The 57,098-nt window shown below is 61.9% G+C and carries 57 protein-coding genes (1 of these 57 running past the window's edge); 34 read left to right on the forward strand and 23 right to left on the reverse strand.

Going from position 1 to position 57,098, the window contains the following annotated elements:
- A partial coding sequence (locus tag QLH51_RS12540) for a MucR family transcriptional regulator (RefSeq protein WP_283514556.1) occupies positions 1-508 on the forward strand: 508 nt, incomplete at its 5' end.
- A gap of 25 nt (positions 509-533) precedes the next feature.
- On the opposite strand, the gene QLH51_RS12545 is transcribed toward QLH51_RS12540, so the two are convergent.
- The 4 genes from QLH51_RS12545 to QLH51_RS12560 form a co-directional block, all read right to left on the reverse strand.
- Positions 534-1,187: a hypothetical protein gene (locus QLH51_RS12545; RefSeq protein ID WP_283514557.1), complete on the reverse strand. Its 654-nt coding sequence runs from the start codon at positions 1,185-1,187 to the stop codon at positions 534-536.
- Positions 1,188-1,304: 117 nt separating this feature from the next.
- Complete coding sequence (locus tag QLH51_RS12550; RefSeq protein WP_283514558.1) at positions 1,305-5,522, reverse strand: strawberry notch-like NTP hydrolase domain-containing protein; 4,218 nt, start codon at positions 5,520-5,522, stop codon at positions 1,305-1,307.
- Positions 5,523-5,558: 36 nt separating this feature from the next.
- A complete protein-coding gene (locus tag QLH51_RS12555) occupies positions 5,559-6,416 on the reverse strand; it encodes a DUF7146 domain-containing protein (protein WP_283514559.1) in 858 nt (285 codons plus the stop codon).
- A gap of 11 nt (positions 6,417-6,427) precedes the next feature.
- Entirely contained in the window at positions 6,428-6,652 is a 225-nt protein-coding gene (locus QLH51_RS12560; protein WP_283514560.1) for a hypothetical protein, read from the reverse strand.
- Positions 6,653-6,879: 227 nt separating this feature from the next.
- Between QLH51_RS12560 and QLH51_RS12565 the strand changes: the two genes are divergently transcribed.
- Positions 6,880-7,149 carry a hypothetical protein gene (locus QLH51_RS12565; RefSeq protein ID WP_283514561.1) on the forward strand — a complete coding sequence of 90 codons (270 nt, stop codon included), beginning with the start codon at positions 6,880-6,882 and terminating at the stop codon, positions 7,147-7,149.
- Positions 7,150-7,153: 4 nt separating this feature from the next.
- On the opposite strand, the gene QLH51_RS12570 is transcribed toward QLH51_RS12565, so the two are convergent.
- A complete protein-coding gene (locus QLH51_RS12570; RefSeq protein WP_283514562.1) occupies positions 7,154-8,446 on the reverse strand; it encodes a hypothetical protein in 1,293 nt (430 codons plus the stop codon).
- Positions 8,447-8,934: 488 nt separating this feature from the next.
- Here QLH51_RS12570 and QLH51_RS12575 point away from each other — a divergent pair, with 488 nt between their 5' ends.
- Positions 8,935-9,468 carry a lytic transglycosylase domain-containing protein gene (locus tag QLH51_RS12575; protein WP_283514563.1) on the forward strand — a complete coding sequence of 178 codons (534 nt, stop codon included), beginning with the start codon at positions 8,935-8,937 and terminating at the stop codon, positions 9,466-9,468.
- Here QLH51_RS12575 and QLH51_RS12580 read toward each other — a convergent pair.
- From QLH51_RS12580 to QLH51_RS12595, 4 genes are all read right to left on the reverse strand, one after another.
- Positions 9,465-10,340 (reverse strand): replication initiator protein A, encoded by an 876-nt coding sequence (locus QLH51_RS12580; RefSeq protein WP_283514564.1) that lies wholly within the window; start codon positions 10,338-10,340, stop codon positions 9,465-9,467. The two genes, QLH51_RS12575 and QLH51_RS12580, sit on opposite strands and share 4 nt — an antisense overlap.
- 184 nt (positions 10,341-10,524) lie before the next feature.
- Complete coding sequence (gene repC / locus QLH51_RS12585; RefSeq protein ID WP_283514565.1) at positions 10,525-11,877, reverse strand: plasmid replication protein RepC; 1,353 nt, start codon at positions 11,875-11,877, stop codon at positions 10,525-10,527.
- 526 nt (positions 11,878-12,403) lie between these two features.
- The gene (locus QLH51_RS12590; protein WP_283514566.1) at positions 12,404-12,835 is read right to left on the reverse strand and encodes a hypothetical protein; all 432 of its coding nucleotides are present in this window, start codon (positions 12,833-12,835) and stop codon (positions 12,404-12,406) included.
- 174 nt (positions 12,836-13,009) lie between these two features.
- Positions 13,010-13,366, reverse strand: a complete 357-nt coding sequence (locus QLH51_RS12595; protein WP_283514567.1) for a hypothetical protein — start codon at positions 13,364-13,366, stop codon at positions 13,010-13,012.
- Between the two features lie 465 nt (positions 13,367-13,831).
- On the opposite strand from QLH51_RS12595, the gene QLH51_RS12600 reads away from it, so the two are divergent.
- The 22 genes from QLH51_RS12600 to QLH51_RS12705 are packed head-to-tail and all read left to right on the forward strand — an operon-like array spanning position 13,832 to position 33,748.
- The gene (locus QLH51_RS12600; protein WP_283514568.1) at positions 13,832-14,152 is read left to right on the forward strand and encodes a TrbC/VirB2 family protein; all 321 of its coding nucleotides are present in this window, start codon (positions 13,832-13,834) and stop codon (positions 14,150-14,152) included.
- A 59-nt stretch (positions 14,153-14,211) separates the two neighbouring features.
- Complete coding sequence (gene traL / locus QLH51_RS12605) at positions 14,212-14,502, forward strand: type IV conjugative transfer system protein TraL (protein WP_283514569.1); 291 nt, start codon at positions 14,212-14,214, stop codon at positions 14,500-14,502.
- A 1-nt stretch (position 14,503) separates the two neighbouring features.
- Positions 14,504-15,076: a type IV conjugative transfer system protein TraE gene (locus QLH51_RS12610; RefSeq protein WP_283514570.1), complete on the forward strand. Its 573-nt coding sequence runs from the start codon at positions 14,504-14,506 to the stop codon at positions 15,074-15,076.
- Entirely contained in the window at positions 15,073-15,888 is an 816-nt protein-coding gene (locus QLH51_RS12615; protein ID WP_283514571.1) for a type-F conjugative transfer system secretin TraK, read from the forward strand. Before QLH51_RS12610 ends, QLH51_RS12615 begins: the two co-directional genes overlap by 4 nt.
- A 3-nt stretch (positions 15,889-15,891) precedes the next feature.
- Positions 15,892-17,223 (forward strand): TraB/VirB10 family protein, encoded by a 1,332-nt coding sequence (locus tag QLH51_RS12620; RefSeq protein WP_283514572.1) that lies wholly within the window; start codon positions 15,892-15,894, stop codon positions 17,221-17,223.
- Positions 17,210-18,082, forward strand: a complete 873-nt coding sequence (locus QLH51_RS12625; protein ID WP_283514573.1) for a DsbC family protein — start codon at positions 17,210-17,212, stop codon at positions 18,080-18,082. Before QLH51_RS12620 ends, QLH51_RS12625 begins: the two co-directional genes overlap by 14 nt.
- Entirely contained in the window at positions 18,079-19,065 is a 987-nt protein-coding gene (locus QLH51_RS12630; RefSeq protein ID WP_283514574.1) for a TraV family lipoprotein, read from the forward strand. Before QLH51_RS12625 ends, QLH51_RS12630 begins: the two co-directional genes overlap by 4 nt.
- On the forward strand, positions 19,062-21,644 hold the full coding sequence (gene traC, locus QLH51_RS12635) for a type IV secretion system protein TraC (protein WP_283514575.1): 2,583 nt from the start codon (positions 19,062-19,064) through the stop codon (positions 21,642-21,644). Before QLH51_RS12630 ends, traC begins: the two co-directional genes overlap by 4 nt.
- 5 nt (positions 21,645-21,649) lie before the next feature.
- On the forward strand, positions 21,650-21,991 hold the full coding sequence (locus QLH51_RS12640) for a hypothetical protein (protein ID WP_283514576.1): 342 nt from the start codon (positions 21,650-21,652) through the stop codon (positions 21,989-21,991).
- Positions 21,988-22,641 (forward strand): TrbI F-type domain-containing protein, encoded by a 654-nt coding sequence (locus tag QLH51_RS12645; RefSeq protein ID WP_283514577.1) that lies wholly within the window; start codon positions 21,988-21,990, stop codon positions 22,639-22,641. The genes QLH51_RS12640 and QLH51_RS12645 overlap by 4 nt, the downstream gene beginning before the upstream one ends.
- Complete coding sequence (locus QLH51_RS12650; protein WP_283514578.1) at positions 22,631-22,933, forward strand: hypothetical protein; 303 nt, start codon at positions 22,631-22,633, stop codon at positions 22,931-22,933. Before QLH51_RS12645 ends, QLH51_RS12650 begins: the two co-directional genes overlap by 11 nt.
- Positions 22,930-23,490, forward strand: coding sequence for a S26 family signal peptidase (locus QLH51_RS12655; protein WP_336620700.1), 561 nt, complete (start codon positions 22,930-22,932; stop codon positions 23,488-23,490). Before QLH51_RS12650 ends, QLH51_RS12655 begins: the two co-directional genes overlap by 4 nt.
- On the forward strand, positions 23,487-24,125 hold the full coding sequence (traW, locus tag QLH51_RS12660) for a type-F conjugative transfer system protein TraW (protein ID WP_283514579.1): 639 nt from the start codon (positions 23,487-23,489) through the stop codon (positions 24,123-24,125). The genes QLH51_RS12655 and traW overlap by 4 nt, the downstream gene beginning before the upstream one ends.
- The gene (locus tag QLH51_RS12665) at positions 24,125-24,403 is read left to right on the forward strand and encodes a hypothetical protein (RefSeq protein WP_283514580.1); all 279 of its coding nucleotides are present in this window, start codon (positions 24,125-24,127) and stop codon (positions 24,401-24,403) included. Before traW ends, QLH51_RS12665 begins: the two co-directional genes overlap by 1 nt.
- The gene (locus QLH51_RS12670; RefSeq protein WP_283514581.1) at positions 24,400-24,636 is read left to right on the forward strand and encodes a hypothetical protein; all 237 of its coding nucleotides are present in this window, start codon (positions 24,400-24,402) and stop codon (positions 24,634-24,636) included. Before QLH51_RS12665 ends, QLH51_RS12670 begins: the two co-directional genes overlap by 4 nt.
- 23 nt (positions 24,637-24,659) lie before the next feature.
- Entirely contained in the window at positions 24,660-25,673 is a 1,014-nt protein-coding gene (gene traU, locus QLH51_RS12675; RefSeq protein ID WP_283514582.1) for a conjugal transfer pilus assembly protein TraU, read from the forward strand.
- A gap of 12 nt (positions 25,674-25,685) precedes the next feature.
- Positions 25,686-26,429 (forward strand): type-F conjugative transfer system pilin assembly protein TrbC, encoded by a 744-nt coding sequence (gene trbC / locus QLH51_RS12680; RefSeq protein WP_283514583.1) that lies wholly within the window; start codon positions 25,686-25,688, stop codon positions 26,427-26,429.
- Positions 26,430-28,223 carry a conjugal transfer protein TraN gene (locus QLH51_RS12685; protein WP_283514584.1) on the forward strand — a complete coding sequence of 598 codons (1,794 nt, stop codon included), beginning with the start codon at positions 26,430-26,432 and terminating at the stop codon, positions 28,221-28,223.
- Positions 28,224-28,263: 40 nt separating this feature from the next.
- Entirely contained in the window at positions 28,264-28,608 is a 345-nt protein-coding gene (locus QLH51_RS12690; RefSeq protein WP_283514585.1) for a hypothetical protein, read from the forward strand.
- Positions 28,589-29,506, forward strand: coding sequence for a conjugal transfer protein TraF (locus QLH51_RS12695; protein WP_283514586.1), 918 nt, complete (start codon positions 28,589-28,591; stop codon positions 29,504-29,506). The genes QLH51_RS12690 and QLH51_RS12695 overlap by 20 nt, the downstream gene beginning before the upstream one ends.
- Complete coding sequence (locus QLH51_RS12700; RefSeq protein WP_443018834.1) at positions 29,506-30,963, forward strand: conjugal transfer protein TraH; 1,458 nt, start codon at positions 29,506-29,508, stop codon at positions 30,961-30,963. Before QLH51_RS12695 ends, QLH51_RS12700 begins: the two co-directional genes overlap by 1 nt.
- 13 nt (positions 30,964-30,976) lie before the next feature.
- A complete protein-coding gene (locus QLH51_RS12705) occupies positions 30,977-33,748 on the forward strand; it encodes a conjugal transfer protein TraG N-terminal domain-containing protein (protein ID WP_283514587.1) in 2,772 nt (923 codons plus the stop codon).
- A gap of 4 nt (positions 33,749-33,752) precedes the next feature.
- On the opposite strand, the gene QLH51_RS12710 is transcribed toward QLH51_RS12705, so the two are convergent.
- Complete coding sequence (locus QLH51_RS12710; protein WP_283514588.1) at positions 33,753-33,965, reverse strand: hypothetical protein; 213 nt, start codon at positions 33,963-33,965, stop codon at positions 33,753-33,755.
- Between the two features lie 57 nt (positions 33,966-34,022).
- Here QLH51_RS12710 and QLH51_RS12715 point away from each other — a divergent pair, with 57 nt between their 5' ends.
- Genes QLH51_RS12715 through QLH51_RS12725 form a run of 3 tightly spaced genes read left to right on the forward strand, consistent with a single transcriptional unit; the run spans position 34,023 to position 35,119 of the window.
- The gene (locus QLH51_RS12715; RefSeq protein WP_283514589.1) at positions 34,023-34,364 is read left to right on the forward strand and encodes a hypothetical protein; all 342 of its coding nucleotides are present in this window, start codon (positions 34,023-34,025) and stop codon (positions 34,362-34,364) included.
- Complete coding sequence (locus QLH51_RS12720; protein WP_283514590.1) at positions 34,361-34,870, forward strand: hypothetical protein; 510 nt, start codon at positions 34,361-34,363, stop codon at positions 34,868-34,870. Before QLH51_RS12715 ends, QLH51_RS12720 begins: the two co-directional genes overlap by 4 nt.
- A gap of 45 nt (positions 34,871-34,915) precedes the next feature.
- Positions 34,916-35,119, forward strand: coding sequence for a helix-turn-helix transcriptional regulator (locus QLH51_RS12725; RefSeq protein ID WP_283514591.1), 204 nt, complete (start codon positions 34,916-34,918; stop codon positions 35,117-35,119).
- A 58-nt stretch (positions 35,120-35,177) separates the two neighbouring features.
- Here the strand turns inward: QLH51_RS12725 and QLH51_RS12730 are convergent, their stop codons facing one another.
- The 5 genes from QLH51_RS12730 to QLH51_RS12750 form a co-directional block, all read right to left on the reverse strand.
- On the reverse strand, positions 35,178-36,140 hold the full coding sequence (locus tag QLH51_RS12730; RefSeq protein WP_283514592.1) for a GGDEF domain-containing protein: 963 nt from the start codon (positions 36,138-36,140) through the stop codon (positions 35,178-35,180).
- Between the two features lie 160 nt (positions 36,141-36,300).
- Positions 36,301-36,507 carry a hypothetical protein gene (locus QLH51_RS12735; protein ID WP_283514593.1) on the reverse strand — a complete coding sequence of 69 codons (207 nt, stop codon included), beginning with the start codon at positions 36,505-36,507 and terminating at the stop codon, positions 36,301-36,303.
- A gap of 585 nt (positions 36,508-37,092) precedes the next feature.
- The gene (locus QLH51_RS12740) at positions 37,093-40,356 is read right to left on the reverse strand and encodes an error-prone DNA polymerase (RefSeq protein WP_283514594.1); all 3,264 of its coding nucleotides are present in this window, start codon (positions 40,354-40,356) and stop codon (positions 37,093-37,095) included.
- Positions 40,353-42,137: a Y-family DNA polymerase gene (locus tag QLH51_RS12745; protein WP_283514595.1), complete on the reverse strand. Its 1,785-nt coding sequence runs from the start codon at positions 42,135-42,137 to the stop codon at positions 40,353-40,355. Before QLH51_RS12745 ends, QLH51_RS12740 begins: the two co-directional genes overlap by 4 nt.
- Positions 42,052-42,813 (reverse strand): ImuA family protein, encoded by a 762-nt coding sequence (locus QLH51_RS12750; RefSeq protein WP_283514596.1) that lies wholly within the window; start codon positions 42,811-42,813, stop codon positions 42,052-42,054. Before QLH51_RS12750 ends, QLH51_RS12745 begins: the two co-directional genes overlap by 86 nt.
- Before the next feature lie 168 nt (positions 42,814-42,981).
- On the opposite strand from QLH51_RS12750, the gene QLH51_RS12755 reads away from it, so the two are divergent.
- Entirely contained in the window at positions 42,982-43,428 is a 447-nt protein-coding gene (locus QLH51_RS12755; RefSeq protein WP_283514597.1) for a hypothetical protein, read from the forward strand.
- On the opposite strand, the gene QLH51_RS12760 is transcribed toward QLH51_RS12755, so the two are convergent.
- On the reverse strand, positions 43,425-43,601 hold the full coding sequence (locus tag QLH51_RS12760; RefSeq protein WP_283514598.1) for a hypothetical protein: 177 nt from the start codon (positions 43,599-43,601) through the stop codon (positions 43,425-43,427). The two genes, QLH51_RS12755 and QLH51_RS12760, sit on opposite strands and share 4 nt — an antisense overlap.
- 40 nt (positions 43,602-43,641) lie before the next feature.
- On the opposite strand from QLH51_RS12760, the gene QLH51_RS12765 reads away from it, so the two are divergent.
- The 3 genes from QLH51_RS12765 to QLH51_RS12775 are packed head-to-tail and all read left to right on the forward strand — an operon-like array spanning position 43,642 to position 45,303.
- Positions 43,642-43,911 carry an HU family DNA-binding protein gene (locus QLH51_RS12765; RefSeq protein ID WP_066773491.1) on the forward strand — a complete coding sequence of 90 codons (270 nt, stop codon included), beginning with the start codon at positions 43,642-43,644 and terminating at the stop codon, positions 43,909-43,911.
- 46 nt (positions 43,912-43,957) lie between these two features.
- Positions 43,958-44,581, forward strand: a complete 624-nt coding sequence (locus tag QLH51_RS12770; protein ID WP_283514599.1) for an SOS response-associated peptidase — start codon at positions 43,958-43,960, stop codon at positions 44,579-44,581.
- Between the two features lie 32 nt (positions 44,582-44,613).
- Positions 44,614-45,303, forward strand: coding sequence for a hypothetical protein (locus QLH51_RS12775; RefSeq protein ID WP_283514600.1), 690 nt, complete (start codon positions 44,614-44,616; stop codon positions 45,301-45,303).
- 98 nt (positions 45,304-45,401) lie between these two features.
- Here QLH51_RS12775 and QLH51_RS12780 read toward each other — a convergent pair whose 3' ends face one another.
- The 6 genes from QLH51_RS12780 to QLH51_RS12805 form a co-directional block, all read right to left on the reverse strand.
- The gene (locus QLH51_RS12780) at positions 45,402-45,698 is read right to left on the reverse strand and encodes a hypothetical protein (protein WP_283514601.1); all 297 of its coding nucleotides are present in this window, start codon (positions 45,696-45,698) and stop codon (positions 45,402-45,404) included.
- Positions 45,699-46,094: 396 nt separating this feature from the next.
- On the reverse strand, positions 46,095-46,595 hold the full coding sequence (locus QLH51_RS12785; RefSeq protein WP_283514602.1) for a hypothetical protein: 501 nt from the start codon (positions 46,593-46,595) through the stop codon (positions 46,095-46,097).
- Positions 46,592-47,938 carry an AAA family ATPase gene (locus QLH51_RS12790; protein ID WP_283514603.1) on the reverse strand — a complete coding sequence of 449 codons (1,347 nt, stop codon included), beginning with the start codon at positions 47,936-47,938 and terminating at the stop codon, positions 46,592-46,594. The genes QLH51_RS12785 and QLH51_RS12790 overlap by 4 nt, the downstream gene beginning before the upstream one ends.
- A gap of 63 nt (positions 47,939-48,001) precedes the next feature.
- Positions 48,002-50,359: a DEAD/DEAH box helicase family protein gene (locus QLH51_RS12795; RefSeq protein ID WP_283514604.1), complete on the reverse strand. Its 2,358-nt coding sequence runs from the start codon at positions 50,357-50,359 to the stop codon at positions 48,002-48,004.
- The gene (locus tag QLH51_RS12800) at positions 50,356-52,512 is read right to left on the reverse strand and encodes a site-specific DNA-methyltransferase (protein ID WP_283514605.1); all 2,157 of its coding nucleotides are present in this window, start codon (positions 52,510-52,512) and stop codon (positions 50,356-50,358) included. Before QLH51_RS12800 ends, QLH51_RS12795 begins: the two co-directional genes overlap by 4 nt.
- Before the next feature lie 296 nt (positions 52,513-52,808).
- The gene (locus tag QLH51_RS12805; RefSeq protein WP_283514606.1) at positions 52,809-54,887 is read right to left on the reverse strand and encodes a TonB-dependent receptor plug domain-containing protein; all 2,079 of its coding nucleotides are present in this window, start codon (positions 54,885-54,887) and stop codon (positions 52,809-52,811) included.
- A 294-nt stretch (positions 54,888-55,181) separates the two neighbouring features.
- On the opposite strand from QLH51_RS12805, the gene QLH51_RS12810 reads away from it, so the two are divergent.
- Together QLH51_RS12810 and QLH51_RS12815 are read left to right on the forward strand one after the other, a co-directional pair.
- Positions 55,182-55,475, forward strand: a complete 294-nt coding sequence (locus tag QLH51_RS12810; protein ID WP_283514607.1) for a homogentisate 1,2-dioxygenase — start codon at positions 55,182-55,184, stop codon at positions 55,473-55,475.
- The gene (locus QLH51_RS12815; protein ID WP_283514608.1) at positions 55,472-56,434 is read left to right on the forward strand and encodes a cytochrome c peroxidase; all 963 of its coding nucleotides are present in this window, start codon (positions 55,472-55,474) and stop codon (positions 56,432-56,434) included. Before QLH51_RS12810 ends, QLH51_RS12815 begins: the two co-directional genes overlap by 4 nt.
- Before the next feature lie 27 nt (positions 56,435-56,461).
- On the opposite strand, the gene QLH51_RS12820 is transcribed toward QLH51_RS12815, so the two are convergent.
- On the reverse strand, positions 56,462-57,098 hold the 3' portion of the coding sequence (locus tag QLH51_RS12820) for a TonB-dependent receptor (protein ID WP_283514609.1). It continues 1,766 nt past the right edge of the window; the window shows 637 of its 2,403 coding nt (coding positions 1,767-2,403); its start codon lies off the right edge, out of view; its stop codon occupies positions 56,462-56,464.

Consider the following 57,098-nt stretch of genomic DNA (forward strand, 5'->3'; position numbering starts at 1 on the left):
AACCAACACCGTCGAACTTGCGACCGAGCTGACCATCGCTTGGTTGAGCAATCCCAACACGCGGACCACGGCCGACGATGTGCCGTCGTTCCTGCAATCGATGCACAGCGCGGTCGCTGCACTTGGCGCCTCAGCGGTGGAGACCCCGGTCGCGCTGGACGCTACAGAGTACACGCCGGCAGTGTCGGTTCGGAAGTCGCTGGCGAGCAAGGACCACATCATCAGCATGATCGACGGCAAGCCGTACAAGACCCTGCGGCGTCATCTGTCGACCAACGGGCTGACACCGGACCAGTACCGAGAGCGCTACGGCCTCAAGCCGGATTACCCGATGGTCGCGGAGAGCTACAGTGAGGCCCGTCGCGCGATGGCCAAGAAGATCGGTCTCGGTCGCAAGCCCGGTCAGTCGAACGCTGCAAAGCCCGAGTCCGCAGCGGCGAAGGCCGAGCCGGCCACAGGGAAGCCGCGTCGCAAGTTGAAGGTGGCGACCCCGACCAACGCTGAATAAGGCCGCTGATGGTCGACGCGGCCGGTCAGGCTCGGGCGTCGACCATTTTGACTTGCGGCAGCGCCAGCGGATCGTTGGCGGACGATGGATGTCTAAGCTCGATGAAGCGGCGCTGGGTGGCGAAGTCGTTTCGCGCCTCCCGGCCACATTCCTCGATCATCTCATCAAGCCTTGCCGCGATCAGCTTCAGCGATGCTGTCAGATCGCTATCAAGCGCGCGGGACTCAGGTCCGTTGTCAGGATACACGCTCCGGGCGGCGCGATGGGCTCGTTCGAGGTCGGGCAGGTGATCGTTGCGGATAGCGTTGAGATCGATCCGGGTTTCCGTCGGCACACTATCAGCCGGCATCGCTCGCAACTTGATGATCGATGTCGAGATGCGCTGGCGGACGGCCACGACTTCCCCGGAAAGGACCACCGCAGGCTCCGCCGGTCGGGCAGGTTTGTAGGGCAATGACGCGTCTTCAGTTTCGCGTCGGCCAAGGCCGATCCCCATCGCATACATGACACCGCCGATCATCAAAGCGAGCACGAGCACGATCCTGACCGCCGTTCCGCTAAAGTCGGCGAGCGCTCGCGCCGTCGTGTCCAATTGCGTCGCCCAAGGCATTGTCGCATCGCCCGGGTCACCGACGAAGGCGCCGAGAACCATGTTTGCTATGCAGATCAGCGACAGCATAGTTATAAGCGTCACGATAGAGCGCATCTTAACCTCCACCTGCTGGCGGATAGTATGACCATCGCGCCTTTACCACATCCATCGCCGGCCGGTATTACGTTCTTGCCGAAAAAACGCTCACCCGGCCTTCAAAAGCTTGTCCAACACCACCTGCGCTTCGGCAGCGGGTACGAAAACTCGCGTCCGGTAAGCGATGATTTCGGTGAAGCAGCCGATCGATTTCAGCCACGGCAGCTGCGAGACAGGTGCATCGATAATTTCCACGCGCTGGTTGCCGTTCACGATCGCGCGCCGGATGGTCATCGGGAATGGCCGCGCCACTTCAACGGCACGCCCAGACAGGACCGAGCTGGCGATCGCGTCCACCGGCAGGTCGTCGGTCTTCGCGATCCCGAGCTTGGTGAACAGCTGGACGACATGCTTGTCGAAGACCAGACGGCCGAGCCAGGAATTGCCATTGGCATCGGCTATGCGATTGACCGCGAGATGATCCGAGGGGAGTGCCGACCAGATCGGCAGCAGCAGCCCGGTCGCGAGACGGATTGTCTCGGTATCGATCTGATCGGCCGCTTCCGTGACCTCGTCGCTCCACTTGGCGGCGAAGGTCGCCTCGTCGACGACGTCCCATGCGCTTTCCAGCAGATCAGACGCGTGCATATACTCACGCCGGCAGGGACGCTGTAGTTCGATCCGTGCGATCGGCTCCCCCTCGTCATCCATCCATGATCGGGCGCGCGTCCGGAGCGCAACCCTGCCCGAACGCGCATTGACCACGAAAGCGACGTCGTCCTGCCATTTGGCCAGCTCAAGGATTCGCTCAAGCGATATGGGCGTGCGGCGCCGGGTGATCTCGATCGTGAGCAGATGCGACGTCGCGCCCGACAGCGGATCGGTGCGCAGCAGCGTGTCCTCGATGACGGTCGCGGTGTCCGCCGTGATCGTCTCGACACCAACATCGAGGGTGCCGGCCTCGCGCGCCGCGGCGACGCGTGCCTCGACCAGTCCGAGAAATTCGTCGAAAATCAGGTTCTGGATGCCGATCGGAAGCGCGAGCAGACGGTTGAGCCAGCGCTGGATGGGTGGCAGTTCCTCCTTCATGACGCCGTCCTTGTCGTGCAATTCCAGCCCGGTCCGCGCGCAGAAGTCATCCATCGTGGTGCTGGTCAGCTTGCCGGCATCGAGCAGGGCGAACCATGTCAGGAGCGCGTCCTTGGCATATTCGCTTTCGAGGTTGTCGGCCGGGTCGAAGAGGTTCTGCCCGCCGGTCTGCCGCTGACCGCGTGTCAGCGCGCCGAGGCTGTCCAGACGCCGCGCGATCGTCGAGGTGAAGCGCAGCTCGCCCTTGCAGTCGGTGGTCACCGGCCTGAACAGCGGCGTCGAGGCTTGATGGGTGCGGTGGGTCCGCCCGAGCCCCTGGATCGCGCGATCGGCGCGCCAACCCGGTTCGAGCAGGAAGTGCGCGCGCTGCTGCTGGTTCTGGGCGTCGAGGCTGGCGTGATAGGAGCGGCCAGTGCCGCCGGCATCGGAGAAGACCAGCACCCGCTTGGTCCCGGCCATGAACGCCGCGGCTTCAACCTGAGAGGATCGACCCGAACGCGTCTCGATCTTCTGGCGACCGTCCGATGTCGGGACCAGACGTCGTGAGCGACCGGTCACCTCGGCGACCATATCGGTGCCGAAATGCTCGATCAGCGCGTCAAGCGCGGACTGGACCGGCGGGAGTGCGCAGATCGTTTCGAGCAGCTGATCGCGCGCCGCGAGCGCGTCCGGATTGTGGACCGGATTTCCGTCGACGTCGCTCATCGGCAGCGAGCGGGCGGTGCCGGTATCGTCCGTGAAGGCCTGCATCTGCCGTGTCGGGAAAGCGCGCATCAGATAGTCCGCGACATATTCCGTGGGAGACAGGTCAACGACCGGATCCGCCCGCTCCGCGGCGGACATCTGGGCGAGGCGGCGATCGAGGATGGCCTCGGCGGTGGTCACCAGTTGCAACACCACGGACTGGTCCGCCTTCAGATGCTGTTCCACCGCGGCAATGACGGTCGGCAGTTTCATGGAAAGCAGAACCTGGCCAAAGAAGCGCTGCTTGGTCGATTCCAGTCGCGACCGCGCGGACGCCTTCGCCCCGCTGTTCAGGGTCTCGTTCTTGAACCCATCGACGACGCCTGTCAGTTCGAGAGCGGCTTCCATGTTCTGGTGGATGACCGACCACGCGTTCGCATAGGTGTCGTAGATCTCGATCTGGGCCGGCGTCAGTGCATGGCGCAGCACGTCATATTCGACGCCGGCGAAACTGAGCGCGCGAGAGGTGTAGAGCCCCAGCGCCTTCAGGTCGCGCGCGACCAGTTCCATCGCGGCGATGCCGCCCTTCCGGATCTCGGCGATGAACGCCTCACGATCGGCGAAGGCGGTCTCCGGACCCCACAGTCCAAGCCTCACCGCATAGGCGAGATTGTTGACGTCCGACGCACCGGTCGCGGAGGCGTATAGGACGCGCGCGCCGGGGAGGTGGTTCTGGAGGAGCACTCCGCACACACCCTGTTGCGAGCCCTCCTTCTTGCCCATCGCGCCTTCGCCACCGGCGACCCCGCCCATCTCGTGCGCTTCGTCGAATGCGATGACGCCGTCGAAGTCGGTGCCAGCCCAATCGAGGATCTGCTGCAGCCGGCTGTTGTCGGAGCGCATCGACCGTAGCGTTGGATAGGTGACGAACAGGACGCCTTCACTAAGCTTGATCGGCTCGTCGATCTTCCAGTTGGACACCGGCTGCACATCGCCGGTCATGCCGCCAAGCGCTGTCCAGTCGCGGCGCGCGTCCTCGAGCAATGGCTCGTTCTTCGACACCCAGATATGCCGGCGACGGCCAGCCAGCCAGTTGTCGAGAATACAAGCCGCGACCTGCCGACCTTTCCCCGCGCCGGTGCCGTCGCCAAGGAAGAAGCCCTTGCGGTAGCGGCTGCCCGCCTCGTCGAATGTGAGGCCAACGCCGTTCTCGGCGGGCTTGAATGTGCCGGGCAGCATCTGGCTCCAGGCATGGCCGGCATAGACCACCGTTTCGAGCTGCGACGATGACAGCAGTCGCTCGGTGACGGTGCGCTCGGGCAAATGCGCGACATGGCTCGGGATCGGCGCGGGGATCGAGCCCATTGCGACGGACTCGACCAGCGCGGTTGGATGGTCGCCGGCGGTGTCGAAGACGATCCGGCTCGGCCGGTAGGGCAGATAGCAGCCTACCTGATCGGCGAGCGGCGCGGGTGTGGACAGCGTCCTGTAGCCGACCGGCAGCACATTGTTGCGGACCGGCGCATGGAACGTCCGCGCAACCGTCGCCTTCGCCTGGCGCGCGGCACCGAACAGGCTGGGCTTCGGTGCCGGCGGGATCGCTATCGTGGTTTCACCCACCAGCTCGGCACGCGGTGGCACCGTAACGGCGTCAAGGAACGCCGCGATCGAGCTACGCTGGATGACGACGTGCGACGTTCCGCCCGGAACCTTGTCGATCACGTAGAGCCGGACCGCGATGTCGGTGCCATGCTTCCGGTAGCAATGTTCGAGGCGGAGCGAGGTCCGGACCGTGCAGCCAGTCAGCACCGCCTCATAGGCCGCCTTCAGGCGGGCACTGGGCGCGAACCAATCGGGCATGACGGCTACGATCCTGCCGCCCTTCGCTACACGCCGGATCGCTGCCTGCAGATGCCGGAGGGCGGCGAGGTCGTCTTCACCGCGGCCGACGCTGCGCGAGAAGGGAGGGTTCATGACCACGACAGTGGGCTTCGGTAGCCGCCCGTGGAGGCTGACCAGCCCTGCGCCATCATGTCCGGTGACGACGGCGTGCGGGAATATGCCGGCGAGCCGTTCGCGGCGCTTCGCATCGATCTCGTTCAGCTGCAGGCCGGCGCACGGCGGGGCCTGGACGATCAGCAGGCCGTTGCCGGCGCTGGGCTCGAGGACGATGTCGTCAGCGCCGATCGCCGCCATCAGCACCGCGATCGCGGCGATGTCGACTGGCGTCGAAAATTGCTGGAGGTTGATCTGCTCCTCGCTCCGTACCGTCTGGGTCGGCAGCAGCTGCATGATCGCAGACGCCGCATGGATGTCGGTAAGGGTGGCGAGTTCGTGCGGTCGCGTCGCGAGGTGGAGGGCAATCGCATGTTCGAGCATCTCGAAGCTGTCGCGCTGCGTCCAGCGGCCGTCAGCGTCCGAGCCTCCGAACGCTGCGGTCATCGCCTGATTGAGGTCGCGGCGCGCGATCGGCGTACCGGCTGCAAGCAGGGCGGCGATTTCTTCCGCTGCGGCGCGATCGTTGACGGGCGGTAGATCGAGAAGGTCGAACATGGCAGGTTCCTTGGGCTTTGCTGCCAATTCGACAGCTCACCGCCTTCCTCCCCCTCCTCTCTCTTTCGCCTCGAGCACCTCGGCCCAATCCTTGAAGGGCGCAGGCGGATAGTCCGGTACGACCGTGCGCGTATCAGCGGTGTATCGCTCGATGCTGCGCGCCACGGCCCTCCGCCCGGCAATATCTCGATCGGCGGCTAGGATAAGCCTCGTGACCGACGACGGGATCGTCAGAAGATCGAGCCTGCGTGAGCCGAACGATGACCAGCACGGCAAACCGTGGATCCGCGACCAGGCTCGCGCGCTTTCGAAGCCTTCGGCGATGCCGATGGTCGGGCCAAGGCCGCCGCCACGCCACGCCCCGCCACCGAGAATACCGAGCGTCGCCTTTTCGGAATATCCGCCGTCGGGTTTAAGGAAAATCCGTTGAAAGGCGACCAGACGCTGGGCTTCACGAACCCCAACCAGCAGCGCCGGTTTGAAGACGGTCGTCGGTTTGGGTCCGAGCGGACAGCGCGGATGGAACCGCACGTCGGTCGGCACCGGTAGCAGCCACCTCGATCCAAGGTAGCGCTCCGCGAGGTTGCCGGACACAGCGCCCGCCTCATTCCACAGGCGATCGATATTGGCAGTGCCCGTGGCCGGCGCGGGGGCTGGCGGTTCGTAGTGACGGCCGAGCGGTATGCGGGCGAGTTCGCGCAGGATGTCCTCAGCCGTGCAGCCGGCAAAGCACGTCACGAGCAGCCCTCGGTCTCCTTGCCGTATCGACAAGCTCGGCGTCTTATCCGCATGCGCCGGGCACCGGCATTTTGCCATATAGCCTTGCCAAGTGCCACCGAGGGCACCGACCAGATCGACCATTTGCTGAGACGGCCGGTTTATGGTGATAGCCATATCTCATCCCCTCAGTACGATCCGGCAGGGACGCCGGCGATCGCGAAGAAGCTCTTGTCGCGGTCGAAGTATCGGGCGATGACCTGCTCTGCCGCGTCGGGGTCGGACGGGACCGGCTGTCCGGTCTTCTCGCTGACGTAAGCCTCCAGCGCGCGTTGGGCGGACGCCTGGTCGGGATGGAAGTCCAGCACATCGGCTGACCCGTGATCCCGGATGAAGAGGACGAACTTGTTCATGGCTACAGGCCTCGGACTGAGGGCGGCCTTTACCGGCTCACCCTGGAATTGAAGGGTTGAGGCCGCTTTTCACGACCCTTCTCTCACCCTCCCTCTCCGCTCCAATGCCGGCACACCGGCGGACCTAATGGCCGTTTACAGACTGCTAAACCGGTCATGTTACAGCTGCTGGGAACTAGAATCATTCTGCGCTTGTTTTCAGCTGCGCTCCTTAACTTGAGGTGTCGATGAACCAGTTTTCGCAAATCGAGATTGCCAACTGGATCGCCATCTATCTGGCGGCAGCGATGTGCTGTGCAATCGCCATGGCCCTGTCGGTAGGCGTAACCTTGCACGGCTTATGGCAGGACAAGGCGTGGCAAGATGTCCGCACCGTCCGTGGGGCGGTTCTATTTCTTCCGAAGGCGTGGTGGCGTTGGCAGAAGCTATATTTGCTTTCTTCACCTGTTACGCTTTTTATAGTGGGTTATTTCGCCGCGACGATGACCTGGGCCTGATTGGTCAGATGTCCAGCGTTCGAAGGACCTTCCGAACCGCGCGATCCTGCGCGACTTCGGCAGGATCGAGGGTCACCAGATCGCCAAGAGTTCTCATCCGGGGGTGAGTCCTCGCCTTGGCCGCGTCATACTCCGCGTTATCTAAACCCATCGCCTCCACCACCAGCGTCTTCATTTCCCCCGTTACCCGCGACCTGGCCTCCAGGACGAAGTCGGGTCGGCAGGGTCCGTGCGGTGTCATGGTGTCGAACAGCGGTTTTCCGATCGCCATGTCGACGCCGTCGGCGTGGAGTGCGCGCTGTGCGGCCAGCAATGCCTTCAGCGTCTTCCGCTCGAAATCGGACTCGACGGGGACGAACATCCGCCCGTTGTAAATCGGCTGTGCGTAAGCTCGGAGCGGTGCGAACCCATGCGCCTCTGGATATTCACCTGCCACGATCAGGACGATGTAGGGGCCAGTGATGCGGTTGCCGCGGATCGAGGGCGACTGGACGCGGGTGGCGATCGTGACTGTTTCGCCGCTTGGCACATGGATCTCGTTCCCCTTGATCGCCTGCGCATAGAGCGCGATGAACCCCTGAGGGGCATGCGTCTTCGGCCATTTGGGCGCCAATGCCCGGAGCGTGCCGTAGACGGCACCGGCCTCCAGTGGGCGTGGATGGGTCCAGAACGCGCGTGCAAGCTCCATACCGGGGGCAATCTCGATCTTCCCGGCCGCGCGGCCGAGCGCTGCGAACTCCTCCTTGATCGACCATTCGTAGCCGAGACCGAGCGGGGCGATCTCGTTACAACCCGCGTTGTGCAGCAGCCGCCACAACAACCGCGCAAGCCGGGGCGTTGAGGCGTTGCGCGTGCGATCATCAAGGCTGTCGTCCTCTGGTCGCTGAGACAGCTTCTCCGGCGCCGGCCGCAGAACCTCGAAGAAACCCGATGGGGGGTCGGTCGGGGTGTTATGCGATCGAACCTCCGTGATCCTGTTCGTCGCCTGGTCACGGAAGAATGGGCAGTCGGAACGATGCTCTGGTCGTTTGGTGCTGGTCAGCCGACGCAGATAATAGGTCTCGGCTTCTGAGAGATATGCTGGAGTGAGGATCGGGGGAGCCTTGTCGGCACCCAAACAATCGCATGCGATCCAGCGCTGTCCGACGCGGGCGTTCTGGACAAGCGTCACCCCGGCCTGCTCGTCGCGCAGAGTGCCCTCGCCTACATACCAACGCACCAGCGCCTCGCGCAGCGGCGCCGGCAGCGGGATCCGATCCCGGCTGTTTCCGTCCGTATCGCGGTGGATCAACCACATGTTTGAGGGACCTTGGCGGGTGGCTTGGGCCAGTTTCGGCAGGTCCGGTGGTCTTGACAAGGGCAAATAGCACGGCGTCTGCTCTCAGCTATCAAGTCTGACGGGAGTTTTCCGTGCGTTATCCAGTCGCTTTTGTTTGCCTATGCGCAAGTCTCATAACCGGGTCTCACGCCGTCGCCGCTCCCAAACGGGTAGGCGTTCGTAAGGTGCAGCTCATTTCGATGACAGGAAGCCACGCTGTCGACGATGCTCACTCATCGCCGGCAACAAGCGGGCAAGAACAATCGCCCATCGCTGCACCCCTGCCGCTGGGGTTCGAAGTCCATGATCTCAGTCGCCGGTATGTTCAGTTCCGTATGCAACAGGAGATGCTCGCGGAGGTGATCCCTCCAGTAGGAGACACTCAGGCTGGTAGCGGCGTAATGGGGGTCGTACCGATGACATCCTCTATTCCGGTGCCAGCCTGGCTCCGCGGTAACGCCGGAATGATGTCGCCAATCACGTTTCGCGCCGGATGCACGCCACTTTCCTATCAGCCCTCTGGCCTTCTTGCGCGGAGTGCTGAAGCCCGTCGCGCGGCCTATTACGGCATGATGAGCGCGATCGCGTGCGAGCAGGGAATCCCGACCGGCCTCTTCGATGCCGTCATTATGCGAGAGAGCGGATACAATCCGATCGCAACTTCCAGAGCCAATGCCTACGGCTTAGCGCAATTGATGCCGGGCACCGCGGTCGGCCTTGGGGTCAACCGTTACGATCCGTTGGAAAATCTTCGGGGTGGCGCACGCTACCTTCGGCAGCAGCTTGATCGCTTCGGACAAGTTCACCTTGCGCTGGCGGCCTATAATGCCGGCCCAGGGAGGGTTCGCGGTGGCATGGTTCCACGAATCACAGAGACGCAAGCCTACGTGTCAAACATCATCAGCAACTGGTCCAGACTGACGGCACCCGCCGGGACGCCATCGTCGATCTATGATAGGTCCGTTGGCTTTAGGAGGGCCGCGGCGCTGCAGCGCTTCTAGGCAACGAGCGACTTTTGCTTGGGCTTCATCCGAACCGAGGTGCTGACAGATTTACGGCGGCGACCAATGGAGTCGGTACTTTCGCCGGATACAATCTCGACCAAGCTCACATCGTACTCAGGAAGTCGATTCTCCACTTCGATACTTTTAAGAAGCTGTTTAAGCCTCTTGATCGGACCCATCGAACCGATTTTATGATGAAGGTCTTCCAAAGCAATGTCGATTGGGCCAGCTTCGCAATAACAATGCGCTATCTCGTATAGCCGCCGCTCAATTGCGCCTAGGCGAAAGTAGTCATGATGATAATGATAGATTCTTTGGTCGCGTTTGATTGCCCGATAAAGCCAATTGCATGGGCGAACCCGCACGTACCGTAACACTTCGTCGCCGTTCGCCTTCTTCTCGTACTCAACCTGCGCTTCCGATAGCCACGAGAACCAGCCTCGATCAATCTTTGCGCCCGTCTCTATGTTCGTTTTTATCTGTGTGCCTTGGAGACGCTCCAACGCCTCGCCAAACCGTCGGTAATCCCGTACCGATGGCCGCTCTACTCCCGTTATGCGGAAAAAATCGTGGGCGGAAAACGTGACGTCTTCGTCCGCGACTTGGCCATCAGCTATCGCTTGGGCGACGAGCGAGGCGACATACAGAAGAATCTCTTTGTCCCACATCGTCGCAACACCAGTCGCACTCGGCCGGATCTGAATGGTTACCTGGTCATGCTTGTACTCGATCGGCTCCAGGTGCGCGTTCTTCGATAGGACGAAGAACGGATAATCCATGATGCTCCGCTCGCCGCGCACCTTCCCGTGAAGCGGGCTGTCCATATCGAACAGAGAAATCTGCCGCGCTACGGCAGGTGATCTCGCCATCGTCGCTCCCCTTTACCAAACGCACCCTTCTTACCATTCCCTCCCCTCGAATCATCCCCGATCAACGACAGGGTAACTGAAAGCACGAGCTTTTGCGGTTTGATCGCTTGTTAACGACGGGACCCTTCGGAGTACGCGAAAGGAATAGCTTGGGGGCTCGTGCTTTCGGTTACCGCATCGTCAGTCACAGCAACGTCGGTACGCTTCGGCCAGCTGCTGACCTCAGCGCTGTCGCCAAAAGCTGGCCAACAGATCGAGAGTCGGAGCTGCTCGATAGCGAGCGCACCGGGTGTCGTTTGGCATGATCCTTCAGGCCATGAAACGTCTTGCCGAGATGCAGTTGCCCTGAGGCAGCGCTCCTGTTCATGCCGCGAAGGTAAGCCCCAGGGCGATCAACATCTCCTCGAACATGTTTGTGAGCCGTTGCAAAGACCGACGCTGCCGCACCTTTCTGGCCCATCAGGCGGCACGCTTCACGCCAGACATGTGCTGGGATCGCCGCCTGAGCGAGGATCCTCTCAGCATCACCAATGACGGTTCCCCAAGTCATTTCGTCCTGGGGCCGGGAGATAAACTCCGGAGCCACCGCCGCAATGAAGCTCGGACCAACACCGTGATGGGCAAGGTCGGCCTCGACGACGCTCTGGGGCTCGTTGTTGCGGACGTCATATCCGCAATCACTACCCCTTCCCGCCAAGCCTCTACTGTAAGTTGCTTTAGCAATGGGAGGTTGTTTTGTAGTTGTATAGTGCGTGTCGTTTATGACGCCCGAGGGTGAACCATTTATCGATTCCGATGCATCAGTTATGGCCTCCGAAGCCGCCTTAATCTGTTCGCCGAGCGCTGCTGCATGGCTTTCAAGCTCAACCGCGCAGGCGCGAAGTAGCCCTTCATCCCTGACCTTGCGCATCTGCTCGGTCGCCAGCAGCGCGACTTCAAGGATCCCGGTTGCATCTACGCCTTCAATCGTCTCATCGATCACCAGTTGCGCGAGGCTGCGGATGCGACGACGGGCAGCGGTGAGGCGCTTGCGCAGGACGTCGATACGTAGGTCCGCGGCCCTGCCCTCATCGGCGATCCGAACAAACTCTTCGTACCGCACGCCAAGAGGGCTGAGGTCGACACCGTAAGCATAGATAAGGCGGCCGTCCTTGCCCCTGGCTCCAATACGTTTCCCGTTGGCGCTGTCACGGTGAGCAATAAGTCCCCATCGCGTGGCACTCGTCAAAAGCTTCTGAAGCTGCCGAATACCAACGCCGAGCTTCTGACTAAGCTTTTCGTTAGACGGAAAGACGATCGGGCGCTGGCCCTCGGTCCAATCCACCTCCCTCGACCAGCTCATCAGTGTATCGAGCGCATGAACAAGGCGAGGCGGTACGCCGATATATGGGGCGGCCCGCTTAAAGGCCGTCAGAACCTGCCGATGATTGACCGTCGCAGGGAGCCCCGAAAAACTGTCAGCGAGCCGCCCCGTCGACACACTACGTTCGTCTACTCGCCGGTGGCCCGCCCCTGGAGCCCAAGTACGAAGAGTCATTCGGAGAATCCCCTTTTGGATTTCCGTGCGGACGCAGAAGTCCTTGGCATGCTACGCACGCATTTCTACTGCATCTTCGTAATCCGGTTATGCCGCGGTTGTTACGTGGCACTTCCGAAGTTTGGAAAACCCCAACCTATCGCCGGGTGTTTCTCTTCCGCACGGCATTCCCTCGATTAGGTTTCTCGAGGCCAGATGACCTTGAGATCGCCTCCCGTGATTCCGGATCAGGTGACGCCGGCTACCTAAGCAGCAGCGGCGTTCGGAGTCGCGGGCGCTGGTTCGTGCTTTCGGTTTCCTTACGGCGCAAATTCTCGTGCTATCAGTTTCCGTATGTCCGCGATCCGCGCAAACGCAGCGTCGACAGACAGAGTAACTGATAGCACGAGAGGGGCGGCGCGGCGCGACACCCCACTCTTTCGAGCAGCGTCCCGCGCGTGCTATCAGTTACCCTGTCTCGGATTATGGGCCGCCCGCCAGCGCAACTATGCCAGTTGGGAGCGGCCGCAAGGTCTCGTCCGGAGACTCAGTCGTCGCCGAAACCGTCCCCGCGGAGCGACCGGCGGCGTACCAACTTCGTATATTCTACTGTGACAGCCTTCACGATGAGGCCTCTGGCCGCTTCGCCATGTTCGGGTCTGACATCGTCGAACGCGAGACCGTCGACATGCCTCACGACGGTGACAATCTCCTCCGAGAGACCTTTAACCATCCCACAGACCATGGCGATGACCTTCAGCACGTCATCGAAGTCGACCCCTTGGGTCGTATCAAAAACGTCCTTTGCAATCAGAGCCTCAATCGGATCGATCCCCAGCGCGTGAAGAATTGCCGTGGTTTCCGGCATCCTGAGAGGAATGCGCTTATCGGCTTCGCGATGTAGCCCGCGGTGCAGTCGGCTGCGGTTCAAGCCCGCTATCGGAGCAAGGTCACGAACACTCAATCCCTGCAGGTCCATCCGGGCAAGGATATAATCTTCAAGCTCGAACCCTGGCTGCGGTCGCGACGGCCCCCCGGCCAAACTTCGTCTTGGTAGTCCCACTGCCATTCTCCCGGCTGGTAAGACCTCGGTAGTCGGACCCTTCAGGGAAAAGCAACCCTAAAGCTGATCTAGATTCAATGCTAATCCGTTTCAGGGGCGTATCGGTATGACGTTCGAATGCTTCTTCTTTAGCGAAACGCGATAAGCGTCGGCTTCCGAAGCTGTAAGTCCGAGCTTCGTTAAAACCTCAGTAGCATTGCGTTCAACAATAAGGTCAAACATCATAAGCGATATTGCGTCTTTGAAGAGGATGGTCTGCCCTAAAGCCTCCCCCAATGCCAACGCAGCGGTCTCGATCGAGGCAGCATTTGTCGTCAAAATTGTAAATTCAATACCAACCTCACCATCCGAGGGAATGATGCGGAGATGCTGGCGCATATCCTCTGAGTCGTAGCTATCGATTAAGTCGTTCGCGCGATCGGCTCGTTCGTTGATAACGTCGCTCAACGAATAATAGGAGCAGTGCTTGTTCGAGGTCAGGCGGATACTCTCGGTTGTTAACCGGAAATAGTGGTGTGATACGGAAATGTTATACACCTTATCAGCCGTCACTATCTTAGACCTTTGATTTCCGCACCAACCGGATTGTTACGCCTGCATATGTACCCGTTTTTAGGGCGGTCTGCATCCTGCAAGACGATGGCTAAATCAGGTACGTCCGGGCGACCAAATCGGCTGCCACAATTTTCGTGGCAGGCTGCCCCAGTTTTAGGGGCAGCTGCCCCAATTTCTGGGGCAGGTGCCTCTCAGAATGGGGCAAGGTGATCGTCAAAATACCGAATCGCACACGAAAGTTAAAAAAGCCTTACCTGCGGCATTGTTCCGCCGGATCGCGATTGCCGGCCAAGATTCGACAGGGCCAGTCTCCTCTTGGGCGCGCTGAACAGCGCTCGATCGAACGGAGACTCCAACATGAAGACCATGCTCAAGATCGGCCGTCGCGCCGAGACGACCGCCCTTGCGGCGATCGGCGTTGCAGCGGCAGCGGCCGTGTTCGCCTCGCCGGCATTCGCCGGTGCGGACGCCACCTTCAATACGGCGCTCAACGCCTTCACCGGCTTCCTCGAGGGTTCGGGCGGCAAGATCATCACCGTTCTGTCGCTGGCCGGCGGTGTCGTCGGTCTGGCTTCGGGCCGCTTCTCGCTCGGCCAGGTCGCGATCCCGGTCGGTGTCGGCGTCGGTGCCGGCACCGGTATCCCGATCGTCACCTCGACCGTCACGGCCACCATCTGACCCGACTTGGTGCCGGCGTTGATAGCAGCTTCGCCGGCACCGCTTTTGAAGGTGGCGTGATGTCAGCCGACAAGTATGTGATCCCCTCCCATTTGGATGACCCCGAGCTGATCGGGTTTTGGACGCTGGACGAGTTCCTGGCGATGGTCATTCCATTTGTGTGGGGGATCCTGTCCCAACACATCGTCATCGGGATCGGCTTAGCCGTCCTGGGCTGGTGGGCCCTTAGGAGGGCCAAAGCGGGACGGGCAACTTCTTGGCTTATCCATCTTGCTTATTGGCATCTGCCGGGCGGGTTCCCCTCGCTCAGGGCAACGCCACCTTCCTATCTCCGACTGATGGTGGGCTGACATGGATTTTTCCTACCAGCACGCGCAATCGCAGCGTGTCCTCCGCCAGCGCAATCTCCTCGGGATCGCAGCTCTCGTTCTCGCCGGTATTGTGGCGCTCCTCCTGTTGATGTCGGCGACACGAAGCCGCGAGATCGTTTTGCAGCCGGTACTGGGTTCACCCGTCACACTGTCTACGACCGGCGTGTCCCGCGAATATCTCGAGCTCATCACCCGCGATACCGCAGTGCTGACGCTCAACCGCACGCCGTCGAGCCTCGACTATTGGATGAAGTCGGTTCTCGCGATCGTGTCACCGAAGTCGCAGGGCAAGATTAAGGCGGACCTTCTCAAGATCGTCGATGAGCAACGCGGATCGAGCATGTCCCAGTATTTCACGCTGGAAGGCATGGAGATCGACCCCAAGGCATTGCAATCGACCGTCACCGGCAAGCTCAACACTGTCATTGGCCAGAAGATCGTCTCCTCCGAGCAGAGGACCTTTGTCTACGACTGGGAATACGCCGGCATGACGCTGAAGCTGGTCGGCTTCAGCATGGTTCAGCCCAAGGCCCGACCGGGAGCCATGATGTGAACGTAATCTACGCATTTGGCAGCGCCGCGATTGGCACCGCCCTCTCCACCCGCACCTTCTGCTGGCTTAGCCGGTTGCTCGGGGTCGCCCTCATTGCGGTCGCGGTCTTCGTCTTCGCAGCGCCAGCCTTCGCGGCCGGCGATCAGACGTTGGTCGCCGCTGACGGCGCACAGGTGTCCTGCAATGCGTCGGCCAAGGACCTCACCCGTATCAGCCTCGTCGGTGATGAGTTCGCGGGCGTGTCCAAGATCAACACCGGCAACCCATCCGACGACTTCAGCGTCGTCAACGAGCCGGTCCGCGGCGACATCTACCTGTCGGTCCCTGAAGGCTTTGGTCGCCAGGTCCTGTCGTTCTTCGGCACGTCCAAGCGGGGCTACGTCTACAAATTCCAGTGCCGGATCAGCGGCGACCAAGCGGTGCAGGTTTTCGTGTCGAACCCTGCGATCGCGAAGGCCGATGCGCTGGAAGCCGGTACGACCAAGGTCGCGCAAACCTCCTCACCGGAGGAGGCCGCAGTCTCGTTGGTGCAGGCGATGTACGCGAACAAGTCGGTCGACGGCTTCGAGATGCGTCAGCGGTCGCTGAAGCCCGTCTATGTGGGCAACCTCAAGGTGCAGATGATCGCAGAGTATCGCGGCGACGCCATGACCGGCCGCGTCTTGCGGATCGAGAACAAGGGGACCGCCGAAACCACCCTCACCGAGGCGACCGTCGCGCCCGCGAGCGCGCTCGCGGTTTCGATCGCGGAACCCAAGCTCGCGCCGGGCCGGGTCACGACCGCCTACCTCGTCTCGCGGAACGGAAACTAAGCCATGGATCTCAAGAACATCTTCTCCCGCGAGCGTAAGCCGCTCGACGCACCGGAAGCCGGAGACGCTGACGGTGTCTCGCCGATTGCATCCGAGCTCGATGGAAATGCGGAGGTCCGCAAGAAGCAGAACATGAAGCTCGCGCTTGGGTGCGGCGTCGTGCTGGCTGCTTCCTCGTTCTGGATTTTCGGCAGCGACGACGCCGTCAAGAAGATCGACCCCGATAGCGCGGATAAGAAGACGGTCTCGGTCAGCGACATGACCAACAAGACCAAGTCCGAGCAGGAGTGGATGGCGCAGTCGGAGAACCGCTTCCAGAGCAACGAAAATCAGCTGAAGAGTGTCGAGGGCACCAACGCCCGCGTGGCGCAGCTTGCCGAGCAGCTCGAGGCAATGCGAGCCCAGAACCAGTCGATGTCGACGGACGGCCAGCGTGTGGTTTCAGCGTATCAGGCCGAGAACGACCAGCTTCGACGCCAAGTCAACGAGCGGGCGGCAGCGCCGGCGCCGATGCCGGGGCCGCAGGCGATGTACGGTCCGGGGAGCGCGGCCGTATATGGCAATCAGGGTGCCTCCGGGCCTGCCGTTAGCGCACCTCCGGCCCGTTTCAGTGAAGTGAAGATGGTGTCGTTCGGTTCGGCAGAAACCGGCAATGCCACCAAGGTGTCGAAGGGCAGCACGGTTTATACCGACAGCCCGAACTACCTGCCCGCAAACAGCTTTGCCTCGGCAAAGGTGGTGGTGGGTGTCGACGCCTCTGCCGGCGTCAACAGCCAGAGCGATCCGCTCCCCGTCGTCCTCCGCATCACCGGGCCAGCACGCTCGGTCCTGCAAAACGGTAAGCTGCTGACGACCAAGATCCAGGGCTGCCTCATCAACGGGGCGGCGCGCGGCGACCTGTCGAGCGAGAAGGTCTACATCAAGCTGCAGAAGATGACCTGCCCGCAACCTGGGGGAAGGTATGCCGAGTCCGAGGTCAAAGGCTTCATCGCCTTTGGCGGTAAGACCGGTGTGCGCGGCCGCGTCGTCAGCCGCGAGGGCTCGCTTGCGATGCAAGCCTTCTTCGCGGGCCTCGTCGGCGGAGCGGGCTCCGCGCTCAACTCGGCATTCAGCATGCCCGTCATCAATACCGCCGCTGGAAATGGCAGCATCAACCAGACGCCGAACCTCGGCAACGTCGGGCTTCGCGCGCTTGGCGGCGGTGCGCAGGAAACCGGCAAGGACGTCTCGAAATACCTGATCGAGCGCGCCGAGCAGTATCAGCCGGTCATCGAAATGCCGACCGGCGTCGACGTCGAAATCGTCTTCCTGGAGGGTGTTTATGTTCGGAACTGATGAAGGCTGGCCCTCGCGCCTCCTGCCCACCCCGAAGCAGTGGCTTGTCATGGTCCTTGTCTTCGTCGCCTTGGTTGCGGCCGCGATCGCCGCCAAAGCGACCTCCGGGGTTCTCCGTCCGACCAATGCTTCTGTCGAGGCGCTGCTGAAGGTGCGCCTTCCGAAGACGCAGGTTTCGAAGGTGAATTGCAGTGTCGTCGACGGCCTGTGTGAGGTCACCGCCGGCAGCAACCTATTCTACGTCGATCGCACGGGTCGCTACCTCGTCATCGGGCGCGTCTACGACATGGAGACGCGGCAGGACCTGACCGCCACCCGGCTCCTGGAGATCAATCCGGACACGCTCGTTGGTGGTGCCGCGAAGGCAAACGCTGCACCCGATCGCGGAGACGCACCGCTTACCAGCGGCGATCGTCCGAGCACCCCTGCGACGCCCAAGCACCTGTCGCTGGAAGGCCTGCCAAAGGACGGCGCGATCGTCTGGGGCAACCCGAATGGCAAGACGGTTACGGTCTTCAGCGACTTCGAGTGCGGATATTGCAAGGCGCTGAGCACCGCGCTCGTCTCGCTCAACGTGCGCGTCGTCGAGCGGCCAATCTCGGCGCTTGGCACGCGCGACCTTTCCAATCGCGTCTACTGTGCCAAGGACCGGGTCAAGGCGCTCCACCGGGCCTATGCCCGCGAGCCGCTCGGCACGTCAGCGACGTGCGATACTTCGGGCCTCGACGCCAATGAGCGCTTCGCCAAGGCGCACGGCCTGCAAGGCACCCCGGTCCTCGTGCGGGGCGACGGAGCAGTCATGGAAGGCTTCCGCTCCGCTGAGCTGACCGCCGCCTTTATCGCGGGAGGTCGGTCGTGAACCGCTCGCCTCTCTTGCTCATCACAGCACTCGCCGCTGGCACCGTCATGACCGGCTGCACCACGCTCGGCGGCAATGTGAAGGGCAGCTTCAACTGCTCGGCGCCTGACGGCATCTGCGCACCCAGCGCCTTCATCGACGATCGCGCTTTGGCGATGATCTCGGGCGAAGAGGGCGATCGCCTGATTACGCCAGCTGGTCCCTACACCGCGCCGCCTGTCGAGGGTCGGGGCTTCCAGACCGCCGCGGTAGCGCCAGCACGAAGCCAGGAGCGCGTGCTTCGGATCGTCTTCCCGGCGCAGGTCGATGCGGCCGGACGGTTGCACGAACAGACCGCAGTCCATGCGGTGGTGGAACGTGGCGAGTGGCAACAGGCGCTCGCCGATAATGTCGTCGCGACGACACCGGCGGAGGTCCGTGCGGCAACGGGCGGCGATACGCTGCTGGCCGCGATCGATCGGGCGGATCACCCCCTGATGGTGGACGGTGAATCCGTTGCGGATCCTGACATGCCTACGCCTGCGGCTGTGGCCGCCGCGCGCGCACAGGCGGATCCTGTCGGCGATATCAGGGATCAGGTGGCACGCCGCCTGTCCAAATCGCCTCGCCGCCTCTCTGTCTCGCCCACTGCGCTGCGCACACCGCCAACGGTGACCTACACGGCGCCTGCTGCGGTTGCATCGCCACAGTCCGCGCGCATCACCCCGACCGCGTCCACCTCCCCAGCCCGCGTTGGTGCGGTGGCGCCCGCCAAGCCTCTCCCCTCACCCGCGCCACCCCGCCCGGTCGTCACGGCAAGCTCGGGCGCAGCGGTGCCGAAATACGCGACTCAGGCTGGCCGCAATGCAATCGTCGCCGTCGCTGCCAATCCGGCGGTTCGCAACGGGCTTTCGCGCGCCGAACCCGATGCGCGCGAGGCGGCCAAGTCGGGAGCGCCCCTTCCGGTGCTTCGCGCATCGTCCTTCCCAGGAGTGGACCAATGAGCATCTTGAAGGGCCTGCTCTCGACCATCCTCGGCGATTCCGCCAAGCCGGAGAGCGGTCGACCAGATACCGCGGTCCCGCGGTTCGTCCACTGGCTGCCTTACCGTGGCTACGACCCCAAGACCCAGATCTACTACAACAGCGCCTCGCGTGGCTTCTTCCTTGAAGCGACCCCGATGATCGGCGCGACCGAGCAGAGCCATGAGATGCTGGCACAGCTGCTGTCGGAAGGCATCCCGACCCCGGGTGCGTTGCAGGTCCATGGGTGGATGAGCCCGCGCATCAGCGAGAAGCTCTCGCAATGGTACATGCCGCGCTATTCGGCGTCCGGCATCTATGAGCGCATGGCACGGCACCGGACCGAATATCTGATGGGCGGCGTCTGGAACTCGCTATCGGCATCTGCACCGTTTTGCCTGCGCAACCACCGGCTCGGCTTGTCCTATTCGACGCCGGAATCGAGCCGCGTGTCGAACGAGGAAATCATCTCCGTCATGGAGGGGCTGATCTCGGCGCTGGAATCCCTCGGCGTCTATGCCCGGGCGATCGACCCCAAAGGGCTCATTTCGTGGATCGATGACATCACCTCGCCGACGACGGCGCCGGGTGACGATACGATCACCTACAACCCGTTCGACCCGATCGCCGACCAGGCGGTGCGTCACGACCTCGAGATGAAGATCGAACCGGACCGCATCCTCCTGCGGACCGAGCGCTTCCGGCCGACCGGCAAGACCGTCGAGAATGCTCCCGAGATTGGCGAGATCTACCCGGATACGTTCGACGTTCGATCCTTCTCGGTGCGCAACCTGCCGCAGCGCTGGGCGCCGTGGGACATGGCGAAATTGATTGGCGATATGTTCGCCGACAAGTTGCGCATGCCCTGCCCGGTGTCGACCAACCTGTGCCTCGACTTTCCGGACGCTGAGGCTTCCGGGCAACGCGCCGGCCGCAAGTTCATGCGCACCACCAGCTTGGCCGACAGCAAGTCGGCGCGGATGCTGCCGCAGTTGAAGGATCAATCGGAGGAATGGCGCTTCGTCAAGGATGAGCTGCGTCAGGGCAGAAAGCTGGTGCAGGCGTTCTACTCGGTCACCTCGTTCAGCCCGAAGGGCAAGGGCGATGCTAATGAGCGCATCCTGAAGTCGGTGTACCGGGCCGCAGGCTGGGACCTGCTCGACGATCGCTATCTCCAGATCCAGGGCCTGCTCGCCGCGATGCCGATGACGATGGCCAATGGCCTGTCGTTCGACCTGAAGAACATGAAGCGGCTGCGCACCGTGCTGACGACGACGGCGGCGAGCCTGATGCCGCTGCAGGGCGAGTATCTGGGCGGCAACAATCCGCACCTGATGCTGATCGGCCGTCGCGGACAGCCCTTCTTCTGGAGCCCGTTCGAGAACACCGCCGGCAACCACAACGTAGCGGTCTTCGGTAAGTCCGGGTCAGGCAAGTCGGTCGCTCTTCAGGAGCTGTGCTCCTCGATGGTCGGCGCCGGGGCCAAGGTCGTCGTGATCGATGACGGCCGTTCGTTCGAGCATTCGGCCAAGCTGCAGGGCGGCGCCTTCGTGGAGTTCACGATGTCGTCGGGCTTCTGCATCAACCCTTTCTCGATGATCGATCCGGTGCTGGCGGAAGCCGATGAAGATTACCGCATGGATTGCTTCGCCATGCTCAAATCCATCGTCAACCAGATGGCTCGGCACATCGACAAGCTCAATGATACGGAAAGGGGCCTCATAGACGGCGCGATCAATGCCGTCTGGGCGGACAAGGGTCCGCAGGGCTCGGTCAACGACGTCATCGCCGCGCTGGATGCGACGCAGAACCAGATCGGCATCGACCTTGCGATCGCGATGCGTCCCTTCTCTTCGAAGGGCACATATGGTCGCATGTTCGAGGGCGAAGTGTCGTTCGAGCTGAAGAACAACCTCACCGTCTTCGAGATGTCCGACCTGTCGTCGCGCGAGGAGCTGCGCTCGGTCGCGCTGACCGCAATCATGTTCCTCGTCAGCCAGTCGATGCGCCGCGAGGATCGCTCGGTGCGCAAGGCGCTGCTGCTCGATGAGGCATGGCAGATGCTGAAGGGCGGCTCGATGGCCGACTTCATCGAAGCCTACGCCCGTACCTGCCGGAAATATGGCGCATCGCTGGTCACCGCGACGCAGAGCCTCAACGACTATTACAAGTCGGATGGGTCCAAGGCGGCGCTCGAGAACTCGGACTGGTTCGTGATCCTTCAACAGAAGGAAGAGACGATCGCCGACTTCAAGAAGCACGATCGCTTCCAGATGGACGACTACACGGATGCGCTGCTCCGCTCGCTGAAGCGGCAGGGCGCGGAATATTCGGACGTGATGATTAAGGGTCCGGAGACGCTGGCGGTCGGCCGCCTCGTTCTCGATCCCTATTCCGCGACCGTCTACTCGTCGTCGCCCCTGACCTTTGCGGCGATCCACGATCTGCTCGCACAGGGCCTGACGATGGAAGAGGCGATCGAACGGGTCGCCTATCCCAACAACCCCGAAAAATGGACCGATCCGAGCGCCGATGACGCGTTCGCGATGGCAGCGGAGTGACCACCATGGCGACCGTTTTCCCGATGCCCCGCAGCGGCCGCAAGGTCGACTACGGCTACGGCCTCTACTTCGGCCTGCACTTCGCAGGCTTCATGGCCACGACCCTCCTGATGACGTGGGGGGTGTTCATCCTCTTCTTCCTCGTCATCGGCGGCTTTTCGCTCGATGGCATGATGAACCACGTTCAGAACCTGACCAGTCGCTACCTCGCCGCTGACGCTGGCCGCATCGAGCAGTTCAAGTTGGTGGTCGGCGGGGTCCATACGGCGATCTCCGTCGCCATCATGTTCTTTCGCCGGCACGCCCTGCTGCCGCGCGATGATGCTCGTCAGGAGCGCCGTGCATGACCGACACCGTCGATACACCACAGGCGGCACCCGTTGCCGTGTCCGCACCAATCGCCACCCGACGCAAAGTCGTGTTCGCCGGCTACACGGCCGCACAGCTGTTGGTCGCGGCCGCACTCGTTCTCGCCCTCGTCTGGGCGATGTGGGTGACCAAGCTGGTCACGGCCGACAAGCCGCAGCGCATCGTCAAGGTCGAGCTCTCCAAGATCATTGGCGAATATGTACAGGCGCAGGCACGCAGCGCGACGCCGCCCGATCAGGTACGGGCGCAGATGACTGCTTTCCTGGCTTCCGTGGATGCGGAAGTGCAGCGCCATGCTGCCGACGGACAGATCGTCATGGTCGGCGAGGCGGTCCTCAACAAGAGCGTGCCCGACATCACCGCCGAGGTTGCCAAGGCCGTTTATGCCTCTGGCATGAAGGTGCCGACGCCTGCGACCCCGACCCAGATGGGTGCCATGATGGGTGGGCAGGTTCCGACTGTCCCAATGATCGCTCCGGTGGAGACGGCACAGGCGGCTCCCGTCGCCGCGGCACCTAATCCGTTCGCCGAGCTGCCCGCGCAGGCAGCAGTTCAGGATGTGGCCGCGACCGACCCGTCGGCTGCAGGCGCGGCGGTATCGACCTTTGGAGGCCCCAATGCGCAGTAACGTAAGGTTGCCGATCGGCGATAATTTCGATGCTCGCGTCTGGATGGCAGCCATAATGTTGTCGGTAGGGGGCATGGGTGTTTGGGCCGCTGTCGTATCGTACAACAATACGATGCTGACCAACCGTCAGGTCACGATGATCCTGCGGGAAGCGCCGCCAGAGGTTCGTACTCGTGCGGTGCAAAATCTGCGGGACGATTCCGCCATTCAGACCCTGGGGCAGCCAGTCACGCGCGGACGGCTACGCAATGCCATCGACGCTGCGGACACAGCCGTGAGGCAGGCGAAGTGATCGGCGTGGCGCCTGCCGGCCACGCCGCTGCGTCCACGACCGAAACCACCGCCACTTTCAGGCCACGCAAGCGGCTATGGGCGGCGCTCGGTCTGTTCATCGCCGGCGGTGTGTCGCTGAACGCGATCGCCGATTGGCGTGACACACATGCTCTTCTCATCAACGCGTCGGAATCGCTGCCCAACTGGGCGTTCGTGATCCACAAGACGGCGGTTCCGAAGCGCGGCGAGTATGTGTTCTTTGTGCCTCCCGCGGTGCCGCTGGTCATCAAGCATTTTGGCGCGAAGAAGCAGATGTTCGGCAAGATCGTCTACGGCATGCCCGGCGATCTCGTCGTTCACCGCGGCGCCGATGTTATCGTGGCCGGCAAGCTGGTCAGCCATATGAAGCCCTTCACCAAGTCGGGGGAGCCGCTGGTGGCAGGCCCTACGGGCGTGATCCCGCAGGGCTGCTACTATGTCGGCAGCCCGCACAAGGACGGTTTCGACAGCCGCTATGCCGCGATCGGCTATGCGTGTTCGAACAAGATCGTCGGTGTCGGGCGGCCCATCCTGTGAACCGCACGCTGGAGTCCGTCGCGATCGTCGCGCTTCTGTCGGTATCGCTGACCTCGGCGACCCGCGCTCGGGATCACGGCGTCGCGGGCCAGGCGTTCCCCATCATCGAGCCGGATCTGATGGCGACCATGGAGGCGAAGCTCCAGCATCTGCAGGCGACGGGCGGCATCGATCGCATGAACAAGGAGTTCGCCCGCCGAGCCGAAGCGCGCGTGCGCCGGCCGAAGCCTGTCGATGGTATCACTGCCGCCAGTGAGCCGCGCAGCTGGGCCTATGACCCTACGATCGTGATCGATCACGACGTGCAAGACCAGGAGGGCAACTTCATCGCCCGCGCCGGTCAGTCGGTGAACCCGCTTGATTTCACCGTCGTCCGCCAGGCGCTCGTTTTCGTCGACGGCGACGACGCGGCGCAGATGGCCTGGGCGACCAGTCGCTACACGGACCTGACCGCCAAGATCATCCTCGTGAACGGCTCGCCGATCGAGGAAATGACCGCGCGGAAGCGGCGCTTCTATTTCGATCAGGAGGGGCGCCTGACGGGCAAACTCGGCATTCGGCATACGCCGGCCGTCGCGGTCCAAGACGGCCGTGTGATGAAGCTCTCCGAAATCAAGCTCAAGGGAAACAGCTGATGCCGCTTTGGCTCGATCTGTTGCGCACGCCGATGGCCGCGCCCGAAACCGATGATCTGCGCATGATGCGCCGGACCTTCCAGATCCTCTGCATCGCCTCCGCGCTCGGCGTGCTGGCGATCTCGCCGCTGGTCCGGTTGTTCGGCCGCCCCGCGTCGTTCGTCATCGCTGCGCTGCTCATCACCACGGCGCTGCATACCGCGCTCTACGTTTTCCGGAAGAACCGCGCCGACAATGCTTATCTCGACGCCGCACAGTCGTCGGGAGACGCCGCGTGACCAGGTTTCGCTGGCTCGATCTCGATACCGTTTATCGCTGCCAGCGTACCGCTTATCGCTACGCGGCGGCATTCGTTGTTCTCGCGCCACTGCTTATGATGCGGTTCGAGGTGTCTCCAAAGCTCGTCAGAGATGTGTGCGACTTGGCACTTCTGCTTCTTGCCATGATGCTACTCATCCCGCCGCCCGGTGGCTTGATGACGCTGTTCGAACGCGATGGGCGTCGTTCGTGAGCTGGATGCGATCCCTCGCAACGATGGCGCTCGCCGGTCTCGCGTCGATCGTCCTAACCACGTCGGTCGGGGCGCAGACCCCGGCAGTGCCTGCGGCAAAGTCGACCTGCACCGGCAAATTCGTCAACCCGATCACCGACGTCTGCTGGAGTTGCATGTTCCCGCTGTCGGTGGGCGCGCTCAAGATCTGGCCAAGTACCCGGGCCGATACCGACAATCCGTCGCTCCCGGTTTGTGCATGCGGAAGCCCCGTGCCCCGTATTGGCATCTCGGCGGGGTTCTGGGAGCCAGTTCGCCTCGCCGACGTCACCACCAAGCCGTGGTGCTTCGTCAACCTTGGAGGCACCAAGATCTCGCCCGGTTTCGATATCGGGCAAGGCCAGCTGTCGGGGCCGTCGCAGATGGGCGGCAATGGCCAGAACACGTCGAAATGGCACGTCCACTGGTACGTCTATCCGCTGCTTTATTGGATGGAAGTTCTCGCCGACTTCGCCTGTTTCGAGGCCTCGTCGTTCGATATCGCCTACATGACCGAGGTCGATCCGCTCTGGCAGGATGACTCGCTGACGGCGCTCATCAACCCGGAGGCCGTCCTCTTCTCGTCGCCGATCGCGCAAGCAGCCTGCGCCGGAGATTGCATCGCCGCGACCGCCAAACTGCCGCTCGACGCCACCTTCTGGTGCGCGGGCTGTCAGGGTCCGATGTACCCGGTCAACGGCAACATCGCCGCTTCGATCGGCCATGTTCAGGCCTCTCGCCTCGCGCTCTCCCGCTTCGCCTTCAAGATCCATCGCGAAGGCCTCGCCTGGGGCACGATGGGCTCCAAGGGCCTGTGCAACAAATACCCCATGCCGGTCCTGCGCAAGCAGCAATACCGCGTCCAGATGGTCAACCCGATCCCGACGGTCAGCGGCAAGTACGCATGCTCGCCGCTGGGTGCCTCTACGATGCCGCCACAGGCTGGCCGCGCCTTCCCCGTGAAGGGCGAGGACATGGGCTACCTCGTCTGGCGCAAGCGCAACTGCTGCGTGCTCTGAGGAGAGACTGATATGCGCCGCATCACCATCGTCATTGCCGCCCTCGCCGGCTTCGCCGGCATCCAGGCGATCGCGCAGACCGTCGACGGCCTCGACCTCGAAGCGATCAAGCGTCGCGCAGCCGCCATGCAGGGCGACGCGGACGTTTTTGCCGAGCATGTCCGCAACCGTGGCGATGCGTTCCGTGAGGAGGCCGTCGCCGTGCAGGCCAAGGCGAACGGTAGCCTCGTCAACCTTGCCAAGGCGGATCTGCCGACGAACGGCGATGGTGCGTTCGACTTCGACGAAATCATCAAAGGTGCCAGCCAGAACGTGTCCTCGACCGGTCGCGGTGATGCCCCACAGTTCATCGCCTTTGCCAGCCTGTCGATGCCCGTCCCGGCGCTCCGCCAGCTGATCGCGGACACGTCGAAGGCCGGCGGTGTCGTGGTGTTCCGTGGATTTCCGAACAACTCCATGAAGCAGTTCAGCGCGATGCTGAGCAAGGTCGTCAACGAAAAGGACCAGCTGGCGAATGTCGGCATCGACCCACGGCTGTTCCGCGCGTTCGATGTGGAGGCAGTGCCGACCTATGTCGCGGTCTCGTCCGACTTCGACCTCTGCTCGGGGCTTTCCTGCAAGACCGTCGTTCCGGCCCATGATCGGATGACCGGCAACGTCTCCGTGCGCTATGTTCTCGACACCTTCGTCGCCGGCCATGGCCCTGGCGCCGGCGTTTCGGCGGTCGCGTTGCGCAACATGGCGAAGGGCGCCTGAGTGAAGCGGGTCGCCTTCTCCTTGCTGCTCTCGGTCCTTATCGGCGCCACCAGTGGTGTCGTCGCGCAGACGACGATCGAGGAGGCGCGCAAGCAGGGCGCAGACCTTGGTAAGGCGATGCGCGCGGATGACCGCTTGGGGCCGAACGATGCCAAGCTCGCACAACTCCCCGGCTACGGGGGCACAGATCTTCCAGAGAAAGTCTATTTCGACGATCCCGATCGCCTTGCAACCGATGGCGGCATGAAGGCCGGCACCGACGATGCGTTCGGCACGGTCACCGACAAGGGGCGGACCCGGCCGAGCTTCAGTAACGCCGAGATCCTCGCCGCCACCTCGCGTGGCAGCGCGATCGAGAAGGATCCGGATGCCTATCTGGGCGGCCAGTCGATTGGCGGCACGGAGGGGACCTGTACACCGCTGCCGCCGTCGGTCGGCGGCAAGGGCTATTACGAGGCAACCTGCAATCAGGGCTCGAAGGTCACTGAGGCGGCCGAAAGTTGTCGGGGCAACATGGTGCCGACCGTCGTCAACACCGCCCGCTGGTTTTACTACGGTGTCCTCGACAAGAACGAGGGCTACGGTTTCGCCAAGAACAGCGTCCTTCAGGCGAAGGTCGGAACGGGCGTATGTCGCATCGAGCCAGTATCGAAGCACATCTGTGACGCGCAGATCGAGATGGGCGCGGGCGGCAACGACGTTGAGGGTTACCGGAAATATTGCAAGAAGCACCTGAGCGGATCGGCGCAGCTGTACTCATGCTCACCAGAGTTGACTGCGAGCGAAACGGCAAGCCATCAGAACTATAAGGCCGGCACCGTCTACCTGAAGAAGGAGGGAACGGTCAGCGTGACCGTCGCGCGCAACGAGGGCACCTGCCCTTCACTCGCAGCGGACGCCTCCTGCGTCCCACAGGCAGCTGAGGTTTGCACCGAAGGTCCAGAAACCCGGGTCATCGACGGGGTCTCGGTGACGCAGAGCTGCTGGGCCTGGTCACGCACCTTCACCTGTCAACGGTTGACGCCGGCAAGCGATTGTAGCGCGCTCGACGGCAACAAGCTCTGCAGCTTCCTTCGTGATGAGTGCCTGGACGATCCGCAGTCGGGAGCGTGCAAGGTATCGCAGCGCGTCTACAGCTGCCCGTTGCCGGACGACAAGGCGTCGACCGACAAGCAATATGTCTGTGGCGGCGACGTCTATTGCCTGAACGGCAATTGCGAGGCGATCGAGCGCGAGGCTTCGACCGAGTTCAAGGATGCGCTCGTCGCGCTTCACTCGATCGGGGATGCGGGCAAGCAGTTCGATCCGAACAATCTAACCGTCTTCTCCGGTGAGCGGGGCACCTGCAACAAGAAGATTTTCGGAGCCTCGAATTGCTGCTCGGGCAAGGGCGTCCCGCTGCTCACGCCGTGGCTGTGCAGTTCGGCCGAAAAGCAGCTCGACGATAAGGACGACAAGGGCCTTTGCCATAAGGTCGGGTCCTATTGTTCCGAGAAGATCCTCGGCATCTGCGTCACCTCGAAGGATGCCTATTGCTGCTTCGGCAGCAAGCTGTCCCGCATCCTTCAGGAGCAGGGCCGCCAGCAGATCAACAAGCCCTGGGGCAAACCCAAGGATGAGACCTGCAAGGGTTTTACGATCGATGAGTTCCAGCGCCTCGATCTCTCCAAAATGGATTTCTCCGAAGTCTACGCCGAGTTCATGGATGCAGCGAAACTGCCCGATGAAGTCTCCGTGATGGCCGACATTCAAACCAAGATTCAGGGGTATTATGATCTTCACGGGCGCAAATGATGTGCAGGGACCGGGGGGTCCGTGCTCGATCGACATGTCGGTGCTCGATCTCGCAATCTTTTTGCGGATCCATCGCTCCGGTCGCGGCACGTCCGCCGGTGAGGTGGCGCAGACCATCTCGCATTGGTTTCAGTGTCATATCGATCCGCATGAGGTCGAGCAGTCGTTTCCGCGCATGGCGGAAGCTGGATGGCTGGTCCGCCGCGAGACGGGCATGCGCGCCACTATCAAGGGTCGTAAGCACGGCCGCAGCCACCTTCGCGGCATCGTCCGGATGCTCGATCAGGGCACCAGGATGCTCGACGTCGCCGCGATGATGTCAGTTCTCAAACTCGCAATGATTGAGCTCGACGGGGAGCATGATGATGACGACGATCAAGGCTAAGCGTACCGGTCGGTTGACCGCTTCCATCCTCATGCTGTTGGCCGCTGCCGCACCTGCGGCGACGCCGGCGCTTGCGCAGACGCTCGACCTACAGAGCGCGGCCATGGCCGAAGGTGCCGGCGACGACGATGTGCAGCCGACGGACGCCGTCGTGCAGCCGGCGTTCTCCAACGATGCGCCTCAACAGCAGGGCGACGACTTCTACTGTGGCCAGCGCAAGCTCGGACAGTGGTTCTATTGCGAGCGGCCGAAGGCCAAGCCCTCCGCTCCGCAGGCGTCGGCACAGCCGCAGCAGTCGTCGACCGCACAACTGAAGGCGATCACGAAGCAGCTGGATGAGTTGAAGGCGCGCGCCATCCTCGAGCCGACGGAGGCGAACGTCATCGCCTATGTCCGTTATCAGCGCGAGCAGCTTGATCGTGCGTCGACCTTCTCGGACACCTGGCAGCGGGCGCTCTGGCAGAACCCGGATATCGACTACACGCTGCAGCGGCCAGTCTCGACCGTCGGCAAGCGCGCATGGACGGATAACCGCTCAGCGACCCGCGACCAGGTGCTGTCACGCCTCGGCCAGCGCTACGGCATGTTCTACTTCTTCGCGCAGTCCTGTGCGGCCTGCGAGGTCTTCTCGCCGATCCTGCGCTCGGTTGCCGATAGCCACCGGATCACCGTCATGGCGGTGTCGACCGATGGTGGTCCGAGCCGCCAGTTCCCCAACTATGTGGTGGATTCTGGCCAGCGCCAGCGGATGGGTGTGCCGCTCGCGACGCCGGCGCTGGTGCTCTTCGACACCGTCACCCGCAAGACGGTGCCGGTTGGGTTCGGCGTCATGTCGGCCGACGAAGTGATGGAGCGCATCTTCATGCTCACCAATTCCAAGGTCGGGAGCGACTTCTGATGGCAAACACCCCGCCGCCCCGCCCTTCCCTCTTCCGCGCCTTCCTTCGCCGGACTGCCGCGGTCGCCATGACGCTTGGTGCCGCCAGCATGGTCCCGGTCGGGATCGCGCGCGCGGACGTCGCGGGGCAGATGAACGACTTCTTCCAGGATGCGGGCGGTGCCGCGAACGTGACCGGTCCGTCGGCCTATCAAGGCCAGAGCGCCGGCTATTATTCGATGGGTAACGTCTGGAGCCGCTTTCCCCAGAAAAGCGTGCAGCCGTTCAACCTGCAGATGCCCAAGGCGACCGCAGGCTGTGGCGGGATCGACATTTTCACCGGCTCCTTCAGCTTCATCAACGGCGCCGAGATGGTCGCCATGCTGAAGGCGACGGCGAACAACGCGCTCGGCTTCGCCTTCCAGCTCGCGATCGACAGCGTCTCACCCGAGATCGGCAAGGTCATGGACGGCATGGCCAACAAGGCGCAGCAGATGAACCAGATGAACATCTCGTCGTGCGAAGCGGCGCAGGGGTTGGTTGGGTCGGTATGGCCGAAGATGACGCAGGCCCGTTCCACGGTATGCGCCGCGGTGGGCAACTCGCAGGGCAAATTCTCGGATTGGGCGCGTTCGCGGCAGGGCTGCGGCACCGGCGGTGAGCAGGACGCGACCCTCGATGGCAACACTGATCCGGCGATGGCCGACAAGATTCCCGGCAACCCCCGGAATTACACCTGGGACGCTATCAAGAAGTCGAACAAGTTCGGCACCGACCGGGAGTTTTCCGAGTTTCTGATGACGCTCGTCGGTACGATCGTCATCAATCCCAAGGCGCCGGAAGGGGCTATTGTCGGATTCGTCGGTCCAGCTGAAGACGCGGTCGTGACGGCGCTCCTCGATGGCGCTGGCACCGGTGCGCCGGTCAAGATCCTGCATTGTGAGGACGATGCCTGCCTGAACATGACCCAGCAGACACTTCGCCCCGGACCGGGCCTCCGTATCAAGATCAAGAACATGATCGACTCGATCAATGGCAAGATCCGTACCGACAGCGCGCTCAATGCGCAGGAGCAGCAGCTCCTCAACATGACGTCCCTGCCGCTTTACAAAATGCTCGCGGTGCAGGCGATGGCGCATCAAAACTTCGCCGATGGTGAGACGAGTGCGTTAGCCGAGATTGTCTCGGTCAGCCTCCTGTCGTCGATGATTGAGAACATGCTCGATCGCCTCAGCCAGTCGACGGTCCATGTCCAGCCGGCCGATGCGGAGATGGGCAAGATGTGGCGTGACCAGTTGGCACAGGCGCGCACACGCTATTCCGAGCGCAATGTCGAGCTGAAGGCGACGCTCAACCAGACGATCGCCCTCATCAACAAGTCGGTCATGCTGGAATCGACCCTTCAGAACAGCATGTCGCCGGCGATGGCAGCCTCGCTCAATTTCTCGCGCGGCCTGAGCGCGCAGGGCCTCAACTAAGGACGATACGGCGATGGTCGAGGTCTTCACGATCGGCGGTGGCGAGTACATCGTCAACACGTTCAACGCAGTGGCTGCTTGGACAGGTGGCGGTGGCTACCGCGGGCTGCTGCGGGTCGTCATGGTCATCGGTCTGATTTATGCGCTGCTTGCCGTCGCGTTCACGATGAACGTGCGCGCGTGGTTGAACTGGTTCCTCGGCTCCGCACTCATCTATACGTGCCTGATGGTGCCGACCGTCACCGTGAAGGTCACCGATCGCATCAATCCGTCTCTCGCCCCGGCGGTCGTCGATAACGTCCCGCTGGGGCTCGGCATCACTGCCAGCTTCACCAGCCAGATCGGTGACTGGCTGACACGGACCGCCGAGACGGTGTTCACGATGCCGAGCCAGCTCAGCTATTCGACCAACGGGATGGTCTACGGTGCCCGTCTCCTCGATGCGACCCGCAACTTTCAGATTCGTGACGCCGAATTTTCCACCAATCTGTCGAGCCACTTCAAAAATTGCGTGTTCGGCGACGTCATGCTCGGCCAGAAGTCGATGACTGATCTCGCCGCCTCCAAGGATCTCTGGGCGAGCATGGGACCTGGCTCGGCCGCGCGGTCGCAGCCATGGGTCGAGCGCTCCGGCGCCGCGACGGAAAGCAGCATCGTTACATGCCGGCAGGCTTACGACATGCTCAACAACAGCTGGCATTCGATGATCGAGGCGCACACGCCCCTCTGGTCGAAGGAGACCTACCCGAAGCTGTCGACGGCCGTCGCGTCAGCCAAGCTGCGGGCCGACGTTCCGATCGTCAACCAAGCGTTCCTAGCCTCGAGCGCGAACTACGAAGCGATCGTCCGGCAGAATACCGCCATCAACGCCTTCATGATGGCCCGCGACGGCATGTCGGGCGGTCCGGGTGCCGCGTCGATCGACACCTTCGCGACGACGCGAGCCGATATCCAGGCCCGGAACACATACAACTCGATCGCGCAGCAGGCGATGAGCTGGGTCCCGATCCTCAACATCGTTCTGACGGTCGTCTTCTATGCGATGTTCCCGGTCATTTTCCCGCTGTTCCTGATGCCTCAGACCGGCGTCGGGGCGCTCAAGGGCTACATAACCGGGTTCTTCTATCTGGCCGCGTGGGGACCGCTTTACGTCATTCTCCACATGATTTGCATGACGCGGGCGACAGGAGCGGCGCAGGGCGTGGCCGAGGGCGGCATGTCGCTAGGGACGTATGCCGGCATCGGCGCGGTCAACGCGGAGACGGCGACGATCGCCGGCTTCATGCTGATGTCGGTGCCATTCCTCGCGGCAGGTCTGGCGAAGGGGGCAATGAGCATTTCCGGGCAGGCGACGTCGGTTCTCTCGCCGGCGCAGAACGCCGCTGAGGCAGCCGCGGCCGAGCAGACGACCGGCAACTACAGCTATGGCAACACCAGCTTCGCCAATTCAACGTCGAACATGCGGCAGAGCAATCAGTGGTCTGACGCACCGACATTCTCGACTGGCGGCATGGCGTCTAGTTTCCGGCACGATAATGGAGCAACCACCACGAACAACGGTGACGGCTTCAACGTCTACGATACTGGCAAGGCGATATCGAATCTGCCGTTCAGTGCCTCGGTCGTTCAGTCCGCTATGGCGACCGAGAGCAGGCAAGCAACCGCCGCTGCACGTATCGCGGATGGGTTCGAGCAAGCTAGTAGAAGGGAAACGCAGCATCTCGAAGCGCTCCGTAACGGCCATACATGGTCGAACACGAACTCGGTTGGCTTTGATGCCAGCTCAGGCATCAGGGGCGGCACTACACTGGACCAGTCCGTTCGCAACAATGTCCAACAGAGGGCTGGTGTCGAACTTCGAGAGGCCTCGGGCGCGGGAACATCGCTACAAAAAACGGACGGCAATACAATAACCGATGCTGGCATCTGGGCCGGCGGCATAAACCTCGGCATAGGTGGCAGTGCTAAGGCAGGTGTTGGAGATTCGAATACCGGTGCCGGTATTTCCGGAAAGGTAGACGTCAACGGCGGTTATACTCGCTCGCGAACGAACGCCGATACTACAAGCGTCACCAACGGTTCGAACATCACTCATGATAAAACAACCGCCGCCACTGGTGGCACCTCCGCTGATCGCACGGTTGGTGCCGGCACCTCTGTGCAAGATGGAGACTTCTACCAAGTGGGTCGGACAGCGCGTTCCGAACAGAGCGAGGCACGAACTCGCGCCATCGAAGAGTCCCAGACCAAGATCAATTCCTATAATGAACAGGCACGGCATTACCGTGAGCTGTCACAGTCACTGGAGCAGCATGCCAGCTTTGCGGAAAGCAATGGCTTCAATCTGACCACCGATCTTCGCAACGACCTTACGCGATGGTACGACAAGCAGAACGAGGCAAGCCCGGGAGGCAATATGCTACCCGCCCTCTGGCAAACCAATTTGACGCCTGTCCAAGAGACCGCCCGCAACACCGCTATCGCAAAGTGGGCGAGTGAACGATCGGATGGGATCGAGCGCGATATTCAAGCGGCGCTGTCGAACCCAGCCCTAGCTGGCATGACTGTGCCAGGTGTCGCTTCGGAAGCATCCGTATTGGCACGATATTCGGGTGGCGGGCCTCTTGGTGCCGCTCATCCAGTTTCGGTTGACAAACCGGACTCAACCCCAGCTCGTGCAGATATCACTCAGGCGGCCGTAGAGCTTCAAGACGACCAACGAAGGCTTAGTGGAGTTGCGGCATCTGACTTCGCTCAGGCTCCGCCTGGAGCGTCGAAGAAGTGACGCGTCAGGCGAATGCCAATACTCCTCCGACTACAAGCAACCCGACGGCGCTTACGGTGAAGACCGCAGCTTGCGCTAATCTCACCGTGCGCGGCGAGGCGTTTTTACCATTGCGTGAGGCGAATCGCATGTTGTCGTCATCATGGTTGAAGGCACCGAACGGATTCGGCTGCCAGTACCCCCGCCCGATACCGGGCATGGTCTCGTTATCGAACATGATGGGCTGGTTCGGATCAATTTGCATGGCACACCTCGCCCGATAAGGTAGAGCGAAATGAACATGTTGGCAACGCGGGATCACCGTCGATTTCTGGTCGTGCAGCACCGCCCGCCGGCGCTGAATGATCTCTCTGGCAGCCTCATTTTCGGCTTCTCATGGCTGCTGGTTATGGCGATCGGCCTCATGCCCATAGCCGAGGCATCGCTATCTCGTTCGCCATCGATCACGATGCCGACGACGATCGCCTTCTTCGTTGCAGTCGGAAGCGCTGTCCTGCTGCGCCGGCGCTATTCGTGGATGGGCCTCGTCCTCCACATTTTCGGCCAGATCGCGATCTGGCTTTCGCTGTTCGTTATGTCGCTTGCACTCGTTCTCGCCCTGGCGGCTCACGCGTGATCCCGCTCTGCCTCATCCTCGGCGATAGCACGGCCGTTGGGACTGCGGACGCCCTCGCCGCCCAAGGCATGCGCTGCGCGGTTCATGCCCGCGAGGGCGCCCCGTCAATCGAGACCGTAAAGACGTGGCATAGCGGATCATTCAGCGATCGAGCCCTGATCGCGCTCGGCTCCAACGACGCTCTCAATCCGGATCTCGCCGGTAACCTTCAGCTGCTTCGCCAGCGTGTTTCGGCGAGGCGGGTGACGTGGCTCGCGCCATATCATCGACGCGCCGCAGCGATCGTGTCAGCGATCGCCGAGCAATTCGGTGATTCCGTTGTTCATCTGGGTCGCTTCTCTTCGGCCGATGGCATTCATCCGAAAAGCTATCGCACAGTCGCCTCGGCCCTTCAGTGGCAAACGCCGGCCCCCCTGCCCTACCGATACGCTACCGCCCGCTCGTCGCCCGCTCCCGTTCCAAAAGCTGAGCAAGCTATACGGCGAGCGGTGGTCATGACGTTCTAGCGCCGACCTTGGAACGGGTTTGAGCCTCGTCAAAAGTAAGGCGTCATGCAAAATCGATTGAAGGTCCTCCGCAGACAGCAAGGCTGGAGCCAGGCGCAACTAGCGGAGAGGCTCGCCATATCACGGCAAGCATTTAACGCGATCGAGACGGGAAAACACGATCCGTCCTTGCGTCACGCGTTCCGCATCGCACGCCTGTTCAATCGCACCGTCGCCGACATCTTTGATGATCGCTCGTCGCCATCGTAGTGTGAACGGGAGTGCGCTGCCATTGGTGTCTTCGCCAAGGATGGAAGAGGATTACGGTTCAAACTCCGACCACGACGTCCTCGATCGCCACCTGATTGCGTCCCGCCTTTTTTGCTCGTTCTAGCTGCTGGTTTGCGGCGGCGAGGACATTTTCTGCTGCCCGGCCACGCACGGCGACGACACCGGCGGACAAGGTAACGTGTCCTAGCAGCTCGTTGGTTTCCCGCACCCGCATTTTGCGTGAGCTGAACGCCTCGCTTGCCTTGGCCAGCATTTTGCCGGTCGAGTTGAGGTCGATGCCCGTCGCAAGGATAGCGAAGGTGCCCCCCTCCCAGCGCGCTACGGTATGACCCGGGCAGAGGTCTATAAGGTCCCGTGCGACGATCTTTAGCAGTCGGTTGCCAACCTCGACGGAGTGCGCCTCGTTGATCCGTCGCAGGCCGTCGACGTCGACCAGGGCAAGGCATGTCTGCGGGTCGACGCCGTCCGCGACCAAGCGTTCGTCCATCGCCGTCCGATTGATAAGACCGGTTAGTGGGTCGTGCTGTCCGATCGTCTGCAACGCCGTCAGCTCGGCTCGAATATCCCGTGCTTGCCTTGCGGCCTGCACGAATTGCACTTCGGCGGTTTCGGCCCGCGCCAAGACTGCGGCGATCAACGGTCCTGCGCCGCCATCGGGGGCATCAAGCAGCGCGGCTGACGCGACTATCAAGTCCCGGTTCAAATCACCCGTTATCTCGAGCGCATCGCTGACCACGTCCAGAACCCGAAGGGTGATATGGTCGAGTTGTGGTGCGAGCACGCGCATCGTGGTGCTGGGCCGAAATTTCTCGACCTGGTCCGCTGTGAGACGGATGCCGCCGTCGATAACGCCGTCCACCTTCGCCCGAAGGTCTTGATCGTCACCGTTAAGATATTCATGCGCAAAGGAATAGTGATCCGGCGTATGCGATAGACGATGCCGATCAAGGAAGGCTAGGACCTTACCACCGCCCTGAGTTTGACCGTGCTTACCCTTCATCGAACGGCGTCCTTCGTGATCTGTTCATCGCCATACTGTCGAACCGTTGACCTGAACATCGATCGGCGCGCCCATTTTCCTGCATGCCATCGCTACCGATCGTGAAAACCTCGGCTTGGTCAAATGCGCCAGGCGGCCGTCTCTTGTCCGTCATTCGTCATCAATCGGCGATGGTGGACCCAAGGATCCGATCGATCAGGTCGGGGTCGATCTCGTCACCCGGCTGAAGGCACGGCTGCCGCGTAATGATATCAATGGCATGTTGCAGGTAGCAGCCCGCATCGGCTTCATCCTCCGCATCGAGAATAGCGAGTGCCATTTGCATGAGCGCTACGGCTGCATCGATTTCAGTGAGACTTTCGGCCACGCTTCTTAAAGCGACGTTGATTCTGCGGGTTCAACGACAAAATGATCCGTATCGGATTCTACCGGCGAAGGATCGGTATTGCCGTTACGGAGGCATGGCCTCGTCTGCCGCAGCCTTTGCACCGCAGGTTGATGATGCGCGATGCAACAGGACCATCGCGACGAAAGCGAGAGAGGATCGTCGCTGCCGGCATGTTCATCGTGCGACCACACGCGCAAGTGATGCGAATGTCTGCGCGATCAGCCGCCCACTCGGCAAGCGTCTCGTAGGGCGCTTCAATCGTCGGCCTTTTACCTACAATGGCGACACGTCCTCATACCGCCCTGCCTTACGAAGCTGCCGAACGATCCCGTTAAACGCGGCCGTGACGCCTTGGGCTCTACCTATCTCGTTCGGCTGTGAGGCGGCATCCCAGTAGAGCTCAAGGGGCCAACGTTCCGGACAATGAGGCAGAAGACAGCGCAGTGCGAGACGGACCTCCATGCCGTCGACCGTGGTCTCTGAGCACTTGGCCACGCCGGCGCGCAGGATATGCACGGAGAGCGCGATAACGACACGTTGATGCCTCGGCAAAATTGACATGGATCAATGGAAGTCATGCGACTTGAATCGCACGACATCCTCCGGGTCCATTCCGTCCGCGTGAGGCGGCCAATACTGGTTGTGCGCCTCCGGCTCCCAGCCTTTATCCCCGCGATCGGGCGAGCCGGGATGCTGGCCGGCATCCCCTCGGCCGGTGCGGTGCGGAAACGACATGTCGCCGACGCGGTGAAGCAGGTCGCCATGATCGATAATCCGGTCGCAGATCACATGGATGATCTCGCCTTCCTTCTGGACGCGCCCCTTCATGCCGACCATCGACGCGCTCATGATCGTGCGCCGTTGGGCCTCGAAACGGTCTGGCCACAGGATTCCGTTCGAGACCCCAGTCTCGTCCTCAATGGTGATAAAAAGCACGCCTTTCGCCGAGCCGGGCTTCTGGCGAACCAGGACGATACCCGCGACCTCGACATGGCGGCCGTCGCGGACGTTCGCGAGGTCGGCGCATTTCGTCACACCGCGGCGGGTCAGCTCGTCTCGCACGAATGACAGTGGATGGGCGCGCAGCGACAGCTGCAGCGCGCGATAATCCTCAATTACCTCACGCCCGTCCGTCAACGCGCGGAGAGCCACGGCCGGTTCGATACCCTCGGCGCTGAACGTTTCCGCCTGGCGATCGGCCGCTGCGAAAAGCGGTAGCGGCGCCTCGCCCAAGCCACGCACCTTCCATAGGCCCTGTCGGCGATCGACGCTGAAGCTGTGAAAGGCATCGCCATCGGCCAGTTTCTCGATCGAGGCGCGCTGCACCCCCGATCGTCGCCAGACGTCCTCCACGCTCTCGAACGGCGTCGTTGTGCGCGCGCCGACGATCTTGGCGCCATCCGCGTTCGACAGGCCGCGTATCTGCCGCAGCCCAAGACGCACGGCGAGATAGCGCCCGCCAGTGCGCTCCAGCGTGCAATCCCAGCGACTGGCGTTGACGCAAGGGGGGCGCACCTCGACGCCGTGATCGCGAGCGTCGCGGACGATCTGCGCCGGCGCATAGAAGCCCATCGGCTGCGCGTTCATCAGCGCCGCACAGAACACGTCGGGATGATGATGCTTCATCCACGACGACGCGTAGGAAATCTTGGCGAAGCTCGCGGCATGGCTCTCGGGAAAGCCGTATGAGCCGAAGCCCTCCAACTGGCGGAAGGTGCGCTTGGCGAACTCGCGAGGATAGCCCCGCTCCACCATGCCCTCGATCAACTTTTCGCTAAAATGAGAGACGCCGCCCGTGAATTTGAACGTCGCCATTGCCCTTCGCAGCTGGTCAGCCTCGGCCGGCGTGAATCCGGCTCCGACGATCGCCACCTTCATGGCTTGCTCCTGAAAAAGGGGGACGCCGAGCGTCTTCTCCAAGACGGCGCGCAGCTCCGGCCGCGGATATTCTGGCTTCTCCAGCCCCTCGCGCCGGCGCAGATAAGGGTGGACCATGTCGCCCTGGATCGGTCCAGGCCGCACGATCGCCACCTGGATCACGAGATCGTAGAACCGCCGCGGCTTCATGCGCGGCAGCATGCTCATCTGCGCACGGCTCTCGATCTGGAAGGTGCCTAGCGTGTCGGCCTTTGAAATCATGGCGTAGACGTCGGGATCGTCGTCCTGCAGGTCGGCCAGCCCGACGCGGAGTCCCTTATCCGCCTCGAGCATGTTGAAGGCGCGGTTCATGCAGCCGAGCATGCCCAATCCCAAAACGTCGACCTTCATGAATTTCAGTGCGTCGATGTCGTCCTTGTCCCACTCGATAATCTGGCGGTCCTCCATCGCCGCTGGCTCGATCGGCACCAGGTCATCGAGGCGATCGTGGGTCAGAACGAACCCGCCCGGGTGCTGTGACATGTGACGCGGCACGCCGATGAGCTTGCGCGCGAGGTCGAGCGTCAGGCGCAGTCGGCGATCGCCGATGTCTAGGTTGAGCTCGTCGACCTGTTTCTCGCCAACACCCTCGGCCGACCAGCCCCACACCAGCCCTGCGAGCGAGGAGGTCAGGTCCTCCGGCAGACCGAGCGCCTTGCCAACGTCGCGCACGGCACCGCGCGCGCGGTAGCGGGTAACGACGGCCGTCAGCGCGGAGTGGTTGCGTCCGTAGGTCTCGTAGATCCACTGGATGATTTCTTCGCGCCGCTCATGCTCGAAGTCGACGTCGATATCAGGCGGCTCGCGCCGTTCCCCGGAGACGAAACGCTCGAAAAGCAGCTCATGTTTGATCGGGTCGATCGACGTCACGCCAAGCACAAAACAGACGCAGCTATTGGCGGCCGAGCCTCGCCCTTGGCAGAGAATGCCCCGCCGGCGGGCTTCGCGCACGATTGCGTAGACCGTGAGGAAGTAGGGCGCGTAACCCAGCTCGCCAATCAGCTTCATTTCATGGGCGATCTGGTCGCTATAGGCTTGCGGCACGTCGCCATCGAACAGCCGGTCGACTGCCTCCGTCGCCAGTCGCTGAAGCGCCTCCTGCGCGGTCAGCCCGTCGATCAGTTTCTCGTGCGGGTACTGATACTGAAGCTCGCCAAGGTCGAAGGTGCAAATGCGCGATATGTCGACGCTGGCTTGCAACGCGTCCGGATAGGCTCGGAAGCGCCGGACCATCTCGTCGGGCGACTTCAGCGCGCGATCGGCGTTGACCTCTCGCCGGTAGCCGAGTTCGTCGACGGTGCATTTCTCGCGCACGGCCGTCACCACGTCCTGTAGCAAGCGCGCCTCGGGTGCATGGTAGAGGACGTCGCCGGTAACGACCGCTCTCACCCCAGCACCACCCGCCTGCCGCGCCAAGGCATCGATGCGCACCGCATCCCCGGGCCGACGTCGCTGGAACAGCGCCATGTAGCCGCGCCGTCCGTAGATCGCCTTCAGGTCCTTCAGCGCGACAAGGTTCTCCTCGTCTGCCTCGTGGGGCAAAAGGATCGCCACGACGCCTTCGGACCATGGTTCGAGGTCGTGCCAGTGCAGGAGGCACCCGCCCTTCCCTGCCCGCTTCTTGCCCACGGTCAGCAACCGCGTGATCCGCGACCAAGCGGGCCGGTTCGTGGGATAGAGCAGCAGCCGTCGCCCGCAGGATAGCTCGACGCGTGTGCCCGCGATCGAGCGGACGCCAGTGGCCTTCTGCGCCTCCCACGCGCGCACGACGCCGGCGACTGTGCCGATGTCGTTGACGCCGATCGCCGGGTATCCCAGCATGGCTGCAGCCGCGAACAGCTCGTCGGGGCTGGACGCGCCGCGCAGGAGCGAGAAGTGCGTCAGCACCTGAAGCTCGACATAGTGGGTCATCCGAAGACCCCGTGCATCCACCACGACAGATCGCCGGTATCGTCCTCGAATCCGTCACCGCGGCGGAATACCCAGTACCGACCGCCCGCGTCGTCCTCGACCCGGTAATAGTCGCGGACTGCCCATATCTCTGCGTCTCGCCGCCACCACTCTCCGTGGACGCGCTCCGGGCCGTCGCCGGCGACGACCTTGTAGACCGTGCCTCGCCACTCGAAGCGGCGTGGTGGTTGGTCGGGCATGAGCGCAATGACCCGGTGCAGCGGTTCTGGGCGCGCAAAAAGCCGCACCGGCCGTTGCCAAGCCGGCCAATCCCCCGGCACAACATTCGGGTCGGAGTGGGCGACGGCCCGCTCCGGCACATGGCTCTCCACCGGCGCTATCCGGAAGACAGACCGCATCCCAATCCGGCCGGCGATCACGTCGACCAGTCTTGCCGGATCGCGCACCAGCGTTTCGCCCGCCAGCACCGCGCCAAGGTCGACCGCGTCAAGCGGCTCGGTGTGCGGCGCGACCAGTGAGAATTGCTCTAGCCCCCAGCCCGGATCGATCCGTTCGATGCGCAGCTTCAGCAGCCGCAGCAGATGGGTCACCTCGCGTGTCGGCCGAGAGGTGCCGATCGCGACAACCTGCTCGGTGCCATCAACCCGCAGCCCCGTCAGACGCAATGAGCGAGCGCCAAGGCCCCGCGCCTGCAACACCTTGGCGAGATCCGCCAACAAATCCGCCATGACCTGTTCAATCGCGTCGGCCGTGCTGATCGGTTCCAGCAATCGACGTTCGACCGCCGGCACCTCGGCGTCATGGCGCGGGGTGATAGGTTCAGCGACGCCGCCTAGCGCCTGATCGAGGCGCGTGATCGCCGGCAGGCCGAGCCGACGTGCAAGCGGCCCTCGCGCGACCGGCAGAAGGTCCGCGATCCGCTCGAAGCCGAATTTGCGCGCGGCAGACAGCGCGGTCGGCGCCAAGCGCAGCGCGGCGATCGGCAATGGGCTGATTGCCTCGACCGTGCCGTGTGGGTCGACCTGCGTCAGCTCAGCCCTCCCGAACCGCGCCAGCGCGTGCGCAGCGCCAGGCGTGTCCGCGACAGCGACGCGGGCGGTGAAGCCAGCCCGCTTGCAGAAGGCGAGGAGTCGACGGCAGAACCGCTCCTCTCCCCCGTGGAGATGATCGCAGCCGGCGAGATCGATCCAAAGGCCATCCGTGGGCGTGACGGCCGCGATAGGGGACCAGCGCCGAACCGCAAGCAGCGCGAGGCGATCGAGCAGCGCTGCGTCTGCCTCCGGCTCGGCCGGACGAAAGTCGAGATCCGACACCAACGCTCGAGCGTGCGTCGCCGCCATGCCGGCATGGATGCCCAAGACCTGCGCGCCCGGGCAGGCGGCGACCACCTCCTCACGACGGCCCATCTTTCCAATCAGCGCAAGCGGCGCGTGGTCGACGGTTGGCGCCGCGGTCGGCGCGGTTCGCATGGTCTGCGCAGCCGCTTTATAGGGGTGGCTCGCCGCCTCCGACCTCCGGCCCAGCTCGCGCATTGGCGGTTGGGCGTGCACAGGCAGCGCTGCGATCTGTGCCTCGACTTCTTCACGCGACTGCGCGCTGGCCCGCGCCCAGCGCGCACCCGGCCGCCATCCGCCGCCCCGTGGCACCGAACAGGCACCCGGATCGTCGTCGACCGGCAGTTGGAGAGTGGGCCGCTCAGGCGGCCGCGAAGCGGGCCGTTCCAACCGTCTCAGCCGTTCGATGGCCAAGTTCGGCAGGTACAGCGAGACAACCCGTCTCATCGCTGGCCTCCAATATTAGGGAAAACCCCTCACCTCCGCGCTGCCGCGCCAACTCGATCGACCACCTTGCTCTTCCTACACCCGCGACCTCCAACCGCGCCGAAGGCGCGGAGCCGATCCGCCAGCGCGTCCACGCGGCGGATGGCTCCGAGAACGGGTCTTGGTCCCGGTTACGGCGACGCCGCAGCAACAGGACGGGCATGTCAGCTTCAGCCGCCACCAGCTGCAGGCGTCGCGTGGCGACCATCGAGACCTTGCTCGCCTCCGCGACGATCGCCGACGGGGTGCCGTCGCGAACGGCATCTTCGATCACGGCCAGCAGCGTGGCGTCGTCCGGTGGGTGCGCGTAGATGACGCTTGCAGCCGTGAGGCCTGCCTGGGCCAGTCCGGGTGCGTAGATATCTGGCCGGCAGCTCGCCCACAGCACCGGGCCGCCAGCGATCGCCGCCTCGCGCGCCGCGATGCCAGCGAGGAACAGCGTCGTCGCCGCATCGTCGACTAAAGCCCCGGTTTGGGCCGTTGCCTCGTGGAGCGCGCCAGCACGCAAGCCCCCTGCCCCGAGCCGACTATCCACCTCCTCAATGCCGAACGGCAGCACGCGATAATCCGCGATCGGCGTGGCGATCGTCCGGAGATGCGCTATGCTGGGCGCGAAGGAATCAAGGGCAGCGGACATCGTGTTCTAGACTCTACTCGTTCCCTTTATGTTCCGTTACCAAGTCCAACATTGCAAGGGCCGATCATCTCGGTTCGTCGTTTCGCATTGGAACGTCCGCGATACGAAACAGCGACAAAGCATGAAATTCTGCTTCCCACGGACGATCGCGTGACTCATAGAAATGGGATGCCGATCCGCGCCGAAAATCGCTGGCTCTACCCGATCGACTGGCAGCAGCTGTCAGGTACGATCCGGTTTGAACGCGCCGGCAGGCGCTGCGAGCAATGCCGTCGGCCGCACCTTCGGCGGGTGGCGCATCTTGGCGACGGACGCTGGTGGGACGCCGATACGTCGTGCTGGCGATCGGACCAGGGCAAGCGTGTCTCGATGAAGGCTGGCTTCATGCTCGCGAGCGTTCGGATGACCTATGTCGTCCTGGCGTGCGCGCACCTCGATCATGATCCGGGCAACAGCGCGCCCGGAAACCTCCGCGCGCTTTGCCAGCGCTGCCACATGATCCATGATGCGGCCGAGCATCGCTGGCAGCGCTGGTGGAATGTGTTTCGAGTGCGGGCGTTGCGGGATCTGTTCGAGGATCCTCGCATCACTCGCGAGCGACATGCCGTTCGTTAGAGGTCGATGTTGCGCGTCTTCATAGCTTCAGCCGCGAGATCGGCGATCGGCCCTACCCCGCCGACTGCCTCATAGATCACGGTGACGTCGTGGTCCTCGAGCTTGTCGAGCATCAGCGCAACCGCCCGGGCGTTCGCCTCATTCAGCACGGTCTTTGTGTCGTCGCTCGTCATGGGTAAGGATCCCGCTCGTTTTTCAGGGAGCATGAATAGCATGAACATAAGCGAACTGGCCAAGGGCGTTGCCACGTCGACGGGGTCGAGCGAGGCCGACGCCAAGAAGGCGATCACGGCGGTTTTCGATCAGATCGCGGACGCTGCTGCGAAGGGCGATGAAGTCTCGATTCCTGGCTTCGGGAAGTTTGCCGTCAAGGATCGGCCCGAGCGCCAGGGCCGTAATCCGGCGACCGGCGAAGCGATGACGATCGCGGCGTCGAAGAAGGTGTCGTTCACCGCCGCCAAGGGCCTGAAGGACAAGCTCTGACGAACACGCGCCGGCGATCGATCGCCGGCGCCGACAGGAGGCGCGGATGTGTAATCGGTATAGGCTGACCGCGAAGCAAGTCGAGGTGGCTGCGACGTTCGGCATTCGCCCTCCCTACGAGGTCGATGAGACGTTCCCGACCGGTGATATCTTCCCCACGGGTAAGAAGACCCCATTCTATGGGGCTGTCATCGTGCAGAACGGCGACGATCGCCGGATCGAGCGCATGGAATGGGGGGTGCCGACGCAGATCCCAAGCAAGCGTGATCCCGCGAAGAAGCTGACAAAGTACGTCACCAACGTGCGGAATCTTACCTCAAGCTTCTGGCGATCGATGCTTACAACCCCGGCACGACGTTGCCTCGTGCCGGTCACGTCCTTTTCTGAGTACGGGCTCACACCGGGCGAAGATGGCAAAAAGCCATTGCACTGGTTTGACGTGCCCAGCCGGCCGGTCTTCGCGTTCGCAGCAATTTGGCGTCCGACAGAACGCGGTAACGCTTATGGCTTCCTGACGACAGAGCCTAACTCAGTGGTGGCGCCAATTCACCCAAAGGCGATGCCCGTTATACTTCATGACGACGACTATAACAGGTGGCTGACCTCGCCTTGGGATGAGGTAAGTGGCCTTGTCGCCCCCTACCCTTCGCAGCTAATGAACCATCGATAGCCAAGCTCAGGAATAGGGACTATTTTGGAGCCATGCAAAGCGTAGAGATTGCCGCGGGTTCGCTGAAGTCTGGTGAAGGCATTTTCAAATCAGCCTTGGCGAATCTAGCTGCGCTTACGTCGATCGCGGCAGCTTGGGGTTATCTCGCCGGATATGCGTATAAATCCGAGTTGCTAGAGCATTTCGGGTTAGCATTTAACGTAGTAACATCTCATCCATTCGAAACAATTATACACGGCTACTATGCGACAATCTATGCCGCTTGGAATGGTGCAATATGGCTACTCCCGATACTGCTGCTTGAGTTTGCTTGCATTATTTCCGCGTTCGCATTGTTTGCCTATGGCAATGCCAAGGGCTGGCGCGTTACGCGATTAGCGACAGACTTCTCAGACCGAAATAGAATTCAGATCAATCGTATTCTGCTTTTTGCCGGAGCTATGTGCTGTATAACTCTTGGCATATTGGGCGCGGCACCCGCAGGCTCGAAAGCGGCTAAGTATGATATCGACGTCTTCTCGCGATCAGCACCTGCTGGGTGCTGCTTTATATATCAAATAGGCCAGAAGCGGTTCAGAGGACGCATCATTGCCTCTGATCCCGCAACAACCTGGATTCTTACCCGCGATCGAGTCGTACCAGCGGAGACTAAAGACGTAAGTATATGGCCCACTGGATCATGGAAACGCGGCCGGACCACTGAGCCTAAGCCGGCGAAATAGTCTCCGTAGTCAGCGTCGTGTCCATGAAATTGGGTGGCCATGTTATCGAGCTATACCCGCCACCCGGCCCTTCACCGTATTCACATGTTATTCTCTAATTATACAAAAATCTTACAAACTGCCGCGATTGCGGCTACCGCAGCAAAGGCGACACCCACCTTTTGCCACTTGGCTAGATTTGTTGCCGGCTTAGACATTTCAAATCGTGATGCTTGGGTGCGCTCGATTGCGGACCTTGTTGTGGGCGTGAGTTCTCCATAGTGAAGGGCATCAGAAAGAGCCTGATTGTCCCACCGTTTGGCATCAGCAAAAAATGCCTCATCATGACTGGCTCCCTTTAGGGAACGTACTTGGGCCTTACGATATTCGATTTTATCGACTTCGTCCTTTGTCATGGTCATCCTGGGTTTGGAGCTACTGCTCATATTGTACCGCCATAGGCGTTAACAACACGCGGCGATCCGCCACCTATGGTACGTTTTGGGTATACTTTCAGCGGTTCTACACTCGGCGGTCCGATTTCCGCCGGGTAGGATCGTTAAAAATCCGGCTCGAATTTGCCCTTTGGTCCGCCTGAAGTCCGAACCGAGAAAGACCAAACGGCACCCTACCAAACGGCACCGCAGCATTCAGGGTTGAATAGCTGCGCGTTATTTCTGCCTCACGAATAGTCCGGCGCGTGCCAGTTCAGAGCCGGAGGCTGTCCCGCAAACGACCCGTGCGGGACAGTACCGCGATCTGACGCCCTCGTTTGGCTTCTGAGCGTGACAGCGATTAAGCGTCCCCAACGGTCACGAGGCAAACCAATTCGCCGGGTCGCGTCCGCAAAGGTGCCGCACTTCGATCCCTTCCGCAGCTAGAATGGTGGCGACCTCGATCCAGTCGGTATCCGTGCTGTTGTAGATTGGAATGCCCTCCTGCTGAGCTAAGGCCGCGAATTTACGATCGCTTGGATCGAAGCCGGCATCGATCAGTGATTGAGGAAGCGCAGCATATTCACCGTCTTCGCGTTTGGGCAGGTCAACGCGCTCGACTAAGTTCGGCGCGCTGTGCAGCACGATTTGGAAGAAGCGGTCTCCGACGCCCGGCTGCCCAGCTGGACTCAGGTGACGTCGATATTCTGCTTGCATCTCGCCGGCCTGATCGAGAACGAGTTGGCCATCGTTCGCGAGCCCTACGAGAAACTCCACTGCCGAAAGCCGACAGGCAATGGACGGAGCGCGTTGGTCATTCGGGTCGGGACGACCGTTCGCGACGATCGGGACGTTTGTGTCAACGGCACAGCGGATCATCCCGCCTCCTTCATGCGTCGCAGTCGCGCCAGTTCGGCGTTCGCAGTTTCTCCAAAGGCATCGCCCATGAACTTATCCGGCCAATTGAGTATGTTACCGTATTCGTCCAGCTGTAATGGATCGAGCCTTGATGCGGCGCCGGTAGCGGATGCGAAGTAAAGTTGGATCTGGTCGGCCGCAATCTGCTCCTCAGCGATGCGGCGCTGCAGCCGTAATAACAAGTGCTCCGAATGGCTTTCTACGAAAATCTGGACCTTCCGCGTCTTCGCAACGTGGATGAACAGGTCAGCGAGCCCCGCCTGTGCCAGGGGATGAAGGTGGATCTCAGGCTGTTCTAGGATCACCGTCGCGCCCTCTGGCACATAGTGCAATAGAACCACCACCGGCAGCACCTGAGACACGCCGAAGCCTACGTCAGTCAACACGCTTTCCGCTGCCCCGGGTCTGACCCTTAGGGTTACACGGTAGATGCTGGTGCCTTTGGCCACCGGCTTAGCAGCAAACGAGTCGATCAGCCCCAACTGCTGCAGCCAGTACCCGATCGCCGCCTCGAAGCTCTGGGCCCTTGGCTTGCCCGGCACCTTTCGCCTTTCCCCTTCGCGGGTCGCCGCCAGCATCGCTTCCACAGCATATTCGCCACGGTCGCCGACGTCCTGAGGTTGCGCACCGCTCCAAATATACTCGCGCTTGGGGGGCTCGCGGAGTGGACCCAAATAATATAATTGGTCAAGCTGCTCCTCATAGGCGAGTTCCAGGTCGGCGAGGAAGTCACCGTTCTGGTACGCGTAACGCGCTGTATCGGGAAAGAGATAGCCCTTCGTCGGAACGCCAAGCCCCTCGAGTGGTCGACCGCGGTTGCGCCGAAAGCTGAAAGAGCCTGGACCACTTGTTGCTATCTCACGATCGTCCCAATTCATTGAGAAACGGCGCTCGCCCAACACGTAACTCAGCTTTTCCTGCCAAGGTGTGTCCCAATCCCCTTGGGTAACTGCGGCCTCAACGCTTAGACGGTTGTCCTCTTCAAAAATCTTGCCTGTGCTTGGATTGAACAGCTTGACCGGCTCGTCGGAAGTCCAATCGAGCCGCCAAGCGAGCTTCGAGTCCCTGTCGTGATCCTGCACTGCGTCCTCGAACGAACCCAGTCTGGTGCGCGTTCGCTCATCTCCAAAATGGAGGGCAAGCTTTCGATCCGTTGCATCACGCGTCTGTTTGAGAAGGAGCAAAAATTGAATTAGGCTCGATTTTCCAGAACTGTTTGTTCCAAACAGGCCCGTTATCGGGGCGAAGGACAATTTCGCGTCTGTCCATGTTTTGAAGTGTTCAAGTTCTAACCGGGTTAGCATTAAATTGCTCCGCTCAGGCAGTTTTCGATTTAGTGCTCATCGCACTACCGCGTCTTGCCGGATCTATTTTGCCTCAAGCGCTTTGGCGACTGCGGCCGCAACAGTTTGATGATTAGTGCATCGAAGCTGTCCGGTTGTAGAGAGGCGCCACACACTCATTCCGGTCTTCTGAGTTTGCCTCATGGTGTCCGCTGACCACGTACCTTCGGTAATAAACCGCACGAAGACGCTCTGCTGCCCGTTTTCATCCCTGATCGCGAGAAGCTTCCGCCCTGCCTCAGATTGCAGAAGGAACCCTCCCTTAGGGTCGACCGCGAAGACGTAGCCGTCTTTCCAGACTAGAAAATCGGGATAGAAGCGCCGGCTCTCCCCCTTCTCGAGCAGGGGTATCGAGTAGCCGCCATTGACTGGGTTCCGAGCCCAAGGGACCCCGATCGCGTCCAACTCACGAGCTACTTCCAGCTCCAGGCCATTGAGGTCGCTGTAGCCCTCATGTACAGAGTTGCTGAACAGCTCCATAGTATCCGGACGGGTCAGAACCGCTCCGACTGTGTATGGATTGTAGTCCTCGAACGCGAGTTCGGCATTTGACAGGTAGGTGTCAACCAAACGCTCTGCATCACCACGCAGTTGCTGCGCCGCGATGCTGGTGATTTCCACCTTCGCCTCGAACTTTGGGTCGGCCCAATCGACGGTTTTTGCCGCCTCTGGATAGCGCGATAAGACGTGGCGACGGATGAGCCATCGGGCGACGACCCTATTCGAGTGGTCCTTTTGGACAGTCTGGATCTCCGGCTTGGAGCCGTCGCCCACGTTCTGCACCGCACGCGTTAGCTCGCCGGCGCCGTGGACGTTCGGAGAATCTGAGGTGTAGTCGTGGATGGACGCAATCGCGTCCGCGAGAGGCAATACCGCATCGTCTGCATCGATGTGGATTTCCGGGACCGCAAGAGCCTGTCGCGGCTCGAGCCGGGCTCGGCGCCGGTCCCGGCTGTCGCTGTATCCGTCGAGCCTAACATCAGGCATCTCAGCCGCGATCTTTCGGCGGACGACCTCTAGGATGCGCGGAAACTCCTGCTTATTGTCGATCCGAATAAAGAAGTTAGCGGTGTTCAGGATTGGATCAGAATAGTGGCGGGCGCCCGGCTGCCGCAGCACCCTCCCAATTACCTGCTCAACCTGCAGCGCAGACCCCATGGACTTATCGATGTAGGCGAAACAGCACGCTGGGTCGTCCCAGCCTTCCTGTAGGCTCTGATTAAAAATGATGTGCCGAAATTTTCCTTCAGAAAAAACGTTGAAGTCGTCCTCTCCGCCCGAGAATAGACGGAAATCAGCGGGCGCCGGATAGTCCCGCTGGTTCATTTTTAGATCGCAGTAAACTGCGATTTCGTCCGCAGGTACACCCTTCTCCTCGACCAAATATCGCCAGATCAGAATCGGTGGCGCCTTTCGGTCGGTGAACGGCTTATTCGGGTTGTCGGCCGCTCCGTCATCTTGGTTGATGTTCGTTCGGCACACGTATATCGCCTTTGGCAGGAAGCCCGCGTCCAGTTCATCAGCCTTTGTAGTGGCGAGTTGGAAATCCTCCACCATGTCGTTAAGGGTCGTTTCCATCTCGGTGTCGTAACCGCCCAGGACGATCTGGCGCTTAACCAGCCCGGCTTCGACTGGCTCTTTCGAACGTACTGCCGTGATAAGGCATTTGGTGGGTACGCCCTCTTGGTCCGTTACCGGCGTGTCGTCCCAACCGACTTGCTTGAGGCGTTCGATGATTTGCCCCAAGCGACCCGGTGTTCGCATCGTGGCCGACGCCGCGAGGATGACCTCGGGCTCCAGCTCAAGGAGCAGATTGGTCTGTTGATCGGACAGGTTGTGTGCCTCGTCGTAGACGACGATCAGAGGGCGCCGATGTTGGTTCGATGCGGCTTTTCGATCGGCTAGAATCTCCCAAAGAGCACCATCGTTTTGGTCCTCATCCTTTTGATGAACCTTGAGCTTGCCATCGCTCTTTGACTTCTGATTGAAACTTCCAACCGTCGTCAAAAGCAAAAACGCTTGCGTGTCATCATGGATTTGCGCGACCGTCGCCTGTGAAAGGTAACCGACGACAAATTGAGAAATTAGGTGTGCGTACTTCCCCCCCGTCTCGAAGTTCGTATACGTCTGATCCACAACCGCCTTTGATTTCGAGATCCAAAGCACAATCGGCTCGATCGGCATGGTTGCACGCATCAGGCTGACTGTGTCGGCGAGGATCGCAGTTTTGCCCGAGCCGGTGAGCGACGCGAGGGCTTGATAGAACGGCGTCGCCCAACCCATGTATTCCATCGGACGCCGCTTGTCAGCTGCGAGCAGCCCGAACCGCTCTACGATTTGGAGGCTGGACCTGGCTTGGAACGGCAAAAGGGACAGGGTCACGCGGCGCTCTCCACTTCAGCGGCGTTACCCTCGACACTCACGCCGTAAGGATGAAGGGCTTCATTGAATCCCAGCGCATCAAGGATCCTGTTGGGGATCTGATAAAACTCAACGTTAGGCCCGCTGTACGTCGAAATTCTCGCGTAGACGTGGAAAGGCTGCGTCAAGCCCTCTGCCTGAGCCTCGGCTGCGATTGCGCGGAAGGTAGCTCGGTTGAGCACTGATGATTGCTCCGGTCCGTTCCAAATAAGGAAGAAGCCTTCGCCCTTTCCGCTCGTGGCGAACAGGTGTTGGTGCGTACCGGCCGGCAGGCGCTGCAGGTGCCCAGCAGACCGATCCTTTTGGTCCCAGTACGACGTCAACAACAAGTCCACCATCTCCTCTCGCTCAAGCGCGAGGACCGCCGCGGCATCAACCTGGTCCATCAGCTTGGAAAAGCGAAAGCCGCCGTCGAGCGGCTCTGCGGCCACCTCAACCTCGCCGGTCTTCAGCGCACGCTCGCCAGAGATCACTCTTTTCAACCGCTCGTAGGTCAAAGTGCGAGCATACGCGTCTCCACGTTCGGGGCGACCCTGCTCGATCAGGAGGAACCGCCGGGAGGCCCCTGCCTCTTTGTTCAGCGACAGGACGGCGTGCCCAGTAGTGCCAGATCCAGCAAAGGGATCGAGGACGATACCGGTCGGCGGACACCAAATTTGGATGATCTTTTTGAACAGCTTGAGCGGCTTCACGGTGTCGAAGCCATGGCCACGGCCGACGATCGCGGTCAGTTCGTTTATGCCAGTCTGACTATGTCCTGATTCCTCGTGCGCCCAAGAGGTGCTGCCGAGTTCGAGCGGCTCGTCAAAGTCGTCGCTCGACCAGTACGTGGTTGGCACGATCCCTTGCTTGACGTCCTTCAGGTATTTTTTGAGCCCAAACGTGCCCTGACCCTCGTCGCGCCAGTGAGCGACCGGCCAAACGCCCCGGAGTATCTTCTCAGCCTTCTGCTTCGCTGTCTTGAGCGCCTTGTTGGTCTCGAACGACGGTTCGCCGCGTATAGCGCCACTCTTGATGACCAACGCCTTCTGTCGTCCGTCATCGATTTGTCGCTCCACATAGGTGGAGCCCCACTCTTCCAAATACGCCTTCATGCGGCGTTTCTCGGAGCCCCAATGTCGTCCGGCGGTGGGGTAATGGAGTTCGCCGGTGAAAGGAGACTGAATAGCGTAGATCATCGACAGGTGAGTATCCTCACCTCGTGCCGTCAAGTCGCCTGGTTTCCACGGATGAGGGTCCTTGTCTCTAGACAAATACCTCGAGTCCATCGCTTCGGTGCGGGGCAGCAGACCGGTTTTTGAGCGATCCGCATTTTTCGCATAAACCAAAACATATTCTGTTGCCGTCGAGAGATGTCGCTGGTCGTTCCTAGGCGCATAGGATTTTTGCCAGTTCAGCAGACCGATCCGGTTACCCTCGCCGAACATTTCGTCGAGCATCATACCCAGCCGGAATAGTTCACGATGATCGATGCATATCGCGAGCACACCGCCGGGCTTCAGCATCTCCTTCATCATCCACAGGCGCGGCGTCATGAAACGCAGCCACTTCGAGTGACGCGAACCATCATCTGCCGGCACAAGCATCCCTAGGTCGGGGTCGTTCGGATCCTCGTCCCAGCGGTCATTGTAGCGAAAATCCATGCCGGTGTTGTACGGAGGATCGGTCAGGATGAGATCAACCTGACCACGATATTTGTAGAGACTGACGAGTGCCTGAAGGTTTTCACCCTCGATAAGCGCATTTGCCGACTGGCTGCCCTCTGGTCCAACGCAGAGGCTTTGCTCGATGCGCTGCGACCGAGGCTTGAGTTGACGGATGATTTGCCACGGAGGCGTTTGCCCTGGATAGGTAAGCCGGATCCCGCCCGCGTCGGACCCGTCCCGCTCATGCAGCAGGCGTATTAAGTCGTCACGGCTCAGCTTTGCGTAGTCTACCATTTCATTCCCTTGCCCGCGTGGCGCACAGCCGTCACGGCCTTCTGTTCGGCTAACCATCACTAAAGAACATGCTGCGTAGAACAAGACCGGAACGCTTACGGGCGCGCCATGCTTGGTCGGCTCAAAGCGCTTCTGCTCAAAATTCTCGATGTGAGAAAGTGGCTCATCGTTCATCAACGCCGGTCATGGATATCACCGGTCTTGGTAGGGTATGCTCACCGGACACCGAGAAACGCTGGTCCTTTTTCCGTGTGGAATAAGCTTAAAGAAACAGCGTATGATTTCGGGCAAAGTCCTTTTGACGTCTAGATACATCAAGGACCATCCAGCACCTACCCTATTAAGACCGGGTCTTTGAGGCGACCGTCGCAGTGCGGCACTACAGTCATTGCCATTGCTCGACGCCCGCTACCGTCATCCTCGCAACAATCGTGCGACCCCAACAAATAAACTCCGACCGTAATCTCCAATCAATATCGTGCCCGCACGACAGCAAAAAAGCTGCGTCCAGCCTCTGGGAAGCCGTCCGTCAGAGTGTAATATTCATCAAACAGATTGCGCGCGCCAACACCGATCGACAGCTGCTCTGTGAGCGCGAAGTCTGCCCGGATGTCGGCACGAACATAGCTACCGGTGCGGTAATAGACCGGGGGCGATGCCGTGGTGATGGTGGTGCGGTTGGACGCAAACTCGACGCTGGGCGTCAGCTCCAGGCGCGGGAAAGGACGCCAGCTTGCATAGACGAAGCCCTTGTCGGACGGCACGTCAGTCAGCTCGAACGCAGGGACGACGACGCCGGTCTGCGGGCTGATCGTGAAGTTGCGTTCGATGTGCGTGTAGTTGGCACCGATGTCGAGTGTCGGCCCGACGCGCGCCACGACACCGATCTCGCCGCCATAATAGTTCGCCGAACCGAGATTGCGGCGCTGGGAGGTGTTGGCCGGGAAGCCCGCCGGACGCACCGCCACGATTGCGTTGTTGATGTCGCTGTAGAACAGCGCGGCGGTGACGGTCAGCGCGCCGATCGCATGGCTGCCGCCCAGCTCGTAATTGGTCGCACGCTCGGCATCGAGGCCGGGGTTCGACGCGGCGGTGCCGAACTGCGTCGAGAACCGCTCGAACAGCGTCGGAAAACGGGCGCGAGACGAGACGCTGGCATAGAGCCGGCTGCTCTCGACCGGCTTCCACTCGATACGCCCCTGCGCGTTCCAGGCATCGGCGTTGCGCAACGGATAGCTGAAGATGCGCGCCGCGCCGCCCGTGGGCGGGGTGCCGTATTCCTCCGCGCGCGACAGGTCGCGCCAGTCGTAGCTCGCGCCCAGCGTCAGCGCGACGGTCGGGGTCAGGTCGCGGGCATATTCGCCCGCGATGCTATAGGTGTCCTCGACGCTGCGCTGGCGGGGTTCGGTGAAGCCGCTGGGGAAGCTCTGCTGGTACTCGTCGTGCTGATCGCGTCGGTAATGGACGGCGAGCGACAGGCGGTCCGCATCAGTGGGACGAAGCGCCAGCTCGGCCGAGCCGCCCCAGGATTCATCCTCGTAATAGCTGTTGAAGGCACGAGCGCGCGTCTGGGTGGTCTGCGTCCGATCGTCGAAGGCGCTGAGCAGGTTATCGAAGGTGTTGCGATAGACGCGCGTGCGCAGCGTCGCGCGGTCCCCCAGCGCGGTCGTGGAAAGGAAGTAGATGCTCTCGATGTTCCAGTAGGGCCAGCTCCAGTTGCGCTGGGTGCTGATCGGGTCGGTGATGTGGAGGGGCGCGTTCTTCTCGCCCTCCTGCCGGGTGTAGCTCAACGAGTATTCGTCGGTCGCGTTGGGGGTGAAGCCGAGCTTGGCGTTCACCCGCCAGTCGCGGGTCGCGGAAAAGTCGCGCGCGCCCCCGTTCTCGTTTGCGGTCGGCGTGAAGCTGCCCGGCAGATCCCAATGGTCGGTGTCGTTGATCGCGTAGCTTGCCTGCGCATACCAGCGATCCTGCCGGGTGCCGATCAGGCCGAAGGCGTTATAGCCGGCATAGTCCACGCCGCGATCGAGATTGAGCTGGGCACGGCCCTCGATCTCCAGCGCCTTGGTCGGCTTGCGGGTTACGAGGTTGACTGCGCCGCCCATCGCGCCGGGGCCGTCCAGCACCGACGCATAGCCCTTGGCAACCTGGAGCTGCGCCACGTCAGGCGTCAGGAAACGGCCATAGTCGAGGCGGTTGTCGGCGGGCAAATAGACGCGAATGCCGTCGATCGACACCGGCACCTGGAACCGATCGAAGCCGCGCACGAACAGCAGGCGTTCGTTGCGCGACCCGCCGCTGTTGCCGGCAGTGACGCCGGGGATCAGGCTCGCCGCCTCGTCGAGCGACTGACGATCGAACTTGTAGATCGCCTCCTGCCCAACGGACTCGCTGCCGATCTCGACGCCCTGCGGGCGCGCGCCGGTGACGATGATCTCGCCGAGCCGGAAGCTATTGTCCTGTTCGTCACGCGGCGCGGAGGGCGCATCCTGCGCGAACGCCGGCATGGTCGATGAAGCAAGCAACATGGCCGCGGTCAGCGTAAAGCGCATCGATAGTACCCCTTTGCGATCGAGCCGACTGTTTCGTGTCTTCGATCATCTATATACGACGAGATATATACCCTGTTGGAGGAGTTGCCGCCGATGTTCAATGCCTTGCTCGCTGCCATGCTGTTGCAGGCGTCCGCTCCTGCACACGACGCTTGTCCTTCCGTCGCCGCGCCGCCTGCGGAATTGTCGGGTTGGGCCTCGCCGCGTCCGCTTAGTGCCGGTCGCACAGCCGCGCAGGCAACAATGCTGACACCTGGCGTAGCGGTCACGGTACGCCTCCCGTCCACGCGGGACGTGCAGTACGTCGTGCGGCCAGAGAAGCCGGGCGGGTCAGTCAGCTATGGGGGCGTCTTTGCGTTCACCGTCGCCACCCCGGGTCGCTATCGGATCGCGCTGGGTTCGGGCGCGTGGATCGATGTGCTGGCGGACGGCAAACCCGCGACCTCGGTCGCGCACGGTCACGGCCCTGCCTGCACCGGCATCCGCAAGATGGTCGATTTCGATCTCGGCGCTGGTCGCTACGTCCTTCAGGTCGCCGGCAATGGCACCGCCGATCTGCCGCTGATGGTGACGAAGCTGCCGGCGTGATCGGACGGGCGGCGCTGGCGCTTTCGGCGTTGATCCTGACGGCCGCGGTCGCTGCCCCGTGGCGGTGGACGTTGCCGGCGGGCGTCGTCGCGCCAGTCGTCCCCGCTGACAATCCGATGTCGGCCGCGAAAGTCGCGCTCGGTCGCCGACTGTTCTACGACGCGGACCTGTCGATCGACGGTACGATGTCGTGCGCAAGCTGCCACGAGCAGAAGCACGCCTTCGCGGACGGCAACACGACCCGGCCGGGGGTGCACGGCGATGCCGGCCGCCGCAATGTGCCGGGCCTCGCCAATGTCGCATGGCTGCCCGTCCTGACCGCGGCCGATCCACGCGTCACGACGCTGGAAGCCCAAGCTGCGATCCCGATCTTCGGTCTGACGCCGGTCAAGATGGGGATGCACGGCAGCGATCAGGAAATCCCACGCCGGCTGTCGCGCGATGCCTGCTACCGGCGCCAGTTCCGCGCAGCCTTCCCGGATCGCCGGGGTCGGATCGACATGTCCAGCGTCACGCTGGCGCTGGCGAGCTTCGAGCGCAGCATGGTGTCGTTCGATACGCCCGCCGATCGGGGCAACCTCTCCCGCGAAGCGAGCGCCGGCAAGGCGATATTCGGTCGAATCTGCGCCTCCTGCCATTCCGGTCCCAACTTCACCGATGGCCGCTTTCACGCAGTGCTGCCCGTCAACAAGACGGATCGCGGCTTGGCGGAGACGACAGGCCAGGCAGAGGACGACGGGCGCTTTCGCACATCGTCCCTGCGCAACGTCGCAGTGACCGGCCCATGGTTTCACGACGGGTCCGCGCGCACGCTTGGTGAAGCCATCGCCCGCCACCCCATAAGGTTGAATGCTGCCGACATGGACGGCCTGCTCGCCTATCTGGAGGCGCTGACCGATCGCGGCTTTATCGAAAATCCCGCCTTTGCGTATCCGGACGATCCCTGCGGCAGCAAATAACGATGCTGCCACAGGGACGTTGAACGATCACATGCGGAAGCGAATCGTCCCACCGATGGTGCGCGGATCGCTTGGCGTGCCGACGATCAGGCCGGAATTACCCGCCTGGATCGTGAGGTTCTGGATGTAATCGGCGTCGAGCAGATTGCGTGCCCAGACGATCAGCTCCAGCCCGTCCGCGAAGCGATAACCGATGTTGGCATTGGTCAGGTTGTAGCCGCGGATGTAGGTAAAGCGCGAGAGGCTGGGGTCGCCATTGAAGCCGCTGCGCGATGCGGTATCGACATGGACGAACACCTGCCCGTCACCCACCGGACGCTGATAATCCAGCCCGGCGGTCACCGCGAAGCGTGGCAGCGAAGCGAGCCGCCGCCCAGTGAGGCTGCACCGCGTCGTGGCGGCGGTCTGCACTTCCAGCGGGCAAGGTCCGGCGGGGTAGTTGGTGTATTCGCCATCCGAATAGGCGAAGTTGGTTCGTGCGCTGAGACCCGGCAGGATGAGAGCGGTCACGTCCGCCTCGATCCCCTTCACCGTCACCTCTGGGATGTTGGACAGGTAGCCGCGAAGCTGCACTGATTGGGTCAGCGAGTTCTCCACCACCGTCGCCTGGAAGTCGCGGACCTTGGTGTAGAAGCCGTCGATGTTGAAGATCAGCCGATTGTCG

This window comes from Sphingomonas sp. 2R-10, from assembly GCF_030062225.1.
In the GTDB taxonomy this organism is placed as follows: domain Bacteria; phylum Pseudomonadota; class Alphaproteobacteria; order Sphingomonadales; family Sphingomonadaceae; genus Sphingomonas.

Coding starts and splice junctions, on each gene's coding strand:
- QLH51_RS12545 (WP_283514557.1), bottom strand. CDS start 1,187: ATGCTGTCGCTGATCTGCATAGCAAACATGGTTCTCGGCGCCTTCGTC.
- QLH51_RS12550 (WP_283514558.1), bottom strand. CDS start 5,522: ATGTTCGACCTTCTCGATCTACCGCCCGTCAACGATCGCGCCGCAGCG.
- QLH51_RS12555 (WP_283514559.1), bottom strand. CDS start 6,416: ATGGCTATCACCATAAACCGGCCGTCTCAGCAAATGGTCGATCTGGTC.
- QLH51_RS12560 (WP_283514560.1), bottom strand. CDS start 6,652: ATGAACAAGTTCGTCCTCTTCATCCGGGATCACGGGTCAGCCGATGTG.
- QLH51_RS12565 (WP_283514561.1), top strand. CDS start 6,880: ATGAACCAGTTTTCGCAAATCGAGATTGCCAACTGGATCGCCATCTAT.
- QLH51_RS12570 (WP_283514562.1), bottom strand. CDS start 8,446: ATGTGGTTGATCCACCGCGATACGGACGGAAACAGCCGGGATCGGATC.
- QLH51_RS12575 (WP_283514563.1), top strand. CDS start 8,935: ATGTCGCCAATCACGTTTCGCGCCGGATGCACGCCACTTTCCTATCAG.
- QLH51_RS12580 (WP_283514564.1), bottom strand. CDS start 10,340: ATGGCGAGATCACCTGCCGTAGCGCGGCAGATTTCTCTGTTCGATATG.
- repC (WP_283514565.1), bottom strand. CDS start 11,877: ATGACTCTTCGTACTTGGGCTCCAGGGGCGGGCCACCGGCGAGTAGAC.
- QLH51_RS12590 (WP_283514566.1), bottom strand. CDS start 12,835: ATGGACCTGCAGGGATTGAGTGTTCGTGACCTTGCTCCGATAGCGGGC.
- QLH51_RS12600 (WP_283514568.1), top strand. CDS start 13,832: ATGAAGACCATGCTCAAGATCGGCCGTCGCGCCGAGACGACCGCCCTT.
- traL (WP_283514569.1), top strand. CDS start 14,212: ATGTCAGCCGACAAGTATGTGATCCCCTCCCATTTGGATGACCCCGAG.
- QLH51_RS12610 (WP_283514570.1), top strand. CDS start 14,504: ATGGATTTTTCCTACCAGCACGCGCAATCGCAGCGTGTCCTCCGCCAG.
- QLH51_RS12620 (WP_283514572.1), top strand. CDS start 15,892: ATGGATCTCAAGAACATCTTCTCCCGCGAGCGTAAGCCGCTCGACGCA.
- QLH51_RS12625 (WP_283514573.1), top strand. CDS start 17,210: ATGTTCGGAACTGATGAAGGCTGGCCCTCGCGCCTCCTGCCCACCCCG.
- traC (WP_283514575.1), top strand. CDS start 19,062: ATGAGCATCTTGAAGGGCCTGCTCTCGACCATCCTCGGCGATTCCGCC.
- QLH51_RS12640 (WP_283514576.1), top strand. CDS start 21,650: ATGGCGACCGTTTTCCCGATGCCCCGCAGCGGCCGCAAGGTCGACTAC.
- QLH51_RS12645 (WP_283514577.1), top strand. CDS start 21,988: ATGACCGACACCGTCGATACACCACAGGCGGCACCCGTTGCCGTGTCC.
- QLH51_RS12650 (WP_283514578.1), top strand. CDS start 22,631: ATGCGCAGTAACGTAAGGTTGCCGATCGGCGATAATTTCGATGCTCGC.
- QLH51_RS12665 (WP_283514580.1), top strand. CDS start 24,125: ATGCCGCTTTGGCTCGATCTGTTGCGCACGCCGATGGCCGCGCCCGAA.
- traU (WP_283514582.1), top strand. CDS start 24,660: ATGGCGCTCGCCGGTCTCGCGTCGATCGTCCTAACCACGTCGGTCGGG.
- trbC (WP_283514583.1), top strand. CDS start 25,686: ATGCGCCGCATCACCATCGTCATTGCCGCCCTCGCCGGCTTCGCCGGC.
- QLH51_RS12695 (WP_283514586.1), top strand. CDS start 28,589: ATGACGACGATCAAGGCTAAGCGTACCGGTCGGTTGACCGCTTCCATC.
- QLH51_RS12700 (WP_443018834.1), top strand. CDS start 29,506: ATGGCAAACACCCCGCCGCCCCGCCCTTCCCTCTTCCGCGCCTTCCTT.
- QLH51_RS12705 (WP_283514587.1), top strand. CDS start 30,977: ATGGTCGAGGTCTTCACGATCGGCGGTGGCGAGTACATCGTCAACACG.
- QLH51_RS12710 (WP_283514588.1), bottom strand. CDS start 33,965: ATGTTCGATAACGAGACCATGCCCGGTATCGGGCGGGGGTACTGGCAG.
- QLH51_RS12715 (WP_283514589.1), top strand. CDS start 34,023: ATGAACATGTTGGCAACGCGGGATCACCGTCGATTTCTGGTCGTGCAG.
- QLH51_RS12725 (WP_283514591.1), top strand. CDS start 34,916: ATGCAAAATCGATTGAAGGTCCTCCGCAGACAGCAAGGCTGGAGCCAG.
- QLH51_RS12730 (WP_283514592.1), bottom strand. CDS start 36,140: ATGAAGGGTAAGCACGGTCAAACTCAGGGCGGTGGTAAGGTCCTAGCC.
- QLH51_RS12740 (WP_283514594.1), bottom strand. CDS start 40,356: ATGACCCACTATGTCGAGCTTCAGGTGCTGACGCACTTCTCGCTCCTG.
- QLH51_RS12745 (WP_283514595.1), bottom strand. CDS start 42,137: ATGAGACGGGTTGTCTCGCTGTACCTGCCGAACTTGGCCATCGAACGG.
- QLH51_RS12750 (WP_283514596.1), bottom strand. CDS start 42,813: ATGTCCGCTGCCCTTGATTCCTTCGCGCCCAGCATAGCGCATCTCCGG.
- QLH51_RS12755 (WP_283514597.1), top strand. CDS start 42,982: ATGCCGATCCGCGCCGAAAATCGCTGGCTCTACCCGATCGACTGGCAG.
- QLH51_RS12760 (WP_283514598.1), bottom strand. CDS start 43,601: ATGACGAGCGACGACACAAAGACCGTGCTGAATGAGGCGAACGCCCGG.
- QLH51_RS12765 (WP_066773491.1), top strand. CDS start 43,642: ATGAACATAAGCGAACTGGCCAAGGGCGTTGCCACGTCGACGGGGTCG.
- QLH51_RS12770 (WP_283514599.1), top strand. CDS start 43,958: ATGTGTAATCGGTATAGGCTGACCGCGAAGCAAGTCGAGGTGGCTGCG.
- QLH51_RS12775 (WP_283514600.1), top strand. CDS start 44,614: ATGCAAAGCGTAGAGATTGCCGCGGGTTCGCTGAAGTCTGGTGAAGGC.
- QLH51_RS12780 (WP_283514601.1), bottom strand. CDS start 45,698: ATGACAAAGGACGAAGTCGATAAAATCGAATATCGTAAGGCCCAAGTA.
- QLH51_RS12785 (WP_283514602.1), bottom strand. CDS start 46,595: ATGATCCGCTGTGCCGTTGACACAAACGTCCCGATCGTCGCGAACGGT.
- QLH51_RS12790 (WP_283514603.1), bottom strand. CDS start 47,938: ATGCTAACCCGGTTAGAACTTGAACACTTCAAAACATGGACAGACGCG.
- QLH51_RS12800 (WP_283514605.1), bottom strand. CDS start 52,512: ATGAACGATGAGCCACTTTCTCACATCGAGAATTTTGAGCAGAAGCGC.
- QLH51_RS12805 (WP_283514606.1), bottom strand. CDS start 54,887: ATGCGCTTTACGCTGACCGCGGCCATGTTGCTTGCTTCATCGACCATG.